Here is a 57671-nt window from a genome sequence, read left to right as displayed (position 1 = left end):
GTCATTCTTTCATAGGTTTTAGGATCATTCCATTTTGTATAATTCATCATATCTTTTCCCCTTTCTTACAGGTCATTCTCAAGCATTGTAATCAGCTTATGTTCCAGGTTGTCCTGCTCCAGATTTGCACAATAGTATTCACAAAAGTACTCAACCGTCTCCATCTGCTCTGTAGTCAGATAGTTCTGCACAAGCAGCAATCTGTTAGGTACGATACCGTACTCACGGCCGATACGAGCGAGCTTATCATAGTCACGGAACTGCTTTCCGGACTTGATTTCGATCACGTATACAAGGGCATCTGTAACGTTCTCGATGATCAGATCAAACTCGTTCTTCAATTTTCCATCAACGGTTGCCACTTTCGTATTCGCATAGAGCTTGAACTGCTTACCATACTTCTTCTCCAGCTTAGTAAGCACGTCACCCACCACCTTGCGGATGGCAATCTCCATATACTGGCCATTGATAAACATCAGGGCCTTAGGACTTAACACAAGTCGACCATGGAGCATCTCGCAATCCTCACAATAGCGAACCTCAGCAATAACACCATATAAATTCTGGCAAAGATCGATGATACCTGCCTTTCCTTCATTGGAAACACCTCTCAGGCTGAAGTGAAAATCTTCTCTTTTAGCGCCAAACAGAATACGCAGTTCGTTGAGAAAGCCTCTAATTTCAGCGTCCAGCTTGAGCATTCTAAGTGCAAGCCTCTCTACCGCAGGCGGAACAAGATCAGCCTGTTTGGAATACTCGATTTTGATGTTCTGACTGCTTTTTGTCAGTACGTTAGATACATTGGATACAACATTCATGTTTTCAGCAGATACCAGTCTTAATGCAGTTGCGTTGATCATACTTAAACCTCCCTGTATTCCAGAATCATCTGTCTGGTTTCCTTTTTCTTATGTTTGCGATTGTACACAGTCTTTAAACTCATATACGTTGTGAGACGGACCCAGATGTCACCCTTTTCTAAGGCCATCTTACGTTCTATTCCACGACTAGTTTTGAGCTGTGTAATCTTGGTTTTCTGAATTGGATTTCTCATCTTGGTTATCTCCCTCACTTTCTATGTAGATTTTAAAACAACTGCATTTTTCTCTCAGTTCCGTATCGGAAACAAAAGTTATCAAAAAAAGAAAATCCAGAATACAGGTTTTTAACTCTGTACTCTGGATTGATTTCTATGCCCACGGCAGCATTCTCTGCTTGTCAATGCTATTTAACTGTTGTATCCTAAGCGCCAAACTCGGATGTGTATCATATAATACGGATAAAAAGGTCTGGCCTGATGCTCCTGTATCTGGTGCAAAGCGTTCCAGGAATCTTCTAAGATAGAATGCATACCCCATGTCTGCTGCAAAACGATCAGCCATAAATTCGCTTCTACGCCCAAGTGCAGAAATTACCAATCTGCTCACCTGGAGAACGATAGTCTTTGCTGCTTCCATTACAAACCGAATCAAGCCGGAAATCTTGCTTGTAATAAAGTAGGATGCAAACGAGAATCGAAACAAGCCCATCATACAGCAGATTACCATAATGATGTAAACACAGGCAATCAATGCAAACTGATAAAAAGCAAGGACAGCTATGATTCCAAGACAGTTTACGATAAGTACCATGTTCAGCACACTGTCCCCATTCGTAAGGTGACCAAGCTCATGAGCAATGATGGCTTCTACGGTCCTATTGTCCAGATTTAAGGCTCCTTCTGTCACGCCTATACTTCTAGCGCCAAAACAGTAAGCATTCATTTCATCTCCTGGAATCAGGCACACCTTTATGTTATTAGGAAGGTTACGGCCCTCAGCCGCGACTTTCTCCCTAACTCTCTGATAACAATTATCCAGCTTCGCATGCTTAACTCCCAAAGATGGGTCGCATGGAATCACTCTGTATTTTACCCGGGCGATATGCTCACCAATTCCCAAAGCATAGATAATTGCCGCCAGAGCAATAAATACACCTCCGAAAGCGAAACACAGCAGGTCAATCACCAGCAATACTGCCGATATAATGTATCCTCTTCGCTTCATCTTAATCACCTCACATTCAAAATTTATCTCCTATGGTTACGGAAGAAAAACGGAGAATAGCCAGCTAATGAAACAATACAGTCACCCGGTAATGCAATCTTGTAAAAATCCGCATCTTGGATCACGCTACGTTCTCTTAACTCTGGTTTTCCACCGCCATAGCCTATTACTGACACCAGATTTTTTCCGTATCGGTTACTCAACAACTGTCTGCTCTTGTAGTCACTGGTAAAGAAACAAAAAACATTCGGGAAAAGCCCCAGCATACAGCTAGCTTCACTCTCTGAATAATTTTTTTCCAGTAACTGTACTGACTGAACCGCTGCAATCAACCTAAAGCCGTTGCTTCTGCCGTAGGCTAAGGCTGACTGAAGATATTGTAAATGGCCAAGAAGGCTAAATTCATCCAGGAAGAACCAGACCTTCTGATCATTTTCCTCAAGACTCTGTTTGATCATCTGGTCGAGGATCATATCAAAGAAAACGATACTTGACTCTGTGCTCTCTGCGTAATTGAAAAGCAGAAATACCTTCTTACCTTCTCTTAATGCTTGTCTCACAGAGAATGTTCCCGGCTTTACAAAAGCACCTCCCTGAAATGTTTCCTTTAACACGGTTCGCAGCTCGCCGAGCACACCAAGAGCCTGCGCAGTGCCACCTTCTCCCAGGTAATCCGATAAATGATGCAGTCTAGTCACCTCTTTGATCAGGGTTAATAAACCTTTTCTAGTTTTATCATTCACCACAGAATCCTTAAGTGTGACCGTGTTAAAAAATCCGATCAGAGTACTGTTAGTAGGCTTCTTTCCGGTCTGTAGCTCATAATTTTCATACAAATACATCGTCAAGGACTTGAACATATCCTTTGGTGCATTGGTAAAAAAAGGCTGTACTGTATTCTTATGTTTGGAGAACATGACATCACAAAGCTCAACCAGTGTCTTCTCCGGATCATTTGAAGCTTCCATCTCTGCAAAAATATTCCAGATACACTCTGGTTTGCATGCATTATATTCGAGAAGAAGATCTCCGTTTTCCGGATGATAGAATCCATCAATCATCTCTCTCTTGGTTGCAAAGATCACTGCGGCATCCTGCGCTCTCATGTCACTAAAAATTCGTGGCATAATTGCATTGCGCAGTAAATAGGACTTACCACTTGATACCTGTCCAATCAACAGTGTTGGTTTTTCAAGAATAGAATCATCTATCATGAAACCTGGTGCTAACTGAATCACTGGTGCTTTACTGTTTTTCTCCACATTAGGTCTTTCCAGTAAGGTAATTTCACTACTTTGCATCTGTAACATACCGTATCCTCCCTTATAATCCATCTTCATTATCATAAGTATTTTCTTGGCCATTTCCGGGGGTGTATCCGTGGCATATATTCTATGCCCGTCCCATGATCCACGACTATCATTGTATTCTGTACAAAATTTAATGCCCACACCACTCCAGTGAACAAGGTTTCTGATATAGTCATCCAACAGGTAAGCAATCTTCTCTCTGCATAAAGGCATCTTGACGCTCCCATAGGAAATGAAATGACAACAGCACTCTGGCAACCATGGCAGCCAAAATCTTAGCCACTCTTTTTTCTCTTTGATCGCATATTCATTATCCAGCACTGAACTTAAAATATGTACATCCATATCCAACTCAAAGATAAGACGTACTGCATCAATCAGATTTAACTCTGGCTTTCTGGAAAGAAAGAACCCTTCAGAGGACACATCTCTATAAGATGCGTCCTCCCACCTCGCCAGGACTCCATCCATGTCAACATACAGAACTTTATTCTCCAAGCCCGTCATCTTCTCCTCCACTACCTCCTTCGCCAGAGTTATCTTCTCCAACACCTTCACTTGCTCCTTCTGATTCACCGGAAGATACTTCGGCACTTGCAGGCGCTTCACTTTCAGTGATTCCGGCATCCAAAAAGGACGTATCAAAATCAGTATGCTCCCATCCGCTACCAAGTCTGTCATCGACATCATCTTCTGCACCACATAAGTCATTAGCAATATCTATTTGTTCATCCGTCATGCCAGCATTCTGCGATGAATCAACCGTCTGATCCGCCTGATTGGCGGTATCATTCCAAGACTGCTGCATTTCATGACTAGCATTCTGAAAAGAAATATGCTGCTCATCAATGGCACCGGTAGTGTTATCCTGAACTCCTACATTGATCATTGTTGCATCCGGTCGTTCACCGACACTGTTAAAATTGGAAACATTCATAGAAACCGTGTTGTTCGGATTTGCTGCAAGATTGGCAACATTTCTCTCCACATTCGCTTGATCCTTCTGATTGACATTCGCAGCCTGCGCATCAAGATTTGTTGGGTCGTTTCGGCCACCAAAGCGATCAGCAATAAGGTGTCCGCCCTGATCTCCTGCCTGACGATCTGCGCCTCCCGCACTTCTCTGTGCACCAAGATCTCTTTCACTGGTAGAGCCATTTGCTATGATTCCTGAAGCACTCTTACCAGTAGCATTATGTGAGTAAATGTATTCTCCAGGAGTTCCACTATAGTCCATACTCATTTTCTTTCCTCCTTATCTTCGTAAGTCAACATAACCCTCAAAGGTATCTGCCTGAACCAAACAGATTCCTTTCTGCATATCATGTATTTCCTCTTTACGATACTGAGCTTCCCATACTGGAACATGCTGCACGTAGTGGTCCACTCGATTAGTGTCCAGAAGCCGGTCCAGCACTCGGTTATTTGAAATCCTTCTGTCTCGATCGCAGGCATACGAATTTCGCACTACTGGAATCTGTCCAAATCTCTTCGACGAAATCTCCTCGCAGCTTTCCATCCTTGAATGAGCTGTGTATATGTATCTTCGGAAATATTCATCTATCTGTTCACTCCAGTCAGCTGTATGTCCCGAGAAATAATCCTTCGCAAAGAAGTTAAAATTAATATCGGACGAGGAAACATTCAAAAGCCGAAGAAGCTCATTACCATATTTCTTGCATCCCTCCAACACCATCAGACTTACCTGCTTGCCGCTTCGTTTTGCTTCCAGAATGTCCCATCCAATCATCTCAAACAAAAGTTCTTTCATCTCTTCACTCATATCAGATTTGATGATGAAGCAGAGCCGATCCCCCTGCCCAAGCGTAGAAATAGATTTACTGCGATCCTTCTTCAAAGAAAAACTACGATCAAGGCGATTCAGAATCCTCTTCAAATGAATACGGCCACTAGAACAATCTGAATAATCTTCAAACCAATCTCTGCATTCATCCTGTGTCATTTCGCCGTTAACAACTGCTGTATTCAGTGCTCTCTCAACAGCAGAGGCACGCAGGTACTTCTGTAGAAGTGCCTCATCGCTGGTATGATGGGCCTCCCCAATTTCACTCTCAAGTTCTGTCAGGAAATCAATATACGCCATCACATCATCAGCTTTTTCCTGATCAACACGGCACCTTTTCAGGATTTCCACCATTCTTTCCTTCATATCGACATCACAGCCTGAAAAAGCAGGGAAGTACCGATGTGCATAAGAAGGCAGATAACCTTTATTTCTTGAATCAGATTCAACAATCTGAGAAACAGCCGGAAGCATATCTTCGGAAGCAATTACCACCTGCACAAAATGCTGCTCAGCAGCCTTATACAGAAGTTTCTTAAAGACAATAGCCGTTACTGCTTCGTCATCTCCCGAGCACATCCAACCACTGATGTCACGATTCATCAAACTCATGATTTCATTCATCCATTCTCACCCTTTCTAAAAACTGTTATCTAACATCACTATCAATATATCGAAACGCCAACATATCGTCCTTCGCATATCGGTAAAAACAGTTAACAATATTTCTAACATGTCATTTTTCTTATAAATTCCGGAGTACAATTACAGGAAAGTACCTCAGAACTATTTTCAAAAATTGATCGATCTAGAAGATGAACCATCCCCCAATGATATAGAGGATCTTTTCTGCAGATTGCATCAGTGACATCTATATAAAACCAACCACCGCAAAGAAATACCATATTCCATGCATGCCCTTCTCCATTCCGTGTTCCACGTATATACCTGCAGGGAATTCCTAACTCTTTAAAGATGGAACAGATTGCCAGAGATATGCCCATACAAACAGCCGTGTTATTTATGATTGCGCTATACGCGGTATATTCGAGTTTCGTAGAGTTTTCTATACGCCCATAGTGCCAGTTGTTTACACAATATCGGACAACCGCATATGCTTTTTTCCAATCCTCGATACCACTCAGCTTAGCCTGGCGAACTATCTCGTTGATCTTTTCTGTTATCTTTGCTTTTCGGTCTGTCCATTCCCTGTAGCTGCAGGAATATTGAAAACGAATGACCTGCGCCATATATCTGCATTCTTCCATTCGCTTTATTTCGGACGATAGTCCTGATACATAACAATTCAACAGCTGATGAGATTCCAGCAGGTTACTTTTCTTTCCCTGGATTTGCTCATGCAGGTGAGCCGGATACACAATAAGCAAATTTCTTCTGTGTAAGCTAGCCGCATAGATTGTCGCCTCTCGCAGTTCAGAAATCGATTCAACCCTCACTACCGACGAAGAAAGAGTATTTGTATATTCGACTTGAAGTATCAGTTTTGCCCACAAGCCATAATCTTCAACTTGAAGCTGAAGTGTTTTAATACATAAAATCAATCGAGGGTCTGCCTCACACACTTCGTGAAGAACAGATCCCCTTCTGATAACCTCTGGCATCACGTTAACCGAAATACTCTGGTCACGTTTCGTTGCCATATGTTCTGCTAACACAGATGCAGCCGCTCTGAGTGTGTTACAAACCATATCATGCCTCCCTATACAAGAAAGTAATCAAGCAGAGCAAACACCAGCATGAAGATCATGTTGTTGAAAAGAAGTTTGCGGATCTCCACCACATCGAACTTTCCGTTCTTGATAAATGCGTTAGCAACCACTGCAACAACAAATAAGATCAGGCTGATCAGTGCAAAAATATAGGAATAAGCTGCCAGAGCAATAAAACCACGTTCAAGAATCTTGTTAATCATTTTCTCTTCCTCCATGTGTGAAAACATTTGTCATTTGGCCTGCAATTGCTTCCAATCTATCGGTTAGCCTTTCAAAATTGTGGAAAGCAAAATGCACATCTGTATTTAACTGTGCATGCAGCTGAGGCATGCTCAGCTCTGTCCGTATTGAAGGATGTTCTTTCAGCCCAAATGCTGTCACCAGAATCAATACAGCCAGTATCGTAGCAATTCTTGCTGTTTTAGCCGTCTTCCTTGTCCAGCGAATCAGATATCTTAGCAGGAGATTAATCGGCTGATATCTTGATGTGTTCTCTTTGACGATATATCTTTCCTCGTCAAAATCTCCTGCATAACATTTTTCACGGAACTTCTCGTCATAGCAGCTCTCGCAAACAAACAGCATACTGTCAACATTGCCATTCTGGTATTGAATGTAATAACCTTTCTGTGTAAAACACCCACATCCCGGTTGCTTGCATTCCTTCATTGTGTTTAGTGCTACCCTCTTGGCAATGTATCTGCTCATGTAAGAATCACTCCAATCTCGTCAACCTGACTATGTTTATCTTTAACTGCAATCTGAATCTCGCTGTTACCTCCAACGATCATATAAATGATATCCATAAGCATATCATCCAGAGTCTTGTTGTCCAGAAGATTAAAATCCGGAGATCCACTTGGACTTGTTCTATAAAGGCCTACAATAGCAATTTCTTCTGCTCTGGAAATCTTTCTCAGATTCATAACATCATCCTTGGTAAAAAAATTGGCGGTTCCTTTGCCTGCCTGAACGCTATCAATCATTTTTTCTACTACAATCTTATAGCCAGCATCAGTAACTTCCTTTTTTCCCATAAGATAGCCAGCATGAAAGCCTGGTTTTCTGCCTTCCGGAGCAATCTGTTCAATAGCATTCGTGCTCAGTTCAACTATCTTTGCTGCGAGTGGATAGTCTCTATTGCCGCTTGTTTCATAACACTCCTCACAGACAAATCTGGCCATATTGCTATCACGGAGCATATAACCATTCTGTGAAAAACAGTGACAGAAAGTGCATTCCTGATGCTCCGGTAAACGTGTAATCATCGCGATTCTTCTACTCATCTCTTATTCCTTCCTTTCAATAAACTCTTATCTGCTGTTTACAAAATGATTATATGAAAATACGTTTTCTCCCTCATTGGTATATCGGAAGAAAAGGTTATACTATTTCATTGTTTCTGTATTTATTCGTTTCCAATCCCATCTGTATTTGCATCTGACATAGCTCCTGCATCCATATCCTGTGTACTAATAACGTCCTGCTCTGCATCTAAAAAGGATTCCTCGAAATCGCTTCTGTTCTCCATTGGCGCTTTTCCTTTCTCCATCTGCATGTCTTCTTGCTGAACCGCACTATCTTTCGATTCAGATTTTTCTTCCGTTTGTTCAATTACCGCCGGAAACTTTGCATCTCGATTGATTACTGCACCATTTTGGTAACCACCATCTGTCACAACCTGAATTGCTCCACCCTCACGCGGTTGCTGCTCTGGATCCATCATAGAAAACTTGCTCTGTGGGGCAATTTCTCCAATTATCAGATTCTGATCTCTTCCAAGCTCTACGGTAGTCTCAAATTCTGCATTATTTGTATACGGCAATGCTCCATTGTTGATTCTGTCAGCAGGAGTGTTTCCTAATGATTCTTTTGCTACAAATACTCCGGAACTGCTCTCTATGCCATGCGTTGTAACAAAACGTTCTCCTGCATGAGCATGACGAACTTCCATTCTGCTATTGGATGAAAAAGAATTCTTAAGATCACTACGTGCCTCCTGACTAATCCCTCTAGAATCCATCAGCTTATTGAAACCAGCATTACTCAACTTTGCACTTTGATCAGTCACCCCCGGCTGCTGGTAGCGGCTAGCTGCAGTATTGTTATGAAATTGCTCAACATTCTGGCGAATATACTCGCTTCTATCCATATGTTTGTCCTCACAAATTAATAAGTTGGATCTGCCCAAACGACAAAGGTAGGAATCTGATCCTCATTTACTATATTTTCCATCGCTTCTTTGATTTCTAATTGATTTAATAAAGCTGATTTCCAATTCGCTTTGATAGTATCTCCATCTATCGTAAGTAATTCAAAACATGAGTTTTCCATTACAGATTCCGCAAAATCTAATTTCACAAAACGTGAAAATGCATAAGCGGATGCGAAAAAATGTACTGCTATTTAGGGATCGTCCTCACAGAATTTCCTCAATATATCTATCGGACTATCTTCCATATCAATCTCACATACAACAGTTATTCCTAGAAGATTCTCGAATACTATTTTTGTACCCACACCACCATTAAAGAATGTCATAAGTTTGTCACACCAACTTTGATTTACATATCTCTTCAGTTTCTCATGGTTCAAAATAATAGGATTGCACTTTAAAACGTTCATTACTCTATTTTTCTGCTCCTGAGAGTTTTTAAGAGCGTCTTTAGAGATTCCCATAATTGCAGACGAACAATGACCAATCTCAATAGACTCCTCAGTGACATTCTGTAAGGAAAGCGTTTCAATTACATTAGTCAAAAAGTCGGAAGGAGTCTCTCTCCTTGTGTTGTCCCAGCTAGGATGACCATCAATATATACATGCGGATGCGCAAGCTGATTACCGATGCTTTCCTGATAATATCTGCACCGAGACTGATAGATTGGTGTAAAATGCACATTTCCTCTTTTTTTATAGAAGGTATTTCTCGGAAACTGTACATAAACATTGCCAGTTCGATCAGATCCCCTTAGTGGGTATCCGCTGAATGCCATAATAATGAAATTTCCGTCAGCAGAATAATATGTATTAGCCGTCAAACTTTCACCTAAACAGTCAGTTACGATGCTCGCTGCAATCTCAGCAATAATCAAATTGTAATCTTTCATCTTTTTTCATTCTCCTTTTCTTGCAAATTTGCTATACTCCTGCGCTCTTTTGTGAAAGCTAGTATCTGATAGGCCTTAACGTTTCTTATATTACAAATCAAAGGAGAGGGACCTCCTTTCTGACCTCTCCCCTTCATTATTCATCTCTTCTTTCTATTCCGCCTCCTTATCCGTAAAGCACAGTTTCACAAGATAATCATGCGCATCGCCCTCAACGAGATAAATATGCTCTTTCGGGAGCTGCCAAAGAACAGGATCCACATCACAACCTTCCGGTACTTCGATTTTGGCATAGGCATCGGTACTTCTGTAGGCTACAGGAATATTCAAACTCCATTCCAAATCAAGTCTATATAAAGGAATATCTTCCGAAAAAACTGCATTCATCTTCTCCCATAGTTCATGCTTCGGATGCGTTCTGTCAAATTCAATGCAACGAATCCCTTCGTTCTCTGCTAATACGTCAAACAACTCACTCTTGATTTTAGATGGAAGTTTTCCGTACTTAAAAGTTCTGAGTGCTGCCTTGTCACGAACAAATCCATTTCCAACTGAATTCAGGATGTACTTCCATGCGGTCTTCACATCTTCACTCTTTCCAAGCAGATAGTTCAAAGCAAGATCCATGGTCATACCGGCAATCTGGGCCGAAAATCCCATAACCTGCGCCTGCGTTTCATCAGGAATATCACTGCAGCTTCTGCGCTCTTCCAGCGTCTGACGATAACCATTTCCCCAGACATACTCAAGATCCACGACTGAATCAGCAGGAAAGCTTACTACATTTCCCGTAAACTGATCGCCGATGGTTCCTGTTCCACAGGTAATATGTGGAATATGATACAACTTGCAGCCACGATCAATATAGTGACGAACTGCAGCACTATCTACAGGTGAAAGCACCAAATCGAACTGTTCAAAAAATCCCCAACCCAGATCACAGATATTAGCATTGATACCAGTTACATTAATTGAGAAACAACTTTTTTCAGCCGCAGCTTTAGCAAGCTCCAGTGCTTTAGGGCGTCTCAGCGAGGTCTCATTAACCATACTGGATCTAGGCAAATTCCAATACTCGTAGGCATCCATATCCACAATCGTAATATCGTTTACACCGCTGTTCATTGCATACTCAACAAGAAGATTACCAATAGTACCGGCGCCAACAATCAGAACCTTCTTTCCTGCCAGTTCCTGAATCGAATGCAGAAATCTTTTATCAATCTCTGCCTTCTGAGTTTCCGTATAATTACGTGTCGTATGAAATACAGACTTTTTTACCTTCTTTCCTGCCACAAAATATTCTTCATCATTCTGAGTCACACACTTTGCAAACATATGCTCACAGACTGCCGCATCAGCAACGAACATATTGCACTCGTAAAACTTAAAATCTATATTCTTAAAGATGGCTTCCCAAGTTCCGTAGCGTGGAGAAACTACCATATAGACACTGTTGTCTCTGGACTGACGCATCATCTCATGATCAACCCCTGACCAAAATGCCTGATACTGAGCATGGGAATGGATGTTTCCGATGATATGCATATCCGGACAGTTCTTTTTAACATACTTCACTGCATTCATCAGGTAATCGGTTGTAAACTCAAATGTACTCGATGTACCAATTCTTTCCTCTTCATACAGGTCACAAACATGGGCGGTATATTTACCTGTAACGACATCTTGTGAAATATTACCAAGAAGAATTCCGCCACATTCATGCATTGGATCGCGGTAGATCATGCCGTTAATCTTACCAATTGCTAATTTATCAATAATAATGTCAGCCTTCTGACCTGACATAGTGTTCTGATTCATATCTCTTTTCATTCAAACTCCTCCCTTAGGCTGCATTCATGAGCATTGTAATCTTACTGCACCAACGTTTATTAACATAGCTCTCAAGCTTTCTGCGATCAGAAATAATTGGCTTGCACTTTAAAGTTCTGATTACTCTCTTCTGCTGTGCCTGTGCATTCTTGAGGGCTTCCATCTTTACCCCCATGATACCGGATGCACAAAGACCGACTGTAACAGAATCTTTTGTGACGTTCTGAAGAGAAAGGGTTTCAATGATATTAGCAATAAAGTCTACCGGCCTCTCTCTCTTACTGTTGTCCCAGCAAGGATGTCCATCATTGTACACATGCGGATGTGCAAACTGATTTCCCATACTTTCCTGATAATATCTACACTGTGCCTGCTGAATCGGAGTGTAGTGTACGTTACCCCTTCTTACGTAAAAAGTAGATCTAGGGAACTGTACATACACCTTACCAGTACGATTAGAATTTTTCAGTGGATAGCCATTGAACTCCATAATGATCGAATTGCCGTCAGCACTATAATATATATTGGAAGTAAGGCCGGATCCAAGGCAATCAATCACAATACTTGCTGCAATCTTAGTAAGGTCCATTGTGTAATCTTTCATCATACTCTCATCCTCCTTCTTACGCTACGATACTAGATACGCTTACCACGAACTTAGGAACCTGACCTTCGCTCTCGATGTGTGCCATCTCTTCTTTGATCGCTGGCTGATTACACAGTGCGGTCTTCCAATCTGCACGAATCGAATCTCCCTCGATGCCAAGCAGTTCGAATGCTGACTTCGCCTCATCGATATGTCCGTCCATAAGCTGATCAATCGCCTTCTGGTTTGAAAAGATCTGCGTAGCCGCAGTTGGATCCTCTTCATAGAACTTACGAATAATGCCCATAGGGCTGTCTGCTGTATCGATATCACAGTTAATGGTTACGCCTCTTACGGTCTCAAGTGTTGCTTTCATTGAGTTTCCTCCTCTTTCTTATCTGTTGTTGTCTCTCGACAGTTTACATATTCGTTATATCAATTTCCGACAACGCCCTCCTTACGCCATCGGAAGAAAAAATTGTTATCTTTTATTCCTGGATACCAATTACTTGGCTGCAACGATACTGGATACGCTTACCACAAATGCTGGAACCTGACCCTCACTCTCGATGTGTGCCATCTCTTCCTTGATCGCCGGCTGATTACACAACGCTGTCTTCCAGTCTGCTTTGATAGAATCACCCTCGATACTGAGCAGTTCGAATGCTGACTTCGCCTCATCGATATGTCCATCCATAAGTTGATCAATCGCCTTCTGGTTCGAGAAAATCTGCGTTGCTGCAGTTGCATCCTCTTCATAAAACTTACGAATGATACCCATAGGGCTGTCTGCTGTATCGATATCACGGTTAATGGTTACGCCTGTTACGGTCTCAAGTGTTGCTTTCATTGAATTTCCTCCTCTTTCTTATCTGTTGTTGTCTCTCGACTACTTACATGTTTGTTATATCAAATACGGAAAAAGCTCTCATTTTGCTATCGGAAATAAAAGTTCTCAAAATACTCTTTTCTATGCTTTTTTGCAAATATCATCTCACACCACCTTATCGCCAGGGTAATACTTTATGCCAGACTGCTTCATACCACTGCTGTCATAAGCCTCAATACTGTCCATAGTTCCAGATACCTTGCCAGAATTACCGCAGTATGCACAGGTAAAGTGCCCCTTTCCGTCATAGCAGGTAACACGTCTACACTTACCACATCGAACGATATCCTTATTCCCACAGACAGGGCAGTGATACGTTCGTCCAACCTGAAGTCCGTTCGTCAGATTAATCTTTTTATATTCAGCTTTAGCACCATCTCTTGAACTATTCGCTACATCCACGTTGTAGTTTCGTTCTCCGCGAAGCATGGTGAGTTTTCCTTTCTCATGTCCCAAAAGGATATCAAAGGATTCTTTGGTTACGCTACATCTTGCCGGAATTCGTTCCTCTACCAGAGGCTCCTTTACTTTTTTGAAGATTTCCATCAATGTTCCCATTTACTTCACACTCCTTTGCTTTTCATAAGTTAATCATACTAAACTCTCTGATTTCACTCAGTTCGGTATCGGAAAGAATAGTTATCGATTTATACCAATCAACGATCTTCCTCTGATCGCTGATTGGTTTTTTTCGTTTGAGTTATCTCTTTATAGAATTCGTCATTGAAAGTGTCGAACCTCGTAGAGAATACAGGCCTCTGTCCACGGCGAAATACTACAATCTGTCCGACTGGAAGATATAAAATTTCATCTAGCGGCACATTGAGCTTCAGGCTAAGTGATCTCGCTGTCTCATAGTTATTCCCACCGAAAAACACATAACTATCGCAATTGTCTATGATTTCGATTGCCTCAGCTTCACCGTACATCCTTTTCAGCTGAGATTCTGACTGCAAAAGAATTCCGAGAAAAGCAATTCCTTTCGCTCTACAGATACTTAATTTCTCCGGCATTTCGCTCACCTTTGCGCCGGTGGCAAAGTCATCAAAGATGATATCCACAGGTATAGGCAACACTCCCGTTTCACTCTCATCAGCAATTGTGAATAACTCGGAAATTGCCTGTGATACAAAAATGTTGGCCAGGCCATGAAGTGCCTTTTTAACAGGACTTGTCGTAATAAAAAGAATGGATTTCTCGCTCGTAAACTTATTAAAATTAATGGACGGCTTGGTTCTCATACTGTTTCTAATGCTGGAAGTAAATGCTCTTAATGTTGGATTCATAGAAACGTAAATCGACTTTGCCGTTTTCGGAGCAGCTTCTTTGAAGGTCTTCCAGCATGTAATCGCATAACAATCAGGTGCCACCTTTTCGATTTTCCTAAATACAGGATCAAGTGAAGTTGTAATGCCGCATCCAGACTCCTCGATTTTCAAGCTAAAATGCAAGTCTAGTACATCCGCAAAAGTTGGTTCATCCTTGGTCATCAATGTTTCTCCAGTCTCTGCACCTAACAACTGCTCAGAACTATCGTCCCAGAAAGGATCTGCTGTACTATGCTCTTTACGCTCATTTGCCATTACAATGCTATGGCATAAATCAGAAATATCTTCCTCTGATTTGACGTATGCCAGGGGATCATAACAGCAATTCCCTTTTTCTGGATTTGAAAAGTCGAGATCATAAACCTTAAAACCCGCAGTCTTGTATAAAAGCATATATTTATCAGCCAAATCTCGCTTAGTAAGAATCACAATTTTATTATTTGGCTTTGTGACCCTCAGTGCTTCCATAAGAGCTGGTTCAACAAATGAAACTGTTTTCCCACTTCCTGTCCCCCCAACGATGAGTACATTTCGATTCAATCCAGTCTCCTTCGGATTGCCACTGTAAATGCAATTGTTTCCAAGAATCATTCTCTCTGTACTACTCATTAGCATTCCTCCAACAATTTTCCAAAATCCACAATTTCGTCTATCAAACCAAATTTCAGACTTTCTTCTGCGTCAAAGTAGTGATCATATCCTGTTGCTTTCTCCACAGCTTCTTCTGTCTGTCCAGTATGTTTTGCCAGAATCTGATTCATTTTACGTTTTGTTTCCAGCAGGGATTCAGCGATAGATTTGATCGACGAACTATTTCCTCCAACACAATTTCCAAGCAAAGGCTCATGAATCATTACTTCTCCGTGGGGAAGTATATATCGACGATTACCACAAGCAAGTAAAACTGCCCCCATAGAATAGGCTCTGCCAATACAAAATGTACGAATAGGCGCCTTACTCGCCTGAATAACATCGTAATATACCATTCCGGAATTAATGCAACCACCAGGTGTATTAATTAAAAGGTCAATCGATCTGCTCGAATCCTGCATATTTAAAATCATAATTTTTTTCACAAATTCACACGCAGATTCTGCATTGATTTCACCCTCAATGAATACTTTGCGATTAGACATGAGCTTTGCATCAGCTGAAACCTGAGAGATTCCATTAGAGCTCTTCTCAATAATATTCATTAAGCTGCACCTCCTTCCTGCTTTCCGTCAAATGGATTCACTTTGATTTCTTCAGAAGCTACATTAATATCCCCTTCAGACTCATCATCAGAGTCGTCTGTAATACCGAGTCGTGTTGCAAGATGAGCAATCATCGCTTCAATATCGGTTCCTTCCATATCTTCCCCAACAACCTCAGTACGCATGGACTTTTCTCCTTTCATTCTTTACAACATTTTTTAATCATTATTAACACGTCGGTGTTTCATCCCGTAAACCTTTAGCCGTTTTGCGGTCGCTGTCAGCTGAACTCTACGCCCCAGCCACCAGGCGGTACGTTCATCTCTGAAGTACAGGTATAGAATACAAAAATTTCAAAATATCTTCAGTTTCGTATCGGAAAAAAAGGTACAAAAAAAGAAGTCTACGATTTTTTTTGTAAACTTCTTTTAAAGGCACATATAAAATTGAAGTGAGCTAATGTACTGCTACACGAAAAGTAAGTAATAGTAGCACCTATTCAGCAAACATCCCTACCATTGTGTGACAGCTTGCTATTCAAAATCATCTTCGAATATGCAATTCAAATCAAAACCACTGGGAATATTGTTGCAGAAATCTGAAAGCAATACCTCCATATCCGGAACATACTTTCTGAACAACTGATCCAAATAATAGAGTGTATCTTCCAAATATTCGTTCTCGCCATCAATGCTGAAATGCATTGAATAGCTTCTATCCCTCTTTGACTTGATTTCTAGCAGAATATCAATCGGAATCTTTTCAGTAATATTCGTCGGAAGATGTTCTAATAACCAGAAGGCTTCACAATAAGCCTTCTATCAGTATGTAACCGATAACTAATTATTTGTTCGCTTCAATTTCCTTTTTATACGACTCAAGGACACGCAACGTCTCCTTAATCATTGGATCGTTGATGTCTAACGGCATTTCAAGTTCAACTGGTGTATAGCTATTCCAGTTGCGATCAAAAATACCATCTCCATAAAGATTTTTCTGGCAAAGAACAAAAATATCTTTCCCCATTCCTATTGCCATTCCAGTTTCTAACTGCAACCAAGCCGACGAGTACCTACGGTGCATCGCCTCGGACTCTTTCTCGGAACCTTCTTTATCTCTATAAAAATACGCATGACTGCGTTCAAGACCTAACACAATAATCCCATGACAGCCTTCAATGCAACGTCTTGCTTTCTCCATCGGATTTCTACGATCAAAATCAGTCATTACACAGCGAACCGGCTTTATTCCAATCTCTTTAAGCTTATTACAAAACTCTTCAATAAACTCCGATTGCTCGAATGTATGTGGAGTAATAGTACTAATAAACATAGGAAAGCTTGCTTCTTGCTGTGTGTTTACCACCTCGTCAGCGATATCTTTATTTTTACGAAAAATCGCCTTGCTTACTTTTGTTTTTAAATATCGTTCGATAATCAGATTGACATTTTTGTAAATATCATCTGCATCCGAGTCCAAATAATTGTTTTCCATACCGGTATCATGTACCAAACGATTTCTTTTCAGCCGGATTTCATCTGCCCGCCTCATAATATCCTCAATTGCCGTTGAGTCAGTAGATGTCAGTTCGAACCTTGACGATCCATTGTTCAATGTATTTCTCAATCGAGCAATCAAAGAGCTGATTTCCTCTGTGCTCACATTCACTTTAAGAAGAACTGTCAAAATGTCTTTTAATATCGATTCCACAAACACTGACGACCAAATAGACGCAGACAGCAATTCTCTATTTTCAAATGCTTTCAAACAATTTGAAAGATGAATCCATGTGATATCTTGAAAGTAGTCTCGTTTCTTTATTATTTCTTTATAAGTCATCTAAGATCACCTCACATCAGGCAATTTTTGAGTGCCTTTATCTTACTAAGCTTATGCTCTTTTGTATCAATAATCATTCCATCCTGAATAACTACATCCGCCTGTGCCGATACATCAGCATAACAAAGTTCCAAAATCTGTTCCCAGCTCTCTTTGTTCGGTTGAAAATCATCAATATCAATCTTTTTCAGAGTCTTTTCTATATGTTTCTGCATATTTTCTTTAGTAATCGGTACTAAATACATATTCTCACGATTATACTCTTCTTCTGGAAGAACCCAGGAAATAAAGTCATCATGATGCTTAATGTAAAAACATATTTCCTTTATATCAGCATCGGAATATCCCATTTCCTTCAAAATAGGGCATGCCACCTTTGCTGATTTCTGTGCATGGCCATAGAAAACCAATCTGCCTTGCTTCTCCATAGCAACAATTGGTTTTCCAATATCATGAAAGAAAGCTGCTACCCGCAGTAATGCAGGTGCAGTTTCCTTAATTCCTGCAACTGTATGCATGGTGTGTAAAAACAAATCGTAACAGTGATGTGGGTTTCGTTGATCAAAAGCAACCATTACAGCAGCAGTTTCTCCAATAAGAACTGATACCTCATCCTTCGTCTTTAATGACCAAAATAACAGCGGATTAATTAACGAATATTCAAACTGTTCTCTCATCATCTAGCTACACCAGCCTTCTCACCTTTGGACGATTCCTTTGCCGGACATTTTTTAATGTGTTCCATCTGGTCTCTCAATTTACTCTGAATAATAACTGACAATCTGTGATTTAAATCCACCAGATGAATGGCTGAACCTAAACTCAATAATCGAAGAGCCATCTCTTTGCCATCTTGCTTCTGATAAAAGATGGATAAATGATAGATTCCAGTTTCAGAAATGAATTCGCAGCATTTTTTCCAAGGAGAAAACTCTGATAATACACGATCTGCAAATCCTGGTTTATCTTCAAATTCAATCTCAACTTTATCCATTTGTTGTTCACGATATGCTTCATGGAAAGCTTTTGTTTCATCAGAATCAAATGTTTTGCCTATATCCTCAATAGATATACATTGTGATAGATTATAGACCTTCAATCCCTCTTTTCTTCTACATGACAGGAAATAGCCCTTAAAACAATTATCCCGCTTCGAATACTCAACCAATATTGGCTTATAATTACCGGAAACAACATTTTTCTTACTGGAAATATATTTTATTTTCACAATATGTTCGCTGCTAATGGCGTCAAGTAACGGAACCAACACGGTACTCTCTTTCCACTCTTTTTTTGGCGAGAATTTGTATCGATCATAATAGTTAACTACATCCATCGGAAATGGTCTTATATCAATTGCCATCTCTGCCAAAAGTAATTTTATAGAGATGATTTCTTTCTCACTCAGAAAATAATGAATTTTTTCATCTTCAACGATTGTCTTAATCCAGCGAATTTCTACTTCTGACAATGGAATGACATCACGATACATATCAACTTTGGATAATGTCTCATATTTAGATTTGTAAATTGTTGTTCTATTCAGGGTTTCTTTTAGCATGAACCCGCCATCTTTCAACAATTCAACAAAAGTCTTTCCCTCCCTGAAAGATATTCCCAACATTTCTGGACCACACTCATCCTGGTATTGATACATAACTGTCTTACACAATGATTCAAGTTCTTTTTCTGTGTATCCACCAGAATGACTACAAATTTCACAGAATATGGCAGCAAAAATATGATAATAGGCACTAAAAATTTCATTGAACAGTTTATCGTGTTCCGTAGCCTTTATACCATCACCCAGTAATGATAAAAACTTCTCATCTGTTCGCCATATCTCTCTTTCAACTTTCGAAGTCTCCGTCTCGTCTTCAAACTCTTTGTTAATTACCCGACCGACAATTTGTTTAATGTCCATCTCGACAGAAAAGCCTTCATCATCATATCCAGTACAGGAAATAACTCGAGAATAAAAACTTCTAACAAACGGAATAACCTCTTTTATATCAGCTACCACTACACCAAAATCAATATATCCGTCTTCTTCATTTACAACAATTGTTCCATTTCTGGATTCTCTATAAATCCGATTCAGAATATAGTAATCTGTGTCCTTGTTATAATTGATTCGCACATGAAGTTCACGGAATATAGAATTCAATCTATCAATGTTCCGTTCCTGCACTGATCCTGACGAAACTCCCCATGTGTACTCCATTAATAGTTTCGCCTTGTTAATACTTCTATCAATATCCACATTGATTTCTTCATCTGTAAAATATGTAGACATGCATTTTTTAACATCATGGTCGTGGTAATATTGAATGGATTCAATAAACTCTAGCCTTAAAGGCGCACAACTTCTTTTGAATGGTTCATAGTACATCAAATACTCTCTGCCATTTATAGAACTAATTCTTAATTCCAAAGGATAACAGAGAATGGTAGTTTCAATATCATCTCGTTTATATGATATCAAACACCATTCATTGCTCTCGATTGCAGCCATCAAATCAATAGCATTATAGTCATTTAGCGAATGCATATAGTATTCATGCTTAATTCTAATAGAACTGTTATCACTTGTTTTCATTCGGTCCAATAAAAAGGTACCTATCTCGCCAAACAAATATGTTTTAGAATAAAAATCCAAGGCATATCGAATGTGATCAGAAAATCTATCATCTGCTTTACATCCCGCTTCCAATAGTCGTTTAATTGTCAACTTTGAAAGATACCAGTTATGATCTCCCTGCTTGCTTTTAGAAAATTCTTCGACTGCTTTTACCAATTCATATTTCAAATATTCTTCATCTACCGGAGTGTTAATCTTATTAATACCATTCCGGAATTCATCAAGTAATTCCGAAGAAAAAATAAGTTTTGAGTTATTTTGATCACACTGAATCACTCCAATATTATAGGGACGCTGCAATCTGTTATTTACATTCTTGACAAGAGATTCTTTATCGATTTCTCCTGCGTTACAATCATCTTCGTCAAAAAAACTCTGTTCATAAAACCTTGCCAAATCAGAGCTTTTCATTCTGATAGTAGCAGCACGAATTACTATCTTTAGTTTACGAATCTGCTCATCCGAAAATCCAAAATCTTCTGCCTTTTCTACTAATAAATCTTCGTTACTATAATATCCTTGTAACTGTTCTTCGATTTCCTGTCCCACATGCATAGATTTTACTACTCGGATTACAAGTTTTTCTTGAATATTAACCTTGCTTTCAAATCTTGCTGCAGCAGAACCATAAATATTTAGCGTATCCGTTCCATCTTCTAATTGAAACAAACTGTTCAGTGCTGCCAATGTATGAAAGAAGTAATACATAAAAGCTGGACGATCTGTTCCACAAAACCGATAGACTCTATGAAACGGGTTTATGCTCATAGATTGCGAATCACAGGAAACAAAAGTTATATGTTTTCCTTCTTCTATTCCTTTTTTTGGATTTTTCCGTTTTTTTATCTCTGACCACTCCATGTAGTCGTTCAGGAAATCATTCAATCGCTTCCGATCACTGTCATATGTACCACGTGAAACTGAATACTCGCTTCTATCTTTGAAGCCATAGGTATAATAATCCCGTAGCATATTTTTAAAACTACTGTTGAATTTCTGATTCGTTATATATTCTAAATGTGTTGCCACGTTTTTCACCTACTTTCAACCCACTCTGCGTTATACTTTTGTCCGTTTTCGTCCCAACGCACAAGCTTTTCTCCTTAAGTGAAGGGTTACAGTCACTATACCCCTTCACCATATAGTTGTTTTGCAAAAACAATCTTACCCTAACGCTAACTCAATAAGTCTCATGAAGCCGTGTTTTTCCAGTAACATTTCGGTTATTGCGTTCTTTTGCTCCAGACTAATACGATGATCTTTGTTTCCATGAGCAGATGGATTTCGAATATCCTTCACTGCCATTATCATCTTTTTGTGTTCAACCCATTCATCCGTTTTCTTTCCTGTTACTTTCACCAACTTATCAATTGCCCACTTTTTATATAGTGGGAACACGAAGGAGCCTATTGTCAACCGTTGTTGCTGTGTAACTGGCAGAGTAATAATATCCTTCCATTTATACTTCTCATCCTTGTTTTCAGGTTTTCTCATATCCGTGTCAAGAGACTCAAAGCTATTTCCGTAAATACTGATATGGTATTCTTTTAACAAACTTTCAATCAGTTTGCAATACATAATAGTTACCGGGCTAAAATCTATCTTATCAATATCATCTCCAACAGCGCCTCTCATAAACAATTCATCTAATTGGTGTGCAAAGCCTAATGAGCGTAAGAAGAACTCCGGCAAATTATATTGCTCCATAAATTCTTCATACTCATCATCAGAGACTCCTAGAACCGCTGCATATGAACTAGAAATAGATGTATTATATCCAGAATTTATCGTTGCTTCTGCAAAGTCATCACCTGCACGAGGAGACTGTAGTGTTATTGACTCTAAGCTTTCCTCCATGTCCGCAACATAATTATCCATAGCTCTAGAAATACTATCCTCGGATACATCTACTTCTCCAGCATTATCTAGCAACTGAGGCAAGTAGTTACTTAATCGTGGTAATTCCTGAATGCCTTTTATAAGCACTGTACGATCATTCGCCGTAATTATTTCATTCAAAGTATTAGTAATACTTTGAATATTTACATGATTAATCGTAGTTTTACCATTAAAAATATTACCTGACTGAGATGTGCCAAGGAGGCTTTTTAGCGCCTCTTTATCCTTCGCATTTATTGCTAAGCCAGCTAAAAATTCATTCTGAACCTCTGGAGCAGCCTCTTTAAAATACTGACGAATATACTGTAAACTCATAGGATCCATTGACATTTCTTCATTGTCTTGTTTTCTTTCTGCCTGTAATTGGATTGAAACTTCATGTAATCTTACTTCTGTTGCCTGACTTCTAAAGAAATCAAAGTAGAACATTGTCGAAAAACCATATCTTTGCTTTTCTTCATTTACCTTCAAGATACCCCGAGCTATTAACACTTTTAAAGCAGACTCAATTGCGCTAGGTGACTTAACAGCGAAAAACTCTCTGATTCGTCTAATGGAAACATCAGATTTATTTCTATCATGAATAAGTTCATGTGCAATAAATATCAAATAAGGAATCTCTTCTTCAAGATTTTTGGTATTGTGCAAGACCAAAAGATTTCTAACAAGTCCAACTTCACTATTTAATAGTTCATAAGCAACTTGTGTAATATCAGAAGGATACAATTTTTCCCTTCTATTAAAGTCGCCTCGCATAATCTTGTTAAGTAGTTCGTTACCAAACAGTTTTCCACAAATTGCATTTCCACCAGTATATTGATATAGCAAATTCAATGCTTCTGGAGACCAAGGACTATTATTTTCTGAGATATCTCCCCATATGCTTGCATCTTCCATCATGGCTTTAAAATCTTTCGGACTTAACTGACCAATTGGCACATTATTATCAGCAGTTTTCTGAATAAATCCGCGCCAGTTTTCATCATTTTCACAGTTATACAGGCGCACAAGAGCATCCGAACCACAGAGCACAAGTTTAATGCTATTTTGATAGTTCATAATATCATTACAAATATTTGTAAACTCTACGGTATCTCCTCTCCATTTTTCAACAATTTGCTGGAATTCATCAAACAAATACCACACCTGACAATTGTTTTCCTCAAGAATCAGAGACACCCCAGCCAAAATATCTCGTACGCTTCCTTCAGCAGATATTATTTCCTCTATTTCTTTTCTTGCATTTTCGTTTAGCTTTTCACCTACAATGCTACATCTCATTCTACTTTTCAATTTAAGCGTAATATCAGAACCAAATGCAATTCTCAATGGACTAATAAATAAATATCTCAATAGCTCATATGCATTTTCAAACGATACGTTTTCATCGTCATAAATCATATTAACATTGTAATCATTTCCATGTCTATCATCTGCAATAGAAATAGCTACAATTCCTTTATTTTCATTTCTTGAATATTCCTCTATATATTCATTAGAAATGTAATTTACAAGTGATGATTTTCCAACTCTAGATGGTCCATATATAACTACCAATTGTTGCTCTAGATATTGTTGTATCAACTGCTTTTCTAATTCTCTTCCATATCCCTTTATTGTTTTGGAAAACGCAGGAACATTAGTTTCATACTTTGTAATACGTGAATACAATCTATCTTTCAGAACAAGCATATTGCCGACTTCTTTATAGACATATTTAACTTTAGAATCACATATAATCTTGTTCTCAACAATCACACGAAGAACTATAGTAAGCAAATCACCCGCTTTAATATTTGTAATAAGGCTGTTGTGTAATCTATAATACTGTCCACATACATCTCCCGGTCTTAGCTCAACAATATTAACAAACTTTGCACCTTCATAAGAGACCAATGCGCCTTCGTTTATTGCAACCAGAACATCTAGACTCGCTGAACTAGCTTCAGACGAGTTGTTAAAAGATACCGTTGAATTGCTGCCTTCTGCCTTATTCTCAACACAGAAAAAGACGCTAAAATCTTCTATTGTTTTATTAACAACCGATACAGATAAATTTGCACCGGCCTTCAAATTTTTTATTTTTTCATCTACAGAGCGAACAAATGCATATTCATAATCTGAACAATTTTGCTGCATATTCCATCTGTCACGCCAAGATACTAATTCAGTGAGTACCTGCATTTCCGATGTGCACTTATTTACGATATTTAAACACTCTTCCAAAGGAATACAAAATCTCTTAATAATATCCTCTGAGCAATTAATCGCCGGATGTCGAAGAATAGAAATAATCTTGTCCTTATTATCAACCCATCTATCAAATGCAACACCCGGTTTTTCCAAAACACTTTGTTCTGCTTCGCTCATTCGTTCCAATATTAAAGGATTAGATTTATTAATTTCATTTAAGAATTCAAAAACCTCAAACACATCTAATAGAATTTGCATTCTTGTGTCCATTGAAATTCCATCTTCTATGCAAATTAATAAACATCCATATTCAATTAACAACTCATTGTACGAAAGACGACTCTTATTTCCATTGGGCACTTTACTTTCAACTTGACGATATATATCAAACAAATCATCTGGTTTCTTCACAAAACTGAAGAGTTGTTTATACGAACTCAACTTAACAAGATTTTCCGTTTCAGCATTTAGAATAGCTTTATATGCAGATACTGCTTTTGAAATACCAATTTCATCCTTTGACAAAAACATATTTATAAATGATACTGCCTCTGCATCTTTTTCAATAGCAAGTGTCTGTAATGTACTATTATTTACCATAGAAAAATAATGCAATTTTCCAAGCAAATAACTGTCCAGATTCTTTACATCTTCCCTCCACTCCCTTGGCAAAGCATTCTTATCAAGTATGTAAGAAAAGGCTTCCGTAGCTTCCTCTTTCTTTCGTTCCAATGCATATCTCGCAGCCAGCAAGTAATAATAGACAGCCAGATCATCGTAGAAATGAAAAACAGGTAGCCAAAGCTTAATCTCTTCTATTTCAATTTTTCTTTTCTTTACATCACTCAGCAAATTAATAATAATCGTCTTTTTATAACTTGTTGCACTTAAAGCTAACATGAATAATTCCCAATGTTTTTTTAATTCCATTGGATAAGTTTGCAACGCATGCTTTAAATATATATAACTTTTTTGAGCCTGACCTTGGTGATTCAATCTACATATTCCATTAATCAGTTTTTTTACATCCACAAACTCTTCTTCCGATTTTAGCTTAATTGCCTGAAGCTCTTGAAGTATAGAATAAGCTTTTGACGCACAAATACTAAAGCTAGAAAGATCAGCAACCTTGTATTCATCATTAATAAATCGATCAATAATTTGAATATTAAAATCTCTATAATTAGTTTGATCTTCAATATTACTTATAAGCTCTAGTGCTCTTAAATCATAATCGTTTGCATTACAAATAAACTGCTCCCAATTATTGGAAAGCAATCCCACCAAAAAGATAACTTTATGGAACTCCGTTTCTGTATCTATATTCCAAAACTCAATAATAGATTTCTTGATTGCCTCATAATCAGAATAGACTGAATTAAGATGCTTATTGTGGCTCATCATAGAAACAACTTGATCTTCGCTGTTGTTGCTTGCATTTCCTTCTAACAGAAATTCAGAAATAAAAATTCTAACATAACGATTTTTGACAAAGACTGCATCATTATACATGTTTTCATCTCTATTCAATTGTTTTTGATAAAGCAAACTAACTAATTCAAGATAATCCTTCAGTTTTGTATCGTTTCTCCAATCATTTATAACTTGAGGAGCATTTTCCGCTTCACTGCGGTAATTTGGAGAATACTGTATTTTCAGCATTTCCTTTATCAGCTTACTTCTATAAATAGCATCTGTTCTATTTCGGGCATACTCTACGTCAATTTCAGGATAGTTTTTTATACAACGCAAATAATCCCTTTTAAACTGAGCGTTCTCTATCCCAGTTAGGGAGTCATCATTCAAATCATCTGAACAACACCATGCCAGCATCTTCAAAATCTCATTCTCTACACTTGAACAATTCCAATATTCAGAGTTAACAACAGCCTGTATTTCTTCTTTGTAACGATTCTGTTCCAACAGAATTGCAAAAGTTGATAAAATAAACGACTTGTTTCTGCCACTAGCTTCAAATGAGATATACTTATCAAATTCAGGTTCAAGATCTACTGAGCACTCTCTCAATAATGCAGCGGCAATTTTTAAATATACAATCTCTCGTGTTTCACAATAACAATCCAAGCATGTAGTATAAAATCCCTGATAATCTTGTTTATCATTTCTAATAGAATTAAGTTCAAAATCATCATTTGAAAAAATATGATTTTTGCACACTGCAGTATCATAAAACAAATTCCAAAATGTAATCGGAGCTTTGCCTATCATACTTTGCGTGAGGCGCAAAAAATTGACCGGATATTTGCCATTTAATAAGCCTTTCCATAAACTAATATAGAAATCTGCAAATCCTTTTGTTGCATTTGGATGCTTTACCAGACCAATCATTATTCTTTCAATCGAATCAATTCCATATCGTCCAATATAACTAGCTATTATTGAAAATCTCAGATTATCTTGATGGTCATTGTTATCCGTTCTCAGAGCCATTTTCACTAATTGTTCCCAACAATCGTCTTTATCCCCGCTTGTAATCATACTTTGGATTATAGTATCAAATGTACGTGGTTTGAGATTATATTTATTAGATCCCATAGGAATTCTCATAATATCCCGAGCCCATTCAATAAAATCATCAAATTCGCTACTGTCGTACACTCTTAGTGCTCTTTTCACAACCTCGTAATGGTTGGACCACATTTTTGCAAGTTCAACATTATAGTTTTTGTAAGCTAAAATTCGAGTATCTTCTATGAGCTTTCTATGAGCATCGAGATAAAAGGCTCTAAAAGGTGCTAACAAATAAGCGACTTTGAGCCATTCTTTTTTATAACAATACAAAGCAATTAATGCACTTATAGCATTATGATCTGTAAATGCCAGACCGTTCCGCAGCGCTGCTTCTGCAACATTTATCGGAATACTCGTCTCAAAAATGTGGAAAGCGTCTTCTGAAACATTAAATGCTTTAAAGTTTTCACATAAAACCAATCTTAATAAAGAAAGTTTCTTATCCGTACTCAAATTCGATTTTTGAACATATGCAATTGCATCTACAAAATTTCGTGAACTACAGAGAGACAAAACATATGTTTCCCCATTCGTAACGTTGTTTGTATCACTATGTTTTATGATCCATTGTGTAATAAACTGCAAACCAAGTTTTTCACAGTTTTCAACGAAATTATCCAATTCATCCGTGTCTGAGAACTCTTCAACAATATCTGCTACATACTCTTCACAATACAGATCTTCAAGCTTTATTCTTGTCTCAGGATCTAATCTAAATAAAGCAATAGCTCCAGCACAGTTTATATCTTCTGAAAAGTGTTCCATAACTTCGTTTTGCATCAAAGCATGTAATTCCTGCCATGCTTTTTCATTCTCTTCACTTATTCCATCCTTAAGTAGTGATAAATAAAGATAATTTACCCACGGGAACGCCTTTTTATATCGCTTGGTTTGTTCGCAAATTTGTATAAATGCATTTCTCAGAATCAATTCTTTCTCTTTGCTGCCAAAAAGAGGGCATGCAGGATTATAGATTATCTCCGTGTAATAATTCTCCGGATATTCCCAGTAAACGGACGCCAGAACTCTGAACAGAGTTTGATCAATCCCCGTCCTTGAATATTTCCACCAATAGTAGTTCGTAATTTTCTCTGATATTTGCTCTCCAATTCCTGAATGATACCATGACATGATAGCAATGTCGTTCGGGCAAATACTTTCTTTTAGAAACTCTACTAATGTTTGACATTCCGGAATCATTGTTTCTCCAAAATATCCAATAGCACAAGTAAGTGTATTAATGTCGTTTAAATCCAAACATCTCCCAATAATTTTTCTCTGCAAACGCTCTGTCACATTAACGCGACCAAAAGATTGATTTATTTTTAGGAGGTAAATCAAATGGTCAATTCTAGAGTACTTTGAAGCTTCTTCAATATATAAATCTATACATTTTTCATGCTTAGTTATTATTAACCATAAACATGTTGCATAAACTGCTATTTCATTCTGTGCGGTCCAAAAACGTTCAATGATAGCATTCCAATAAAGATTTAAATTCTTTTTTCCATTGTGAATATCCGCAAAGACACGCTTATACTCTTCTAATGGCATTGGTTCTATAGCGCTCTCAGCACCTAACCGCATAAGCACATCATTATCCTTGAATTGTTTTAAATCGGCAATCGTTTCCGTTTCAACAAGTAACCTCTGGTATTGATTCAAACTAATATGATTGATATCTTCACCTAAATATCCTCCTATTGCTTTAAGTAGAATTTCAATTCCATCTGCTCCAAAATCCCGTGGACCATATTTTAAAATTGCTTCATGCCGCAATATGTCTTCATATGTACCTTTCAACAGCATATTTTTCATCGACAAAAGAATTTTTTGAATTTCTGCCTCTTTTTGTCCCGGTGTTTCTTCCTCATAATTATCGCTTTTAAGCACAATAATACTTGAACAATTCTTATCATTGATAACAACATTCTTTTTCATCTCAAATGTATTCCCATAATAATTTGAGATAAACTCTTCAATACTGTTAGCAAACTGCTTGTAATCGTCTATCCCCAAAGAGTCTAATACTTTCGGCATTTCAGAACCCAAAATAAAACTTTCTGACGATATAATATTTCTTAATCCATTTTTAACTTTTTCCTTTAATGTTTCATCAAATAATATTGGTTCACTTTTAGGAAGTTCTGATTTCTTTTCATCAACCTCAGTGAATTCATCCGCGCTCTCAATAAGAACATATATTTTCGGATATCTTTTGCCGTTAATAAATACTGTCTTTTTAGGCACAAACATATTCGGCATATAATACTCAATAAATTCATCAATAGTGGCAGCATATTCCTTATACTGTAAAATTCCAAGATTTCTAAGCAAATTAGGCACCTTTGCAGCTTGAATAAAGCCATTTACTGATATTTCATTTAAAAAGTTTTCTTTCAATGCAATTACAGTTTCTTCATCAAGTACTTTCGCATTGTTTAAATTTGACATCAAAACAGCCGGATAGGTTCTGTCATTAATCGTATACTTTTTCTTAATTGCAAATTCCTTTTTATAGTACTTGCCAAAAAAATCAGATAAAGAACTCGCATATTTTTTATAGTCAATTCCTTTATCCAACAAAAGTCCTGAAATCACTGATGCATCCAAATAAGAATCCTTTCCCATGGAAGAAACTATCAGTTTCAAAACAGTTTCACGTATATCTTCTTCCAAGACAACATATTCTATATCTATCGTCTCTAGCTTTACGTTGACCGCTTTTGTTCGACCACCTTTCCAAGGAATAACATCAAATTCCACCTTAGCTCCAACCTTTAAAAAAGTCCCCTTTTGCAGACTAGTAGTATCGTAATAATAATTTCCGTCACCGGTTTTAATAAAGCCATATACACCCTTTGGATTTTTTATAACAGACAAAACTTTTCCTCTCATATGCATCCTCACCCTTCTAACCATTTCAACAAATTATCATTCATCTTCTTTGGGGATACTTTAGAAGAATCATGCTTTATAGATGCCTCTCCCGTATTAACCGGAACATATCCAGTTGCAGAAAGAATACTTGTTCCCCCTTGAATCACAAAATCATCAACCGTTTGTTCTGTTAAATTTTTCTTCCCACTATCATTGTAAATAAGATCTATCTTAGTGTATCCTTCTTTTTCCGCTTTTTCGTATCCACCGATAATTAATGTTTCAAAAGCTTCTCTAACCCTTACATTTATTGGATGCACCATATCTTTAAATGTCCCAACTTTTGTCTGTTTACTGGGCATAGCCAAAAAGGATTTTCCATCCGCTTCTAAAACCTTTATATCATGAATAACAACCATATTGTCCAAGTTTATGGATGCAACGCCTCGCATTTTTGTTCCTGAATTTTCTATTCTTCTAATTTGAATAGCAGTGATTAACATTTGTTACCATCCCTTCATCTTTATTATTTTCTTCATGTATTTGGTCCTATTTATTTGTTATTAATAGTAAATTTAACGCCTCACGATCATAATATATCAAGTGAAACTACCGTCTTTCACATTAAACCTATTCTTATTCATACTACTTACTATACTTTATATTATCGTTCGTCATTAGCTTGTTCTTCCTCATCTGGAATAACTTCTACTATATCTTCAATATCGCAATTTGGAACATCGCATATCTCCACCATAACATACACATGAATCTCTTCATCTTTCCAAATTTTGCAAAAACATTTGTGGTAATACCAGATACCTGCGCAGCTTATCTTTTGACATATCTTTATCTATTAGCAGGTTTCAAAGTTTATTATATGATACTCTTTTTTCTTCTACATAAATTTCCAAACATCAACTAATAGCAACAATATCTCTAAGTCATATTGTATCACTACCTCACGCCAATAACAATTTTTAATTATCAATTATCTTAGTAGATATGTATTTGACCTTGGATTTATGAAATAGAAAAAATGATAAGTTCTTCTGTCGGAGTGTCGCAGAAATCGATTACTGCAATTATCTTGAAAGTTGCTCTTGGAAATACTTCCTTACACTTTTCAGTTTCAATAAAACAATTTATATCATTCAATGTAAAATTCATCTTTAGTTCTCCTAAGCAATTGCTACATTTTCGATAGAGTCAATGCTGACAAGTACTTTCCACTTCTCAGTAGCCTTCTTTAATACAGTACACAACACAGTTGTTCCAGGATTTAATCCTCCAAAGTGAGCAAAAGCCTCTTGACCATCTTCTAAGGCAAGGAATATGCCTTTACTACATCCACCTGTTACGGTACCTCTAACACCATCACGAATATTAGTACCTTCTTCTTCATAATCCCAATTCCACATAACATATACCTCCCTGTTTTTCACTGATATGGTGATTCATATTCTTCAACTCAAGCAATCTTTCACATTCACAGAAGCAATACTTATAAGCATTTCAGGTAATAAAATATTTATAGTAGTCTTCCCTTTCCATAAAGAGTAACTTTTTCTCTTATCGCCTAAGCAAAGAATATCAAACTAAAAAAATTTGTTCAGTTCCGTATCAGAAACAAAAGTTATCAAAAATCACTATTGGACAAACAATTCTCAGGTAATAGCAGACGATTTTAGTTATTGGTAAATATAAAAATGTCAGAAGCCACATTTTCTCCGTGACTTCTGACACTTAATTTATTTACACTGTCCTTACACCCAAATCAGCTCCTCTCTCCGGCTTATCTTTTCCCTGCTTTTCTTGAATAATTTTTTTATTGATTTCCAGACGTTCATGAATAGATGGCTTCTTTTCTTTTCCTACCGTTGCCTTCTTCTGTGGTACAGATTTTCTTTTCGTTTTCCCTGCTTCTTTCACATTTGCTTGCTTCTCTACACCAGTCACAGCAGTTGCTCTGCTCTCTTTCTTATCTGCTATTTGCTGTTCCCGGCGTTCCTGTACCCCTTTTTCTTCCAGACTACAAAAACTCTGCAGATACGGCAAAACATGATTCTGCATATCTGTCAGATCCTTCCATATATTTCTGGAACTCTTCACTCCCTTTACCTTTCTGATAATTGATCCAGCTTTCATCCGTCAGTCTCATTTCATTCTGCAGCTTTAACTGGCTGAGAAGACCTCCGTTTCCAGTGCCAATATCTATTTTTCCTTTGAAATGATGCAGCATCTGGTCGCTTTTTTCTGCATAATATACGGTAAAAAACATCTGAGCCGTTGTCGTTGGTTCATTGGTTTTGGGATTTCTGTCAGCATACCATGCTTTGTCCTGTTCTGCGGTCTTGGAATCCAAATCCGATAACTTCTGGCATCGTGGATTCATGAACTCACTTTTCTCACAGTAATTGACATACACCATCGGCTCCATATCTTTCGGAAGTTCCGTTTCGTAGGACTTCAATCGTTCGATCAATACTCCGGCACGGACGGACAAATCACATTCTTCCTCTACAATGTCCTTCAAATAAGAAATATAAGAATGTGTATTGCCACTCTGCAAATCCAACATCACCTCTTGTACCGCATTTTCTCCGATCTCCACATTATCCCGATACTCATACGGATCAAAAGCTTCTGCAATCTCATCCAGTGCCTCTGCCAGCTGTTCTGTGGTCATCTTCTCTGGATACATTGCTTCTCGAACATCCCTCATCGGTACATACTTATAGTCCGGCAATGCTTCATGAATTTTCTCAATCCCTTCCCGTACCAGTGCAAGTTCTCCATAAAATCGAACATCGTCCATCAGATTTCCAAGTACTGTATTTCCTTTTACGATTGCAAATTCAGCATCATCATAGTAACTGTCTTCCGGATCACGATAGATAATCCCCATACTACATACTCGATAGGCATTTTCAGGATTCTCCCTATATTTTTCATAGACCGTAGCAATCTGATTAACATCAGTACTTTTTTCATAAGCTCCCATATCATGGAACTCATCGCATTCTGCAGCAAAGTATTCCAGATACGATTCTTTCTTCGGTGGCATATTGTTGAGGACGTTATCAATCATGTTGTAATTTGCCTCTTCCAGTTCTTCTACCTTTGCCAATGGCTTATATTCGCCCTGGCTTTTCTGAATCTCTACCATTACAATCTCATCCATTTCTTCTACTTTTTCCATCAACTGACCATAATCCCCACGGATGCGTTCTCCAGTCCAGCCTTCGTCTTCCAGCAGTTCCTCTGCCGCTTCTTCAATAGAAATTTCATCATTTTCATAGACGCCACCATCCATCAGACGGAAATCTTCATCGTAAAAGGAATAATCGTATCCTTCTTCTGACCTCTGAATAGCAAAATACCGTTCTCCTACCTCATATGCCAGTTCACTAAGAACCTGTTCTTCCAGATTCAGGAAAGAATCCAGCTGTTCAAAACTGATACTTTCTACAAAATGAGCGGTTACTTTTTCCCCGTCATTCGGAACTACGATATCACTGACTGACAGGGAATGCCCACGGAAATCTTCCGGTCTATCAATGTTGAACCTTTCAAAAATATCATCCAGTGACATATTTCCCAGTAATTCGCCAACATAGACCAGCTTATAATCTTCTTTTTTTATCTGCATACCATGACTTTCAATAAAACGCATATTCATAAATGTATAGTTTTCGCCCGGTGAATCATCCTTGATCTGATAAATACCAAAGGTTCGCCTTGTTCCTAACAGCAGGTTTGCCTCTTTTAAAGACTGAATCTGTGGATATTTTTGCATTTCCCATTCCAGGTTACGAAAACGCTCCAGTTCTGTCCTAGACATCTGATAATACTCTGGTCCTCGTTCAATTTCCATGCGTTCCGTGACATAGACCGGTGAAGAAAAATTAGTGATCAGATAAATATCTGCTCCAGCATCGTATAATTTCAGTGCTTCTTCCTGCTCAATGACACTCATAGGCTCCTGAAATGCTCCAAAATCTTCATCTGCATAATCCAGATCCTGATCCCTTATCCGTTCCCACATCTGTAATTCCATGCCAAACAGCCCTTCGTGTGCCTGTATCATTTCTTTACTTGCATACTCTCCCTTACCGCCATCGCTGCCCAGACAATAAATCTTAGAACCCATCCTGTGATAATCTAAGGCTGCTTCCTTTCTAAGCGGTACCATATCCTCTGCTGTATATCCATAATCCTGAAGTTCCAGCTTGCCTATGGTTGGATCTGGTAAGTCCTGAATATCCATTTTTGCATCATCCAGTAGGTTCTCTACACCTTCTTCATCTGCCTTGCTCAATGCATCTGCCAGATTTCTTACCAGAGTCCTAACTTTCTCTTCCTCACCGATTAGATTCGCATATTCAAAAATCTGTTCTTTTACATTTGTTGGAAATTCTATGCCTCTACGCTCTGCCTGAGCGATCCGTTCCTGCGTATATTCCTGCATTTTCTGTGTTTCTCTACCTGTTATCCTGTTTCTTGCCATATAAACTCCTCCTGTATTCTGAAAGATGGCATAACCCACAGAACATTCTTTCTGTCAGATTATGCCATCTTCCTTGTTTTCTTATTCCAGCCCGAAGTCCCGTTTTCTGGTTTCTGGTTTCCTTGCCAGTTTCACTTTCCTGCTGACTCTTTTCTTTATAAATCTGCAGTTTCTCATGAATAGAACCTCGTGCCGGTCTTTCTTCTTTCTCTTTTGATTCCGACTGCTCTGTTTCTGTATCTTCCCGTTCATCCATATTGAGAAGTGCATTTAACTCTGACAGTCGCTCCAGTTTTTGGTTCAGTTCCTCTTCTTTTGGAAATGGCTTCCCGACTTCCTCTTTGGCATTTGCCATCTGCTCCTGTACCGTTTCCAGCCGTTGTTCTGCTTCTGCCAGTTTCTCCGGATAACTTTCTAAAAGATTATTGATACGAGTGATATTCCCCAAAGCATCGGCTCCCAACCGAACTTTAGCTACCGATTCATGCTTTACAGACAGGATAAACTCTTTACTCCAGCTGTCGAATTGGATTCTCATGTTAAATCCCTGATAGCTTCCAATGTCCATAGCTGCATCCACAGACTTAATGTCTTTGCAGACCGCCAGAAGTGCCGCTCCTGCCTCTTTCTTTTCTGTGAACACTTTGCCACTGATTTCCATAGAAAACTGCTCTGGATCTGTGATTTTATGCTCAGAAAAATGAGCGATGTCTGCCTTGTAGCTGTCAATGATCTCCGTCAATTTTGCGATCTGTTGCGGGAAATTCCTTGCAATGTCATCTTCCAAACGGTACTGATTATTCATGTGGTTGGCTTTTAAAAGTTTCAACTTTGCCACGTCCACATCCAATGCCATCTTCTCTTTTACTGCCGGATTTCCGGTTGCAAGTGCTTTGACCTCCGCATAGGAAAGTGCCGCTTCATCTACATCTTCACAACTTCTGACCGGTGCTTTGCTCGTCATAATCTGGGAAATGAACTTCTGTTTGTTTTCGATCAGCTGCCACATGTAGCTGTCAAATGTGGATTCTGTTACATATCGGAAAATATGAACTTTTTTATTATGATTTCCCTGACGAATAATTCGTCCTTCCCTCTGCTCCAGATCAGACGGTTTCCAGCCGATATCCAGATGATGAAGAGCAATCAAACGGTCCTGCACATTGGTTCCAGCACCCATTTTTGCTGTAGAACCAATCAAAAATCGAACCTGCCCGGATTTCACTTTTCAAACAGTTCCGTCTTTTTTGCTTCTGTATTTGCATCATGAATAAAAGCAATCTCTTTTTCCGGTACACCTTTCTCCATCAGTTTCTGCTTCAAGTCATCATAAACATTGAAACTGCCATCGCCTTTCGGTGTGCTCAAATCACAGAAAATCAACTGTGCTGATTTCTGTGCTGCTGTATCTTTCCATATTTCATAGCTTTTCTCTGCACAGACTGCTATTTTGCTTTCCGGATTATCTGGCAATAGTTCGTTCACCAAACGCTGATCCAGTGCTAATTTTCTGCCGTCATTGGTGATTTTCAGCATGTTATCCACACTTGCATCCACACCGCCATTTCTTACTACTTCTGCACGCTCACCAAGACTTTCTACAATCTCTTTCTGCTGTTCCGTTGGTTTCAGCACCACTGTTTCATATTCTGCTTCCGGCACAGGAAGTTTTAACTGATCGGAAGTCTTGATATCTGCAATCTCCTTGAACATATTCATCAGTTCCGGGATATTATAGAATCTGGCGAATCTTGATTTTGCTCGATATCCTGTTCCTTCCGGTGCAAGTTCGATGCTCGTGACAACTTCTCCAAAATTGTTTATTGCTGTGCTATCGGCATGACGGGCAAAAGCTATATTTTTCCTTCGATCTTGAAGGGATAAAATCCTGTCCCTTCAGGATCTCAAGAAAATCACATCATTTCACAGGAGGACAAAACCATGAAACACTCTAATCCACAGCCACTTATGACTTATAGCCAGTGGTGCACAATCTTTAAGCACCGTCTGAAAAAGTACATACGAAGAAAGCTGTACAACGGCTTACAGTGGCTACTGTTCATCCTTTTCATGGTCGGGATTCCTTATGGAATGATCGTACACTGGCTGTTTTTCGGCTATTAATTACAGATCAAGGAGGTTTTCACCATGACACACGGCACAAGAATAGACATTGATTCCACAAAAGAGGTACTGACACTGTGGATCAGAGAAGGACACATCACACCACTGACAGCTTTCAACCGCTTTTGGGGCTACACATTCCACCTAATGCAAGAGGACGAAGATCACTAATGATGAATACAATCAGGTACAGTTGGAGTACCTTCAGGAAATCATCGACCGTTTTCTTCCTAGCACCACATATCCGCAGGACGTTATTCCAACACTGGAAGCTATGGAGCCACTGCACAGATGGGACACTCTGTTGAATTTTATCTTCAATGAGACACCTGTGCAATACGACATTGAAGATCAGGAAGGAGAACACAGATCATGAAGATCAACATTCAGGCAACCGTTACATTTTACAAGGTGATCGTTCTCTCTATAGGCTTATGCGAATCAGAGATTATGAACGAACGGCACTTTGCAGATTATGTAAGTGCAGCAGCTTATAAGGCAGCAGTCACCAAGAACGGACTTGTTGCAGTTATTGTGGAGGTGTAGATCATGAGCTGGATGTATTACAACAAAGAAACTGAAGAAACCTGTCTCCATGGCTACATTTCAGAGCTTTCCTGCTTCCATGCTGTAGTCATGGCGGAGCAAACATGGAAGATCATCAGTAAGACCAGTACAAAGTCCGGCAGCAGCAAGACCAGACAGAAACAGTTCTTTGAGGATCTTACTACTCTTCTGAATGCTCAGGAGGAAAAGCGTCCGGTTATGGAACATCAGAACGACTATATCCTGCACATCGAGCTTTCCGCAGACGAAACCAATGCAGTTATCAGTTTACAGAGAAAAGGTAACTATGAGTTTGTTTTCAGGAATGAGATCATTTCTCTTAAGAAAATCGGCAATCAGAATAAATAATCAGGAGGTACTACACTATGAGTTGGAAACACTATAATGCAGAAGCTAAGAAAATCGAGGTTGTAAGAACTCTTGTCGGTGACATGGAGCAATTCGGGGCAATCGTTATGGCGGAAGATACATGGAATGTAATCTTGCAGGTCTCAGAATGTGTGCCATGGAGTAGACAGTCACGCATGAACACATTCATTGATGATCTTCTTTTGATACTGGAACGCAAAGAAAACGAAACCGGAGATCCTTTTATCAGCAGACCATACGATTATATTATTCACATTGCACTTGATCCTGACGCTCAGAAAGATACTGCTCTTATCAGTGTTCAGAGAAAAAACACCTATGAGTTTGTATGCAAAGATATCAGCATCCCATTAAAAGAATTATAATCTTCTCTCCTGCTGCCGGGTTCACTCTCTGGCAGCAGGATTTCCAAGGCAATAGAATCTATCAGAAAGGCGGTATCAATTATGAGGAACTACGTACTTACGGAAAACAGACCTTATACAGCTTGTCCCATCTGGAAAAAAGATCTCAGAAAGCTTATGATTGATTTCTGTATACCGGAGCCAACCATTGACCAGATCATTTCTCAGGCCGAACAGGAAGCGAAGCCAACAGAAACAGCTCGACAGGTTTATAACCGTGCATGGCAGAAATTCCGTAAACATCTGCTGACAAATTAGTGGTAAAAGTAAGGTAGTATGCAAAAAGTAGTAAAACCATTACTATTTCAGGCTCCAAGGCAGTCTTATTACAGTGTCATTTTAAGGGAGCCTTAAATTTACTACAGGAAGGGAACATCATGAACAGATATTTTGGTTACGCAAGAATCAGCACACCACAGCAAAGCATTGAAAGGCAGATCAGGAATATCCTTGCTGCATATCCACAGTCTGAGATCATCCGAGAAGTTTTTACCGGAACGAAATTTCAGGGACGAAGAGAATTTGAAAAGCTCCTGAAAAAGCTCAACGCAGGTGATACCATTATCTTTGATTCGGTTTCCAGAATGTCCCGTGATGCAGAAGAAGGTTTTACCATGTATGAGGATCTTTTCAGCAAAGGAATTAATCTTGTATTCCTGAAGGAACCACACATAAACACAGAAACCTATAAAAGTGCGCTGCAAGGTGGCATCCCAGCCACAGGCACAGATATTGACTGTATTCTGGAAGGGATCAATAAATATTTGCTCCTGCTTGCCAAAGAACAGATCCGACTTGCTTTTGAACAGTCAGAAAAAGAGGTTCAGGATCTCAGGCAACGTACTAAAGAAGGAATGCAGACCGCAAGGCTTTCCGGTAAACAGATCGGACAGGCTTCCGGTTCAAAGCTTGTAACGAAGAAATCTATAGCAGCAAAAGAAATCATCCTGAAGCATAACAAAACGTTCGGCGGATCACTCAACGATCTGGAAACCATTACTCAGGCCGGGATTACCAGAAAGACATTCTATAAATATAAGAAGGAACTGCTCTCTGAGATGATAGAGCAAACGAATCAGCGTTGAATGTTTTGCTGCAATCCGTTATAATGAGAACAGGGACATGACTTATTAAGAAGGGAGTGTGAAATATGCCATTACTCAAAGAAAATACTTATACTATAGAAGATATATATGCACTTCCAGAGGGAGAACGTGCCGAACTGATTGACGGACAGATTTATTACATGGCTCCGCCTAGTCGCAAGCATCAACGGATTTCAACAAGGCTCACCAGTATTATTGATCGTTACATTGAAGATCATCAGGGACAGTGCCAAGTTTATGCTGCCCCGTTTGCAGTTTATCTGGATGAATCCACGAACACATATGTTGAACCGGATATCTCTGTTATCTGTGATCCAAACAAGCTGAATGATAAGGGCTGCAATGGTGCTCCTGACTGGATTATAGAGATCGTTTCTCCTGCAAGTAAACGGATGGATTATTATACCAAGCTCTTTAAGTACAGAACGGCAGGTGTAAAAGAATATTGGATTGTTGATCCTGACAAGAGCAGAATTATTGTATACAATTTTGAACAATCTACAATGGATGAATATTCCTTTACGGATTCTGTTAAGGCTGGAATCTATAATGATCTGCTGATTGATTTTAATGTGTTAAGTTTTTAACATAGTCATGCGCTGACCATGCTCAAAAATTGAAGCTTTTCTGAAAAATAAAAGTTGGCGTAAACCCTTGCTCTATATAGGGAATCGCCAACTTTTTTATTGTGTCTCTGTTGAAATTCTAAATTGCTACAGACTGCATATGGAATATTTCTGGATCATACTAATCCGTCCTGATCGTAGAAGGATAATGTGATCCAGTCTGAAAAAGCTTGTATCTGGCAGCAGAAATTACTTACAGTGAGGAATAATACTGTAATCTTCTGCTATAATGACAGCGCAGATTATTGGTTATCGTACTCATATTCTGTGGATGTATACATATGAACGTCTGCTCATATGTTAAGAGTTTGTCAATCTTGCTAATCCGTCACTAACCAAGCACATCTCATTCTGCTCACCTGTCCTATCCACCACAGCCCCGATTTAACAATATTCATCTTGGATTCTTCTATCTTCCAGTCCTCAAGTTTTACTCCAACCGTCCAACCCGATCCAGCATCTCTCCTACCCAATCCAGTCCCCGATCCACCGCAGCTCCCTCTCTCACTCAGTACAGCTATTTCTCCTATATCTTCCCTGCACTTTCTACAGATCTGACACTCTTTTCATCCTCTCTGAATCGCCCTCACCGGAGCAACAACGGCTGCACGATAACTTAAGCTTAATACAACCTGCTGCCGTTTGCTCTTTCCGGTGATTTTCGGGTCGATTCTGTTCAATTCCTGTAACAGAATTTTACATCACTCAGAACGAATAAACTGAGTATTTCTACGGATTTTCCGATAGACTAACCGACAAAAATTTTGAGGGTAACAATCGGAATAATCGGTGTGATTGCTGGGAAAATTGGAAATATGTTCACATCATCATTCCTATAATTAAAAAACTTTTTGTTCTTCCATAAGATTCAAATTGTGTTTGAGCATGTAAAAGATATACTTTATGAAATGGGACGGGGTCAAGTTTTTTACATATATCATTTGGTGAAATAATGGTATATATTCTTTTTTCACAATCTGGATTCTCTCGATACAACCTATAGCATTCTTCAGCAACACCACCTGTATCAGTTTCATTTGTAATCGTATAATTTTTTAGATTTGTTATTAAAACTCCTGAACGTTCCCATTCTCTCAAATTTATAAAATTTCTCATAATAATAAGATATCCTATATTAGTATCTAAAAATAAATAGTCTTTATCCGAATGCTCAAAGTCACTCATTGCTTTTTTTGTACTGCCATATATATTTTTTAACATACTATTTTGTGATGTAATCCTTCTTGTTAATTGAAGAATGTTGAGATCAATCATGTTCTCATAATGTTCTATAGCTTCTATTTTTTTTTGCAAAGTATTCTTTACTTTTTGATGTAATTTTAACAGATTTTTAAACTCTCCATTCTCAACATTTTCCACAGACATATTATCTAACATTTTTATTAGTTTATATTTATTAAGTGAATTCTTTTGAACATCATCCATACATTCATTCGAAACAGTTATATACCAATCTATATAACTATCTTCTTTATGCTTTAAAGATAAATATTCACTGTAATAATCATTACTTTCTTTTTCAATTTTTTTCAGTTCTTCAGTATATATTTCCTCTTGAAGTTCTGTAAATGACATTTTCCCCATATTATTCTCTCCCCTTGTTATATTACTTTCACTTCTTGATATACTTGTTAATGATCCTCTTCTCCAATGTTTTTCCAGAATCCCGGTACCATGGCAAGATCACGCCACAGTATTCCTGTACTCTCATGGAGTATATCTCGCCACATATCATAAACACAATCAATCCGATTGCAGCAATCAGTCCTCCGTTGGCCACAATACATAATAGCAGACATGGTACAACCCAATACCAGTTATATGAGAAATGACACCATTTCACCAGCCATTCTTCACTCATCATGTCAAAACGTCTAATCTCATCCTGAGATAAAGAAGTCTTTGGAGGATTTGCAGCTGCCTTGCGTCTCATTAATTCAGCATAACCAACCGTTGGTTCATCCGGGCTGGTATATTTCTTAACATCCTCCTGCATCTGCTTTATTCTGCGTTCTTCCTCTTCTTTCTTCCTTCGCAAACTAGGACTGTTCCTATATTTAAACTCCTCATACGTGTTTCTTATTAACTGTTCCATCTGTGGAGGAGTTCCTGATTTAGTACAAATTTGATTATAAATATACTTCATCTCTTCAAGCTCTATATATGCTTTAGGGACGCTGTAACGTTCATAATAATTTTTCATACTTTCCGTTTGGCGTTTTGCTCCTTTTACAGCATCTTTTACATATCGCACATAGTCTTCGTAATGTTCTTTATTTGTTATTATACGATCACCGAACTGAATAATACAGTTACATTTTGCATTTGCCTCTTCAGGAGTAAGATTGTTAACAATATCCTCACATTTTTTAATCAGATCGTCCGTAGAATCTGCATACTCCTTATAATTCTGTGCATCTTTAAAACTCATAATCATAAGTGTTTACCTCCTTCCTTTTGTGTGTGCTTTCTGATTTTAGCTTTAATTTCAAAAATATTCTGAATTTATTTTTAGGTGTAAAAAAAGATACACTATACCTGTGTATCAAATAATCACTTCTTTCAAAATATTCAATAAAAATCTAATAAAAAATTACATACTATCTCTAAACGTTCAGCACATACTTTTACTTTTGGTTGCCGTACTGGGAACCGGTGTTCTTCTCTATGACATGGCTTAATAATTCTCAACATGGTATATCACGAGCGCAATACACACTACTATCTTCACGAGCGCAAAGATAAAATACATTTACTGATTATTTTCCAAGACTTTGTAAGGTACGCTTACAGCACATTTCTTCTGTAATCGCTTTAACCATAGCACCGTTGATTGGAGTTGTAAAGAAAATTTATATATTTCAGCACTTCTTCTAAAAACAGATTATAATTTTCAGTAATTATTGCCAAATGTCAATGAGGGCGTTTTTAGTTCATTTTGTTCTAGTGGATAAAATTTTATCCTCTAATTTTCTGTTGCGAACATACTTTCTGACTGTTATAATGACATATAGGTGTTGCCATAACGGTAGGCGGTTAGTCCTTCAACGGAGGGACTGTGACCCTCTGATTACATAGAAACCCGTCAGGGAATCCACTGGAAAGGAGGGCTAAGCCAATGAGTATTGTAGATTTTATTGCAGTAGTGAGCTTCGGCTTAACCTGCTTTAGTATCGGATACACATTCGGTAAGGATAATAATAAAACACAAAAATAGCCGCCCACGTCTGGTAAACTGAAGCGACTATCTTTGATTAACTAACATATACTGGGACTAACCGTCTATCGGTAACACCCTTTTTCTATGATTATATTAACACGCATTTGCGTAAATGTCAAAAATATTCTTGACTACAAAAGCTCTTAATCCTCAAAAAATTCCTCATAGTCTACAGCAAATAATTTCTGCAATGCTTTAAGATCACTGGCTTTTATGTTTCTTCTGCCCGATTCAATATTAGCAAGTGTACTTCTGGACATACTGCTTCCCATCAACTGTAACTGACCTACGACTTCAGCCTGTGTCATATTCTTTTTCATCCGTATGTTCTGGATATTTCTACCTATTGGAACGTCCTGTAAAATCCACTGCATAAGATATACTCCTGTGACTAATTAGTAACTTTTGTATTGAGTATATCCGGAAAACATGATATTATTGTCACTAGATAGAAACAATCGTATCAGAGAGGAATACAAAATCATGGATATTATAGATCAGCTTTACAACTCACATGTAAGTGCAGCCACACTGGACGCTCTGGACAAGTACCGTATACATAAAGATCAGGCTTTACATGGTTATCATGCTCTTAAAGAACAGCTCACAGACGCTCAGGCTGCTGCCTTGGATCAGGTCATGGACGAGAACCTTAACCTTTTGGCAGACGAATTGGAGCAGAATTTCAGAAATGGTTTCTGTCTTGGAGTGAAGATGATGTGTGAAGTGTTCGGGAAAGATGTATAAGTATGCTATAATGTATAAAAAAGCTGACCCGTCAAATCGACGGTGCAGATCAATAAGTATTGTTAAAATAACAACACCTATTTCTACGTTGCAATTTCAAAGGTCGGGAAACACGACTTTTAATTTCTAACCTGTCCCCTGAATCAGGGTAATGGTTTTATGAATTTACTCCAATTACACCAACCACAACTACGGCTTCTCCTTCCTCTTCCACTTCTCAGTGTGAGACCTTCAATCATCCAGAATTTGGAAATCTGCGCTGCATTGAGATTGATGGAGAGCCATGGTTTGTGGGAAAAGATGTGGCTGTGGCGTTGGGATATGCAGAACCTAGAAGTGCAGTATCGAAAAGAGTTGAAGTAGAAGATAAAGGTGTTGCCGAAATGGAAACACCTAACGGAATCCAGAAAATGACTATCATTAACGAATCCGGTCTCTACTCTCTCATCCTCAGCAGTAAACTTGAATCCGCAAAACGTTTCAAACACTGGGTAACATCTGAGGTATTGCCATGTATTAGAAAAACTGGGGGATCACAGAGAATTATCTTTACCTTGTACTTCTTTATTATTTGCAGTATTCTTATGATATCAAGCATTGAAGGAGGAAACACCAATGAAAAAGAAGTTCAAAAGTTCTCTTATCATTTTTCTGGCTGCTATTATGATCTTTTCTCTTCCGCTCTCAGCATCGGCAGCCACCAAGAGGGACGTAACAAAAACATACAGTAAATCTGTCACTAAACTGTTAAGAGGTTTTGATAGCTATTTCGGTTACTGCTGCGGTAAGAATCAATATTTCAAGTTTGACGATTATGCCCGGACAACCATGGTTACTATGAAAAATTATAAATTGTGGGAGAAAAATATTTCTTACGTAAAGAAAAAAATCCAGCCACAACTGAAGCTTTACTTCAATACCTCTACCGTAAAATTTACGAAATTTACAAAATATGGCATTCCTAGAAATCCTTCTTATCTGCTTTGTAATAAGAATGGTAAAATTGTTTATACGGGTGGTAACTGGGGCGAAGTTGCACCAAAAGGATTCGTTAAAAAGATCATCCGAACCAGTTCAAATAGATACGAAGTAACTTACAGTATTTATGAGTACGATGATTGGGCGAAAAAGAATTATGGCCATATGGGAACATACAAAATATATCTCAAGAAGGCCAACAATAGGAATGGCTTCGTCATTACTAACATCAAACAAACAGCAAGTAAAAAGGTTTGGCTATAAAATCACACTGAAGGCACATCCGCTATTCTGGAATGTGCCTTTTTTATTGTATTGCATTACTTCTCACTCATCTCTCCGATCCATCATAATACTAGCTCTATTCGTCTGTATATGCCCTAGAATCGTTCCTGGGATTATTCATGTAAACTTCTCTGGCTTTTAGCATAAAACGTCTTGCAGGGCAAAATACAAGGCCATTTCAAAATAAAAAGTAAAAAAAGGCTCATGACTTGTCCACAAACTGTACGCTACAGTCTCGACTTATCATGAGCCTTGAAATTCGTCTCTCATATACTACGACAGATGGGTTATTTGCTGAAAAGGTTCCATCGTATATGTAGGATTTTTTCTACGCCATTTTTTAATATTTTGACACCATTTTTACACCATTTTGGTGTCAAGTTATGTGAATTTATAACATGTTATATCAGATTTCAAATTTAAAGAATGGCTTAAATACGCGAAAATCAATATATTAAACACTTTATTTTTCGTTTAGGCAAATCTGTTAAAATGCCTAAATATTATTGGCATTTATTCTAAATAACATTAGTTATTTTTGTGCATACTTACTTCACGATGTTTATCCATATAAAAAACACCCTGGCAAAGGCAGAAATATCTTCCGCCCTGCTTCGGGTGTTTTTGATTTATCTTATTACTTTACTACGATATTGATGATCTTCTTCGGTACGTAAATCTCTTTGATGATATTTCCGGAAATCTTATCTGCAACTGCCTTCTTTCCTTCGGCAATCGCATCTTCTTTGGAGATTTCTGCCGGAATACTGATAACAGCCTTGGTCTTGCCGTTGATCTGAACCGGAACCTCGATCTCATCATCCTTCATAAGCTCCTCATCGTGAGCCGGCCACTGTGCATGGAAAACGGAATCCTCATGACCAAGCTTCTCCCAGATCTCCTCTGCAATATGAGGAACAAATGGCGCAAGAAGAATGGTAACTGTCTCGATGGTTTCTTTGTCAACAGCGCCGTCGTTCTGCTTTGCGATAGCGATCAGCTTGTTTGTGTATTCCATAAATCCGGACACTACGGTATTCAGGCTGAAGGCCTCAAGTCTGCTGGTGATATCGTATACCATCTTATGACGGGTCTTCTCCATCTCTTTGGTAGCCGGGATATCTTTCTCAATGCTGTCAAGAGCCAGATTCCAGAAACGTTTCAGGAATCTGGATACACCATCGATTCCTCTATCATCCCATTCTGCATCCAGTTCCGGCGGTCCTACGAACAGCTCATACATACGTAAGGAATCACATCCGTAATCATTTACAAGATCATCCGGTGAAATAACATTTCCTTTGGATTTACTCATCTTGATTCCGTTTTTACCTGTGATCATACCCTGATTGAACAGCTTGACAAACGGCTCATCGAAATCAATAGCTCCGATATCATACAGGAACTTGGTGTAGAATCTGGAGTACAGAAGATGAAGAACAGCATGCTCTACACCACCGATATACATATCTACCGGCAGATATTTATCAGCTTTCTCTTTGGAAACCAGTTCTTTATTATTCTTATTATCTACATAACGGAGGAAATACCAGGAAGATCCTGCCCACTGAGGCATGGTGTTTGTCTCACGTTTTGCGGGAGCACCACAGCATGGGCATGTGGTATTTACCCACTCGTCAATAGCTGCAAGCGGTGACTCTCCGGTTCCTGTCGGCTGGTAGCTTTCTACCTCCGGAAGTCTTAACGGAAGCTGATCCTCCGGTACCGGTACCGCACCGCATTTCGGGCAGTGTACGATCGGGATCGGCTCACCCCAGTAACGCTGACGGGAAAATACCCAGTCTCTCAGTTTGTAGTTGACAGTCTTACGTCCGATACCCAGCTTCTCGATGATATGCGGTGCTTCCTTCTTCAGTACGGAAGATTCCATTCCGTTCCACTCACCGGAGTTGATCATGGTTCCGGAAGCCTCTGTGTAAGCTTCTGTCATATTCTGAATTTCTTTACCATCTTTTGCGATAACCTGGATGATCGGAATATCGAATTTCTTTGCGAACTCAAAGTCACGGTCATCATGAGCAGGTACACACATGATAGCACCTGTACCATAATCAGCAAGTACATAGTCAGAAAGCCAGATTGGAAGCTTCTCGCCGTTCAGCGGATTGATCGCATAAGTACCTGTGAACACACCGGTCTTCTCTTTATCCTGAAGACGGTCTACATTGGATTTCATGGAAGCATCAAAGATATATTTCTCTACAGCCTCTCTTGTCTCGTCTGTTGCAAGAGATTTTGCAAGAGCATGCTCCGGTGCAAGTACCATGAATGTTGCTCCATGAAGAGTATCCGGTCTTGTTGTATAGACCGTGATCTTCTCTTCTCTTCCCTCAACCGGGAAATCGACCTCTGCGCCGTAGGATTTGCCGATCCAGTCTGTCTGCATCTTTTTAACCTTCTCCGGCCAGTCCAGTTTATCCAGATCACTTAAAAGTCTGTCTGCATATTTTGTGATGCGGAGCATCCACTGACGGAGGTTCTTTTTGGTAACCGGAGTGCCACAACGCTCGCAGCATCCGTTTACAACCTCTTCATTTGCAAGACCTGTCTTACAGGAAGGGCACCAGTTGATCGGGAACTCCTTCTCATATGCAAGCCCCTCTTTGAACATTTTTACAAAGATCCACTGTGTCCATTTATAGAATTCCGGATCTGTTGTGTTAACCTCCATATCCCAGTCATAGATCGCTGCGATATCGTTGATCTGACGTTTGATATTTTTGATGTTTGCTGCTGTAGATACTGCCGGATGAACACCCATCTTGATGGCATAGTTCTCAGCCGGGAGACCAAAAGCATCCCATCCCATCGGATGGATCAGGTAATAACCCTGGAGCATTTTATAGCGGCTCCATACATCAGAGATCACATAGCCTCTCCAGTGTCCTACATGAAGACCGTTTCCGGACGGATACGGGAACATATCCAGACAGTAGTATTTCGGTTTCTTGCCATCATTGACATTTACCGGCTTTTTCTCCCAGTTTGTGCGCCATTTCGCTTCGATGGCTCTATGGTTATAAGGTGCAGCCATTTTTTTATTCCTCCTGACAAATTACTCAGTATTAATACTTTAATGCTTTCACACACTGCTATTAATTTTAACTACTTATGATGTATTTGTCAAACAAAAATCCAAAAACAGCCTTTTTCCATCAAAATATACATGAACCTGCAATCCTGGCCTGGTTTAGTTGACGCTTCTTTTTTCACATGATATAATTTCCTGCATGTATTTTCCTATATTATACATACCATACATATTTATCTTAGGAGGGAACGCATAAATGAAATCTTTTTATTCCTGGTACCGGAAGCATATTACCGGTGCGATCTTTACAGGACTGATCCTGGGTATCCTCACAGGACTTTTCCTGGCCGGACGGTTTGAACCTGTCCTCACTGTGACCAGTCTGATCGGAAGTATCTACATGAACGCCCTGAACATGATGATCTTTCCCATGGTCTTCTGTTCCATTGTCATTGGAATCTGTTCCATCGGAAACGCACGTACTACCGGCAAGATCACTGCAGCATCCATGATCTATTTTCTCTGCACAACGGCACTTGCCAGCCTGTGCGGACTGATCATCCCGAGACTGATCCATCTCGGAAAGGGAGTCAAATTTGAGATGGCAACAGCCGATATCCAGGCTACAGAAATGAGCAGTATCCTTGACACCCTGAAAAACCTGATCCCTTCCAACCCAATCGCCGCATTTGCTGACGGAAACATGCTCCAGGTTCTGGTGTTTGCCCTGATCATCGGTTTCACACTGATCGCAGTCGGTGAAAAAGGAACTCCATTCCTGAATCTGATTGATTCCATCAATGAAGTATGCCTGAAGATCATCACAACCATCATGTACTTTACACCCATCGGTGTTTTCTGTACCATCGTACCGGTTGTGGAAGCCAACGGAACTGAAACGATCATTTCCCTTGCAACACAGCTTGTCATTCTGTATGTGGCATTCTTTGGCTTCGCTATTGTAGTGTATGGTTTCTCTGTAAAGCTGATCGGCAAACAGAGTCCGCTGAAATTCCTGAAAGCGATCCTGCCAGCAGCACTGAACGCCTTCGGAACCTGCTCAAGCTCCGCAACCATTCCATTAAGCAAGCAGTGTATGGAAGAAGAAATGGGCGTATCCAACCAGATCACCAGCATCGCCATTCCTCTTGGTGCTACCGTTAATATGGATGCTGTATCTATCCTGATGTCCTTTATGATCATGTTCTTTGCAAACGCCTGCGGGATCCATGTAAGTATTCCTCTTATGATCATTATCCTTCTTGCAAACGTACTGCTTTCCGTTGGTACTCCAGGTGTTCCCGGTGGTGCTATCGCATCTTTCGCAGCACTGGCAACTATGGCCGGACTTCCTGCCGGAGTTCTTGGTGTTTATATCAGCATCAATACCCTCTGTGATATGGGCGCCACCTGTGTCAATGTTATCGGTGACATGGCATGCTGCTCTGTACTGAAAAATGTTATCCAGATTGAGGAAGAAGCATAAACAAATCTTTCTGAAGTGTTATTTAAACAGAATGCGAATTGCTTTACATAAAACATCTTATGTAAAGCAACAATAGCAAAAGCCGTAAGATATATGTTTAAGAAACTTTCACATATACTTACGGCTTTTCTGTTTATCAACTGTTCACATCCTGTATTCTTTATACTGTTTAACGTAAATGATGTAACACAGAAATTTATATTTCATTTTGCTGACTTTATTTTTTCAGAACACGGTAATTTTCTTCTCTGTCGTAATCCTTATGGACCCCATCGTCCTCATATAAGGTATACTCCGCACCTTCATATCCGAGAAGCTGCATATTTTTTGTATCCAGAGCTGCCACACATTCCGCTGCTTCTGCAACCGGAATACATTTTCCCTTCCGGATAAACAACGGAATCTCATTCAGTGCCACCTCTACATAATGAACACCCTTTTCAAGGATCTCCTCTGCAATGGTTCCATCCGGAAGGAATTTCACAAACTTCATCTCCTCTGGAAGATATACATAACGGCCTCTTGCGTTCTGTTCATAAACCGGAGCGATCATGATCTCATTTCCAAGAAGCAGCTGGTCTTCCACATGTACAGCAATCTTATCCTCCGGATAAACAAAGCCCAACGGCCGGAAATACATATCATCGTTCAGAGCCGCCTTCATATATTCACTGTAAAGATACGGAATAAGACGATATCTTACACCGATCACATGACGGAAATCTTCCACATTTTCAAACTGGTAGCATTCCTGCTCTCTGGTACCGATCGCTGTATGATCACGCATCAGCGGTGTGAATACTCCAAGTGCCAGGAAACGAAGCAGCAGTTCTCTTGTTGTATCAGCACCAAATCCACCCAGATCTGCTCCTGCATACAGGAAACCACACATATTCAGAGATGGCATCATCTTCAGGTTCAAAAGGATATGAGCCCACCAGGATTTATTATCGCCGGTCCAGATCCCACCATAACGATGCATACCAATATAGGATGATCTGGAGAACATCAGAAAACGTTTTTCCGGATCGATCCGTTCAAAAGCCTCCCCTGCTGCTCTGGTCATATTGTAGCCAAACAGGTTATGGACTTTGTCATGCCGGATCTTTCTGCCATCCACATTATGGTAAAATCTCCGATAATCTTCCGGATTGTTTGCAACATTGCGAAGTGCACTCTGCATCTTCCAGATATGGATCTTTCCTTCCGTATCTTTTGCAAATTCTCCTGCAAGCTCTTTGACCTCTTTCATTCCCTCTGTGGAATAGAAGATCGCCGGCTCATTCATATCGTTCCAGAAACCGTCGATTCCCTTCTCGATCAGGAAACGGTATTTGTCACCGAACCATTTTCTGGCATCTTTGTTCAATACATCCGGAAAATGAGTATCCCCCGGCCATACAGCAGCTACAAAATCACTGCCGTCCTCTCTCTGGCAGAAGTAGCGGTTTTTGACACCCTCCTCATAAACATCGTATCCCGGCTCTACCTTGACGCCGGCATCGATGATCGGAATCAGACGGATATCCTGATCCTTCAGTTCCTTTACGAATTCCGGAAAATCCTGAAAATTCTCTTCACTTAATGTAAAGTCCTTATAAGACTGCATATAATCGATATCCATATAGATCATATCAATAGGAATATGATTTTCACGATATCCAGCTGCAACCTTCCGGAAATCCTCTTTTGTAGTATAGCCCCATCTGCTCTGGCCAAATCCAAAGGCAAATTTCGGCGGGATATAGCTTCTTCCGATCACATGACGGAACTGCTTTACAATATCATAGGGACTCTCCCCTTCGATCACATAAAGCTTCAGGTCTGCATTTTCGCAGGTTACCTTCATGGTATCCATTCTGGTATAGCCAATGTCAAAGGTGATCGCTGCCGGATAGTCAAAAAACATTCCAAAGGTTTCTTTTCCGGACACAATGATAAGATTATGTGCACCGTACAGGGAATGTTTATCCTCTGTATGCTCCGGATCATCGGTACAGTTACTGGTGTAAATGAATCCTCTCTTATTGATACCGCGGTTGGATTCTCCCAATCCGTAGACGATATCCTCTTCATCCATGATATAAGTAAAAGAAAATCCATCTTCTGCACAGATTTCTCCATATCCTGGCTTTCCTTCTGCTGTCTCAATGTTTTCTGTCAGTGCCTCAGTCTCAAAGGGCTCTCCATATACATATTTTTTTATCATTTTTCCCTCTCCTGTTACAGATTTTTGTAAAGAACAAATGCCTCATAAGGTTTCAGGACCACTTTCTTTCCAAAATCCTTTCTTCCAAGATTTGTGATCAGACATTCTGCATTTTTCTGAAATTCTTCCGGAATTTCCATTTCTGCCACATGCTCACTGAAATTGCAGACTGTGAGAAGCTTCTCTCCCTCAAGGGTTCTGGTATATGCAAAAATCTGATCATGATCTCTGTAAAGTGCCTCAAAAGTGCCGTAAACGATCACCGGTTTTTCTTTTCTTAAACGGATCAGCTTCTGATAATAATGGAAAATAGAATTCGGATCTGAAAGCTGCTGCTTCGCATTGATCTCCTTATAATTGGAGTTTACCCTGATCCATGGCGTTCCCTCCGTAAAGCCGGCCTGATGAGAATCCTCCCACTGCATTGGTGTTCTGGCATTGTCACGTCCTCTCAGCATCAGGCACTTCATCATATATTCCGGTGTATAAATACCTGCTTCTGTATATTCATGGAAATACTGAATACTCTCAATATCACGATAATCCTTAAGCTCTGTAAAATAAGCATTGGTCATTCCAAGCTCTTCTCCCTGATAAACATAAGGAGTTCCCTGCATCATATGAAGACAGGTTGCCAGCATCTTAGCTGAAGTTTCCCTGTATGCCGGATTATCATTTCCAAATCTGGAAACACTTCTTGGCTGGTCATGATTTCCAAGAAACAGACTGTTCCATGCTTTTCCCGCAAGCTCTTCCTGCCATTTGATCATAACCTTTTTAAATTCCTGAAAATCGTATTTCTCGGTAGTCCATTTACCATGGTCTGATCCCTGATCCTCTACATGCTCAAACTGAAACACCATGTTCAGCTCATTCCTGTCCTCACCTGCATATTTCTGTGCCTCTTCGATAGTCACACCGGAGGTTTCTCCAACTGTCATCACATCGTATCGGGATAAAACCTCTCTGTTCATTTCCTGAAGAAACTCATGGATCCTCGGGCCATGGACGCAGTAAGGACCAAAATCACCGTATAATCCTCCATTCATTTCTCCATCCGGATATGACTGATCCTTGGAGATCATGCTGATCACGTCCATTCGGAAACCGTCGATTCCTTTTTCACACCAGAAATTCATCATATCGTAAACTTCCTGACGAACCTTTTCATTTTCCCAGTTCAGATCCGGCTGTTTTCTTGAAAACAGGTGAAGATAATACATCTCTGTCTGAGGATCATACTCCCATGCAGGTCCTCCGAACGCACTTCCCCAGTTATTCGGTTCTTTTCCATTCACCGGCTCTCTCCAGATATAGTAATCCCTGTAAGGATTATCTTTGGATTTCCTGCTTTCAATAAACCAGTTGTGTTCATCGGAAGTATGGTTTACGACCAGATCCATGAGGATCTTAATGCCCCGTTTATGCGCTTCTTCAAGAAGCTTTTCATAATCCTCCATGGTTCCATATTCTTTATAGATTCTGCGGTAATCGGAAATATCATAGCCATTGTCATCCTGCGGAGATTCCAGCATGGGTGAGATCCAGAGAACATTTACTCCCAGTTCTTTCAGATAGTCCAGTTTTTCTATGATCCCGGGAATATCACCAATTCCGTCTCCGTTGCTGTCCTTAAAACTTCTCGGGTAGATCTGATATACCACGCTTTCTTTCCACCAGTTTTTTTTCATGGTAAATTGCCTCCTTTTTCTGTTGATTCTGAAATCAGCATATCCTATCCCACCTTTAAAATCAATAAGTTTCTCGTGAAACTTAAATTACTGCCAAACTTTTCTGTTTTTTTTATGCAGTTTTAACAATAAAGCACTACTGGCCTCTAAAAATAATTTCCAACCGTATTTCGATGAGGCACCAGGAAAAGTCATCACAACATAAAAAAAGAGATCCTGCTACTCTTTTACAGAATCTCTCTTTACAAGCCAGACAGGGCTTTTTACATTTTTTTCGGCAGGTTCCTTTCCCTCTGCCATAAGAAGCAGCTTCCGCAAGGCCAGAAGTGCTTTCTGATGAACATCCTGATGAATGGTGGTCAGCTTTGGCCTGACGATCTGCGCATAAAAATTATCATCAAAGCCGGTAATGGAAATCTGATCCGGAATCCGGATTCCCCTGTCTGTAAAAAAATTGATGGCCTCCACAGCTGTGTAATCCGAAGAAAATGCCAGAGCCTTTGTCTCCAGAAAATGAGGCAGCAGCTCTTCATATTTTTTCAGTCTGCGCCGGGGTTCCTGGGGAACCACCACATAGCGGGAGCGGCTGCAGAAGCCGCCATTTTTTTCCATAGCCTGTTTGAATCCAAGCCATCTGGCATAATCACTGTCCTGCTCTGTTTCCGCAACAAAAAGTGCCCGGTGGTATCCACAGGAATGCAGATATTCCCCAATCTGATATCCGCCGGAATAATCATCCACTCCTACATTCTGAAAGCTATATCCACCCTTCGGATAGGCATCGATCAATACCATTTTTTTATTCAGCTTTCTGGAAAGCTGATGATACTGTTCTTCATTATACCCTATAATGATAAGACCCTCTACATTCCAACGGGATGCCATATCTACCACATTATCGATCCGTTCACCGCCAATGAGCATAATATAATAGCCTCTGTTTTCTGCTTCGACCTGCAGCGTTCCGGTGATCTCTCCCACAAAAGAATCCTGCAGAGACTGCATACCATGAATGAAGGAAAAACCAAGAACCACTCCAATGATCCTTGAGCCGTGTCCGGATAGCATCACAGATCCCATGTGGGGAACATAATTCTGCTCCTTCAGGATCGCCGTGATCCGGTCAATGGTGCTCTGTGAAACCCGTTTTGTATTTCCATTGATCACATTGGATACGGTTGTACGACTGACACCTGCCATATCCGCGATATCCTGCAGCCTTATCATTTCATTGAATACTGCATCAGCTCATAATGAAGCTCACAGCCCTCATAGATTTCTGCCGGAAGTAATGCTCTGGCAACTACTTTCAGTTCCTCCTCCGGCTGATCCACACGCTTCAAATGTGCATAATCTCCGTCAATCTGTTCCACGATATAATCACATACTAACATTTTTTGTCCTCTCTCTTTTCTTTTTGCTCATACTTCAATAACCTGTATGAGCGCAATTCGTTTCTCTGACTGCTTATTCACGAATGCATCTAAAAACAGGCTACAGCAAATGCTGCAGCCTGTCAACTCTTTATTCTGCCCTCAAAAAATATCTCTGTTTATTCGTCAGCACTGTCAACCTTGCTTGCGCGTGCCGCGATCTCTTTCTCCTGGATATCATTAGGAGCCTGCTCATAGCGTGCAAATTCATAGGAGAAATCTCCGCTTCCACCGGTCATGGAACGAAGGACAGTGGAATAACCATAGATTTCAAGAAGCGGAACATCTGCCTCAATGATGGTATTTCCTTCGTGGTCCGGATTCATTCCGAGAACACGACCACGTCTCTTGTTCAGATCTCCCATAACATCACCGGTATATTTATCCGGAACGGTAATCTTCATGGAGATGATCGGCTCAAGAAGTACAGGAGACGCTTCCATAAAGCCCTTCTTGAAGGCAAGGATAGTTGCCATCTTAAATGCCATCTCAGAAGAATCTACCGGATGATAAGATCCATCGTAAAGGGTTGCCTTCACACCAACAACCGGATATGCAGCCAGAGGTCCCTTGAGAACACATTCCTGAAGTCCCTTCTCAACAGCCGGGAAGTAGTTCTTCGGAACTGCACCACCTACAACTACCTGCTCAAATACATAAGGTGTCTCCAGATCGCCAGATGGCTCAAAGCGCATCTTAACGTGGCCATACTGTCCGTGTCCGCCGGACTGTTTCTTATGTTTGCCTTCTACATCTGAATTCTTACGGAGTGTTTCCCGGAACGGAACCTTCGGTTTGGAAAGCTCCACATCCACTTTATAGCGCTCCTTCAGCTTGCTGACAACGATATCAAGATGCTGATCACCCATACCGTAGATCAGGCTCTGACGGTTTGCACTGTCATTGACAACCTTCAGTGTTCTGTCCTCTGTCATCATCTTGGCAAGGGACTGTGCGATCTTATCCTCGTCGCCCTTTTTTACTGCCTTAAATCTCTTATATGTATATGGTGTGGAAAGTATAGCCTTTGGATAAAGGATCGGATTCGCCTTGGTTGCAAGGCTGTCACCGGTCTGTACACTGCCAAGCTTGGCAATGGCACCGATATCCCCTGCAAAAAGCTCCGGAACTTCGATCGGTTTGGAACCTTCCAGGACATAAAGCTTGTTTACACGCTCCTCTGTTCCTTTCTCTACATTAAGAAGTGTATCATCGGATTTCAGCACACCGGAGCATACCTTGATCAGAGAATATTTACCAAGGAACGGATCCGCGATGGTCTTAAATACATAGGCGGATTTTGCCTTGGCAAAGTCATAATTGGCCTCAAAGATCTCGTTAGTCTTCTGTGCGATACCATTGCAGGAACGTCCGCTTGGGCTTGGGAAGTAACCGCAGATATCATCCAGAAGGTTAGATACACCGCGAAGGTTCACCGGTGATCCCATGCATACCGGAACAATACTTCCATCCTGTACATTGGTTGCAATAGCGGCGGAAACCTCTGCTACGGAGAAGGTATCTCCCTCGAAATAACGGTCCATAAATTCTTCGCTTGTCTCTGCAACAGACTCCATCAGAGTTTCATGATATTTCTCAAGATATTCTGTCAGATAATCCGGAACCGGGCATTCTTCCTTGCCGGCCTTGTCAATATATCTTCTTCCTGCCTGCTTCACAACATTGACATAACCTACAAACTTACCATCCTCACGGATTGGGAAATGAAGAGGAGCGATTCTCTTGCCGTACAGCTCTGTCAGCTCTTCCACGACCTCACGATAGCTGACATCATCCACGTCCATATCTGTAACAAAGATCATTCGCGGAAGTTTATATTTCTCGCAGAGATTCCATGCCTTCTGTGTTCCAACCTGAACACCGGCCTTACCGGAAACAACGATAATCGCTGCATCTGCTGCGCTGACTGCCTCTTCAACTTCTCCCACAAAATCGAAATATCCGGGAGTATCCAGTACATTTACCTTCATCTTATCCCATGGTACCGGAATCAAAGAAGTTGTGATGGAAAAATGTCTCTTTATTTCTTCCTTGTCATAATCGCTGACAGTATTGCCATCCTCAACACGTCCGAGTCTGTTTGTCATACCTGCCAGATAAGCCATTGCCTCAGCCAGTGTTGTTTTGCCTGCGCCACCATGACCTAATAGGACTACATTTCTGATTCGGTCTGTTCTGAAAACGTCCATATGTAATACCTCCCTGTTTGTCTTACTTAATATGTTCACATTTTACTAAATTTCCATGCAAATTTCAAGTATTTTATTCAATTTTGACAACTTTTTTTCAGAAAGTTTTTCGTATTACCGTCAATTAATACAGAACAGTCGTCTATCTTTCAGAATTTCCGGTTTACATACTTTTTCACGGCATCCACAGAACGGTTCAGTACCAGCTCTTCCGGAAAATCCAGTTTGGTCAGAAGGTCTCTGGCAAGATCAAATTCCCCGATCAGAAGATCAAAATGGGCATCACTGTCCATAACCACAGGTACCCGATATTTTTTGCAGTATTCCAGCATGATGGTATCATTCTCCACTGCATTCTCGCGGTTACAGTCAGGGTCCATGGAGTGGTTGTTCAGCTCCAGGACTTTACCGTATTCTCTGGCTCCCTGTACAAGCGCCTCATAGTCAACCTCGTATCTTCCGTCATCCGGATGTCCGATGATATTGACACACGGATTCTTCATAGCATTAAGATAGGCCTCCGTATTCTCCTGTCTGCTGCCTGGTCTGATGCATGGAACATGAAGACTTGCAATGACCACGTCCAGCTTCTCCAGGGTTTTCTGCTCAAGATCTACCGTTCCCGCCGCATCCAGGATATTTACCTCCGAACCCAGAAGTAGCTGGATCCCGTACATTTCACGGGGTACCACCTTTATATTCTGGAAATAAAACTTATGACAGGTTCCGGGCATTTTCGGTGCATGCTCTGTGATTCCCAGGAGTTCAAGACCTTTATCGGAAGCAGCCCTGGCCATCTCGCGAAGTGTGCAGTATG

At 39.6% G+C, this 57671-nt stretch carries 52 protein-coding genes and 2 pseudogenes (2 of these 54 cut by a window edge); 13 read left to right on the top strand and 41 right to left on the bottom strand.

Annotated elements, in window-relative coordinates:
• From LKD46_RS06475 to LKD46_RS06320, 31 genes and pseudogenes are all read right to left on the bottom strand, one after another.
• Positions 1-50, bottom strand: partial view of a hypothetical protein gene (locus LKD46_RS06475; RefSeq protein ID WP_110103862.1) — the 5' portion only. It extends 973 nt beyond the left edge of the window; only the first 50 of its 1023 coding nucleotides appear in the window; the start codon lies at positions 48-50; its stop codon lies beyond the left edge, outside the window.
• A gap of 15 nt (positions 51-65) precedes the next feature.
• A complete protein-coding gene (locus LKD46_RS06470) occupies positions 66-860 on the bottom strand; it encodes a hypothetical protein (protein WP_110103863.1) in 795 nt (264 codons plus the stop codon).
• Positions 861-862: 2 nt separating this feature from the next.
• A complete protein-coding gene (locus LKD46_RS06465; protein ID WP_110103864.1) occupies positions 863-1054 on the bottom strand; it encodes a hypothetical protein in 192 nt (63 codons plus the stop codon).
• A gap of 136 nt (positions 1055-1190) precedes the next feature.
• Entirely contained in the window at positions 1191-2045 is an 855-nt protein-coding gene (locus LKD46_RS06460) for a M48 family metalloprotease (protein WP_110103865.1), read from the bottom strand.
• A gap of 23 nt (positions 2046-2068) precedes the next feature.
• Complete coding sequence (locus LKD46_RS06455) at positions 2069-3874, bottom strand: type IV secretion system DNA-binding domain-containing protein (RefSeq protein ID WP_227573941.1); 1806 nt, start codon at positions 3872-3874, stop codon at positions 2069-2071.
• Positions 3843-4598: a DNA/RNA non-specific endonuclease gene (locus LKD46_RS06450; RefSeq protein WP_110103867.1), complete on the bottom strand. Its 756-nt coding sequence runs from the start codon at positions 4596-4598 to the stop codon at positions 3843-3845. The genes LKD46_RS06455 and LKD46_RS06450 overlap by 32 nt, the downstream gene beginning before the upstream one ends.
• A 12-nt stretch (positions 4599-4610) precedes the next feature.
• The gene (locus LKD46_RS06445) at positions 4611-5783 is read right to left on the bottom strand and encodes a hypothetical protein (protein ID WP_110103868.1); all 1173 of its coding nucleotides are present in this window, start codon (positions 5781-5783) and stop codon (positions 4611-4613) included.
• A gap of 104 nt (positions 5784-5887) precedes the next feature.
• A complete protein-coding gene (locus LKD46_RS06440; protein WP_146207175.1) occupies positions 5888-6868 on the bottom strand; it encodes a transglutaminase-like domain-containing protein in 981 nt (326 codons plus the stop codon).
• A gap of 11 nt (positions 6869-6879) precedes the next feature.
• Positions 6880-7092, bottom strand: a complete 213-nt coding sequence (locus LKD46_RS06435) for a hypothetical protein (protein ID WP_110103869.1) — start codon at positions 7090-7092, stop codon at positions 6880-6882.
• On the bottom strand, positions 7085-7600 hold the full coding sequence (locus tag LKD46_RS06430) for a hypothetical protein (protein WP_110103870.1): 516 nt from the start codon (positions 7598-7600) through the stop codon (positions 7085-7087). The genes LKD46_RS06435 and LKD46_RS06430 overlap by 8 nt, the downstream gene beginning before the upstream one ends.
• Positions 7597-8178 carry a hypothetical protein gene (locus LKD46_RS06425; protein WP_110103871.1) on the bottom strand — a complete coding sequence of 194 codons (582 nt, stop codon included), beginning with the start codon at positions 8176-8178 and terminating at the stop codon, positions 7597-7599. The genes LKD46_RS06430 and LKD46_RS06425 overlap by 4 nt, the downstream gene beginning before the upstream one ends.
• A 122-nt stretch (positions 8179-8300) precedes the next feature.
• Positions 8301-9044, bottom strand: coding sequence for a hypothetical protein (locus LKD46_RS06420; protein ID WP_110103872.1), 744 nt, complete (start codon positions 9042-9044; stop codon positions 8301-8303).
• A gap of 17 nt (positions 9045-9061) precedes the next feature.
• Positions 9062-9226, bottom strand: a complete 165-nt coding sequence (locus tag LKD46_RS06415) for a hypothetical protein (RefSeq protein WP_158526492.1) — start codon at positions 9224-9226, stop codon at positions 9062-9064.
• 72 nt (positions 9227-9298) lie between these two features.
• Entirely contained in the window at positions 9299-10000 is a 702-nt protein-coding gene (locus LKD46_RS06410) for a hypothetical protein (RefSeq protein WP_110103873.1), read from the bottom strand.
• Positions 10001-10153: 153 nt separating this feature from the next.
• On the bottom strand, positions 10154-11833 hold the full coding sequence (locus LKD46_RS06405) for a ThiF family adenylyltransferase (RefSeq protein ID WP_110103875.1): 1680 nt from the start codon (positions 11831-11833) through the stop codon (positions 10154-10156).
• A gap of 13 nt (positions 11834-11846) precedes the next feature.
• The gene (locus tag LKD46_RS06400) at positions 11847-12440 is read right to left on the bottom strand and encodes a hypothetical protein (RefSeq protein ID WP_110103876.1); all 594 of its coding nucleotides are present in this window, start codon (positions 12438-12440) and stop codon (positions 11847-11849) included.
• 16 nt (positions 12441-12456) lie between these two features.
• Positions 12457-12795, bottom strand: coding sequence for a hypothetical protein (locus tag LKD46_RS06395; RefSeq protein ID WP_110103878.1), 339 nt, complete (start codon positions 12793-12795; stop codon positions 12457-12459).
• A 129-nt stretch (positions 12796-12924) separates the two neighbouring features.
• Positions 12925-13269: a hypothetical protein gene (locus tag LKD46_RS06390; RefSeq protein ID WP_110103879.1), complete on the bottom strand. Its 345-nt coding sequence runs from the start codon at positions 13267-13269 to the stop codon at positions 12925-12927.
• Positions 13270-13413: 144 nt separating this feature from the next.
• Positions 13414-13866: a TerY-C metal binding domain-containing protein gene (locus LKD46_RS06385; protein WP_110103881.1), complete on the bottom strand. Its 453-nt coding sequence runs from the start codon at positions 13864-13866 to the stop codon at positions 13414-13416.
• Between the two features lie 98 nt (positions 13867-13964).
• Positions 13965-15245 carry a type IV secretory system conjugative DNA transfer family protein gene (locus LKD46_RS06380; protein ID WP_158526493.1) on the bottom strand — a complete coding sequence of 427 codons (1281 nt, stop codon included), beginning with the start codon at positions 15243-15245 and terminating at the stop codon, positions 13965-13967.
• Positions 15245-15832 (bottom strand): ClpP family protease, encoded by a 588-nt coding sequence (locus tag LKD46_RS06375; protein WP_110103884.1) that lies wholly within the window; start codon positions 15830-15832, stop codon positions 15245-15247. The genes LKD46_RS06380 and LKD46_RS06375 overlap by 1 nt, the downstream gene beginning before the upstream one ends.
• Complete coding sequence (locus LKD46_RS06370) at positions 15832-16017, bottom strand: hypothetical protein (RefSeq protein WP_110103885.1); 186 nt, start codon at positions 16015-16017, stop codon at positions 15832-15834. Before LKD46_RS06370 ends, LKD46_RS06375 begins: the two co-directional genes overlap by 1 nt.
• Before the next feature lie 658 nt (positions 16018-16675).
• Entirely contained in the window at positions 16676-17671 is a 996-nt protein-coding gene (locus LKD46_RS06365) for a hypothetical protein (RefSeq protein ID WP_110103887.1), read from the bottom strand.
• 11 nt (positions 17672-17682) lie between these two features.
• Positions 17683-18351: an HD domain-containing protein gene (locus LKD46_RS06360; RefSeq protein ID WP_110103888.1), complete on the bottom strand. Its 669-nt coding sequence runs from the start codon at positions 18349-18351 to the stop codon at positions 17683-17685.
• Positions 18348-21341 carry a WYL domain-containing protein gene (locus LKD46_RS06355; RefSeq protein ID WP_110103890.1) on the bottom strand — a complete coding sequence of 998 codons (2994 nt, stop codon included), beginning with the start codon at positions 21339-21341 and terminating at the stop codon, positions 18348-18350. Before LKD46_RS06355 ends, LKD46_RS06360 begins: the two co-directional genes overlap by 4 nt.
• A gap of 135 nt (positions 21342-21476) precedes the next feature.
• A complete protein-coding gene (locus tag LKD46_RS06350; RefSeq protein ID WP_146207176.1) occupies positions 21477-29834 on the bottom strand; it encodes a hypothetical protein in 8358 nt (2785 codons plus the stop codon).
• Between the two features lie 8 nt (positions 29835-29842).
• On the bottom strand, positions 29843-30319 hold the full coding sequence (locus LKD46_RS06345; RefSeq protein WP_110103892.1) for a SpoVG family protein: 477 nt from the start codon (positions 30317-30319) through the stop codon (positions 29843-29845).
• A 520-nt stretch (positions 30320-30839) separates the two neighbouring features.
• Positions 30840-30986, bottom strand: a complete 147-nt coding sequence (locus LKD46_RS06340) for a hypothetical protein (protein WP_158526494.1) — start codon at positions 30984-30986, stop codon at positions 30840-30842.
• Positions 30987-30997: 11 nt separating this feature from the next.
• Positions 30998-31237 (bottom strand): S1 domain-containing protein, encoded by a 240-nt coding sequence (locus tag LKD46_RS06335; RefSeq protein ID WP_110103894.1) that lies wholly within the window; start codon positions 31235-31237, stop codon positions 30998-31000.
• A gap of 334 nt (positions 31238-31571) precedes the next feature.
• A pseudogene (locus tag LKD46_RS06325) lies at positions 31572-34326 on the bottom strand (YodL domain-containing protein).
• A pseudogene (locus LKD46_RS06320) lies at positions 34301-36168 on the bottom strand (helicase-related protein); the annotation flags it as partial. The pseudogenes LKD46_RS06325 and LKD46_RS06320, both read right to left, overlap by 26 nt.
• 99 nt (positions 36169-36267) lie before the next feature.
• Between LKD46_RS06320 and LKD46_RS06315 the strand changes: the two are divergent.
• The 9 genes from LKD46_RS06315 (at position 36268) to LKD46_RS06275 (ending at position 39483) form a co-directional block, all read left to right on the top strand.
• Positions 36268-36450 (top strand): hypothetical protein, encoded by a 183-nt coding sequence (locus LKD46_RS06315; protein ID WP_110103895.1) that lies wholly within the window; start codon positions 36268-36270, stop codon positions 36448-36450.
• Between the two features lie 24 nt (positions 36451-36474).
• Positions 36475-36621, top strand: a complete 147-nt coding sequence (locus LKD46_RS06310; protein WP_158526495.1) for a hypothetical protein — start codon at positions 36475-36477, stop codon at positions 36619-36621.
• A gap of 22 nt (positions 36622-36643) precedes the next feature.
• Positions 36644-36826 carry a hypothetical protein gene (locus LKD46_RS06305; RefSeq protein WP_110103896.1) on the top strand — a complete coding sequence of 61 codons (183 nt, stop codon included), beginning with the start codon at positions 36644-36646 and terminating at the stop codon, positions 36824-36826.
• Complete coding sequence (locus LKD46_RS06300; RefSeq protein WP_158526496.1) at positions 36823-36996, top strand: hypothetical protein; 174 nt, start codon at positions 36823-36825, stop codon at positions 36994-36996. Before LKD46_RS06305 ends, LKD46_RS06300 begins: the two co-directional genes overlap by 4 nt.
• A 3-nt stretch (positions 36997-36999) precedes the next feature.
• Positions 37000-37365 carry a hypothetical protein gene (locus tag LKD46_RS06295; protein ID WP_110103897.1) on the top strand — a complete coding sequence of 122 codons (366 nt, stop codon included), beginning with the start codon at positions 37000-37002 and terminating at the stop codon, positions 37363-37365.
• A 17-nt stretch (positions 37366-37382) separates the two neighbouring features.
• On the top strand, positions 37383-37751 hold the full coding sequence (locus tag LKD46_RS06290; RefSeq protein ID WP_110103898.1) for a hypothetical protein: 369 nt from the start codon (positions 37383-37385) through the stop codon (positions 37749-37751).
• A gap of 81 nt (positions 37752-37832) precedes the next feature.
• On the top strand, positions 37833-38048 hold the full coding sequence (locus LKD46_RS06285; protein ID WP_110103899.1) for a hypothetical protein: 216 nt from the start codon (positions 37833-37835) through the stop codon (positions 38046-38048).
• A 119-nt stretch (positions 38049-38167) separates the two neighbouring features.
• Positions 38168-38875, top strand: coding sequence for a recombinase family protein (locus tag LKD46_RS06280; protein ID WP_110103900.1), 708 nt, complete (start codon positions 38168-38170; stop codon positions 38873-38875).
• 65 nt (positions 38876-38940) lie between these two features.
• Positions 38941-39483 carry a Uma2 family endonuclease gene (locus LKD46_RS06275; protein WP_015525854.1) on the top strand — a complete coding sequence of 181 codons (543 nt, stop codon included), beginning with the start codon at positions 38941-38943 and terminating at the stop codon, positions 39481-39483.
• A gap of 858 nt (positions 39484-40341) precedes the next feature.
• Here LKD46_RS06275 and LKD46_RS06270 read toward each other — a convergent pair.
• The 3 genes from LKD46_RS06270 to LKD46_RS06260 form a co-directional block, all read right to left on the bottom strand.
• Positions 40342-41127, bottom strand: coding sequence for a hypothetical protein (locus tag LKD46_RS06270; RefSeq protein ID WP_110103901.1), 786 nt, complete (start codon positions 41125-41127; stop codon positions 40342-40344).
• A gap of 28 nt (positions 41128-41155) precedes the next feature.
• Positions 41156-41980, bottom strand: coding sequence for a hypothetical protein (locus LKD46_RS06265; protein WP_021650855.1), 825 nt, complete (start codon positions 41978-41980; stop codon positions 41156-41158).
• Between the two features lie 926 nt (positions 41981-42906).
• Positions 42907-43137 (bottom strand): helix-turn-helix domain-containing protein, encoded by a 231-nt coding sequence (locus tag LKD46_RS06260; protein WP_021650856.1) that lies wholly within the window; start codon positions 43135-43137, stop codon positions 42907-42909.
• 109 nt (positions 43138-43246) lie between these two features.
• On the opposite strand from LKD46_RS06260, the gene LKD46_RS06255 reads away from it, so the two are divergent.
• The 3 genes from LKD46_RS06255 (at position 43247) to LKD46_RS06245 (ending at position 44752) form a co-directional block, all read left to right on the top strand.
• A complete protein-coding gene (locus tag LKD46_RS06255) occupies positions 43247-43510 on the top strand; it encodes a DUF6809 family protein (RefSeq protein WP_110103902.1) in 264 nt (87 codons plus the stop codon).
• 173 nt (positions 43511-43683) lie between these two features.
• The gene (locus LKD46_RS16900; RefSeq protein ID WP_110103903.1) at positions 43684-44241 is read left to right on the top strand and encodes a BRO-N domain-containing protein; all 558 of its coding nucleotides are present in this window, start codon (positions 43684-43686) and stop codon (positions 44239-44241) included.
• Positions 44126-44752 carry a hypothetical protein gene (locus LKD46_RS06245; protein WP_146207177.1) on the top strand — a complete coding sequence of 209 codons (627 nt, stop codon included), beginning with the start codon at positions 44126-44128 and terminating at the stop codon, positions 44750-44752. Before LKD46_RS16900 ends, LKD46_RS06245 begins: the two co-directional genes overlap by 116 nt.
• Before the next feature lie 658 nt (positions 44753-45410).
• On the opposite strand, the gene leuS is transcribed toward LKD46_RS06245, so the two are convergent.
• Complete coding sequence (leuS, locus tag LKD46_RS06240; protein ID WP_022426495.1) at positions 45411-47828, bottom strand: leucine--tRNA ligase; 2418 nt, start codon at positions 47826-47828, stop codon at positions 45411-45413.
• Positions 47829-48081: 253 nt separating this feature from the next.
• Between leuS and LKD46_RS06235 the strand changes: the two genes are divergently transcribed.
• Positions 48082-49311 carry a dicarboxylate/amino acid:cation symporter gene (locus tag LKD46_RS06235; protein ID WP_015525202.1) on the top strand — a complete coding sequence of 410 codons (1230 nt, stop codon included), beginning with the start codon at positions 48082-48084 and terminating at the stop codon, positions 49309-49311.
• Positions 49312-49528: 217 nt separating this feature from the next.
• Here LKD46_RS06235 and LKD46_RS06230 read toward each other — a convergent pair whose 3' ends face one another.
• The 6 genes from LKD46_RS06230 to LKD46_RS06205 all read right to left on the bottom strand — a co-directional run.
• The gene (locus LKD46_RS06230) at positions 49529-51520 is read right to left on the bottom strand and encodes a glycoside hydrolase family 31 protein (RefSeq protein WP_022426496.1); all 1992 of its coding nucleotides are present in this window, start codon (positions 51518-51520) and stop codon (positions 49529-49531) included.
• Positions 51521-51534: 14 nt separating this feature from the next.
• The gene (locus tag LKD46_RS06225; RefSeq protein ID WP_227573938.1) at positions 51535-53211 is read right to left on the bottom strand and encodes a glycoside hydrolase family 13 protein; all 1677 of its coding nucleotides are present in this window, start codon (positions 53209-53211) and stop codon (positions 51535-51537) included.
• Positions 53212-53430: 219 nt separating this feature from the next.
• Positions 53431-54438: a LacI family DNA-binding transcriptional regulator gene (locus LKD46_RS06220; RefSeq protein WP_114001584.1), complete on the bottom strand. Its 1008-nt coding sequence runs from the start codon at positions 54436-54438 to the stop codon at positions 53431-53433.
• A complete protein-coding gene (locus LKD46_RS06215) occupies positions 54435-54605 on the bottom strand; it encodes a hypothetical protein (RefSeq protein ID WP_015525206.1) in 171 nt (56 codons plus the stop codon). The genes LKD46_RS06220 and LKD46_RS06215 overlap by 4 nt, the downstream gene beginning before the upstream one ends.
• 158 nt (positions 54606-54763) lie before the next feature.
• A complete protein-coding gene (locus LKD46_RS06210) occupies positions 54764-56854 on the bottom strand; it encodes an elongation factor G (RefSeq protein WP_227573937.1) in 2091 nt (696 codons plus the stop codon).
• Between the two features lie 149 nt (positions 56855-57003).
• Positions 57004-57671, bottom strand: the 3' portion of a protein-coding gene (locus LKD46_RS06205; protein ID WP_015525208.1) for a phosphatase. It continues 55 nt past the right edge of the window; 668 of the gene's 723 nt are visible here — the last part of the coding sequence; the start codon falls outside the window, past its right edge; the stop codon is at positions 57004-57006.

Source organism: Blautia fusiformis, from assembly GCF_020686995.1.
Taxonomy (GTDB): domain Bacteria; phylum Bacillota; class Clostridia; order Lachnospirales; family Lachnospiraceae; genus Blautia_A; species Blautia_A fusiformis.
The sequence above is the reverse complement of the archived record's forward strand: the minus strand, read 5'-3'. Positions and strand labels throughout refer to the sequence as shown.

Bases quoted from the DNA above. Each gene is read 5' to 3' on its own strand.
- LKD46_RS06315 (WP_110103895.1), top strand. From the start codon at position 36,268: ATGAAACACTCTAATCCACAGCCACTTATGACTTATAGCCAGTGGTGC.
- LKD46_RS06365 (WP_110103887.1), bottom strand. From the start codon at position 17,671: ATGACTTATAAAGAAATAATAAAGAAACGAGACTACTTTCAAGATATC.
- LKD46_RS06375 (WP_110103884.1), bottom strand. From the start codon at position 15,832: ATGAATATTATTGAGAAGAGCTCTAATGGAATCTCTCAGGTTTCAGCT.
- LKD46_RS06225 (WP_227573938.1), bottom strand. From the start codon at position 53,211: ATGAAAAAAAACTGGTGGAAAGAAAGCGTGGTATATCAGATCTACCCG.
- LKD46_RS06465 (WP_110103864.1), bottom strand. From the start codon at position 1,054: ATGAGAAATCCAATTCAGAAAACCAAGATTACACAGCTCAAAACTAGT.
- LKD46_RS06360 (WP_110103888.1), bottom strand. From the start codon at position 18,351: ATGATGAGAGAACAGTTTGAATATTCGTTAATTAATCCGCTGTTATTT.
- LKD46_RS06415 (WP_158526492.1), bottom strand. From the start codon at position 9,226: ATGGAAAACTCATGTTTTGAATTACTTACGATAGATGGAGATACTATC.
- LKD46_RS06470 (WP_110103863.1), bottom strand. From the start codon at position 860: ATGATCAACGCAACTGCATTAAGACTGGTATCTGCTGAAAACATGAAT.
- LKD46_RS06215 (WP_015525206.1), bottom strand. From the start codon at position 54,605: ATGTTAGTATGTGATTATATCGTGGAACAGATTGACGGAGATTATGCA.
- LKD46_RS06420 (WP_110103872.1), bottom strand. From the start codon at position 9,044: ATGGATAGAAGCGAGTATATTCGCCAGAATGTTGAGCAATTTCATAAC.
- LKD46_RS06390 (WP_110103879.1), bottom strand. From the start codon at position 13,269: ATGAAAGCAACACTTGAGACCGTAACAGGCGTAACCATTAACCGTGAT.
- LKD46_RS06370 (WP_110103885.1), bottom strand. From the start codon at position 16,017: ATGCGTACTGAGGTTGTTGGGGAAGATATGGAAGGAACCGATATTGAA.
- LKD46_RS06310 (WP_158526495.1), top strand. From the start codon at position 36,475: ATGACACACGGCACAAGAATAGACATTGATTCCACAAAAGAGGTACTG.
- LKD46_RS06255 (WP_110103902.1), top strand. From the start codon at position 43,247: ATGGATATTATAGATCAGCTTTACAACTCACATGTAAGTGCAGCCACA.
- leuS (WP_022426495.1), bottom strand. From the start codon at position 47,828: ATGGCTGCACCTTATAACCATAGAGCCATCGAAGCGAAATGGCGCACA.
- LKD46_RS06270 (WP_110103901.1), bottom strand. From the start codon at position 41,127: ATGGGGAAAATGTCATTTACAGAACTTCAAGAGGAAATATATACTGAA.
- LKD46_RS06425 (WP_110103871.1), bottom strand. From the start codon at position 8,178: ATGAGTAGAAGAATCGCGATGATTACACGTTTACCGGAGCATCAGGAA.
- LKD46_RS06235 (WP_015525202.1), top strand. From the start codon at position 48,082: ATGAAATCTTTTTATTCCTGGTACCGGAAGCATATTACCGGTGCGATC.
- LKD46_RS06210 (WP_227573937.1), bottom strand. From the start codon at position 56,854: ATGGACGTTTTCAGAACAGACCGAATCAGAAATGTAGTCCTATTAGGT.
- LKD46_RS06300 (WP_158526496.1), top strand. From the start codon at position 36,823: ATGAAGATCAACATTCAGGCAACCGTTACATTTTACAAGGTGATCGTT.
- LKD46_RS06220 (WP_114001584.1), bottom strand. From the start codon at position 54,438: ATGATAAGGCTGCAGGATATCGCGGATATGGCAGGTGTCAGTCGTACA.
- LKD46_RS06395 (WP_110103878.1), bottom strand. From the start codon at position 12,795: ATGAAAGCAACACTTGAGACCGTAAGAGGCGTAACCATTAACTGTGAT.
- LKD46_RS06345 (WP_110103892.1), bottom strand. From the start codon at position 30,319: ATGTTAATCACTGCTATTCAAATTAGAAGAATAGAAAATTCAGGAACA.
- LKD46_RS06295 (WP_110103897.1), top strand. From the start codon at position 37,000: ATGAGCTGGATGTATTACAACAAAGAAACTGAAGAAACCTGTCTCCAT.
- LKD46_RS06460 (WP_110103865.1), bottom strand. From the start codon at position 2,045: ATGAAGCGAAGAGGATACATTATATCGGCAGTATTGCTGGTGATTGAC.
- LKD46_RS06280 (WP_110103900.1), top strand. From the start codon at position 38,168: ATGAACAGATATTTTGGTTACGCAAGAATCAGCACACCACAGCAAAGC.
- LKD46_RS06285 (WP_110103899.1), top strand. From the start codon at position 37,833: ATGAGGAACTACGTACTTACGGAAAACAGACCTTATACAGCTTGTCCC.
- LKD46_RS06275 (WP_015525854.1), top strand. From the start codon at position 38,941: ATGCCATTACTCAAAGAAAATACTTATACTATAGAAGATATATATGCA.
- LKD46_RS06445 (WP_110103868.1), bottom strand. From the start codon at position 5,783: ATGAATGAAATCATGAGTTTGATGAATCGTGACATCAGTGGTTGGATG.
- LKD46_RS06335 (WP_110103894.1), bottom strand. From the start codon at position 31,237: ATGTGGAATTGGGATTATGAAGAAGAAGGTACTAATATTCGTGATGGT.
- LKD46_RS06450 (WP_110103867.1), bottom strand. From the start codon at position 4,598: ATGAGTATGGACTATAGTGGAACTCCTGGAGAATACATTTACTCACAT.
- LKD46_RS06260 (WP_021650856.1), bottom strand. From the start codon at position 43,137: ATGCAGTGGATTTTACAGGACGTTCCAATAGGTAGAAATATCCAGAAC.
- LKD46_RS06435 (WP_110103869.1), bottom strand. From the start codon at position 7,092: ATGATTAACAAGATTCTTGAACGTGGTTTTATTGCTCTGGCAGCTTAT.
- LKD46_RS06350 (WP_146207176.1), bottom strand. From the start codon at position 29,834: ATGAGAGGAAAAGTTTTGTCTGTTATAAAAAATCCAAAGGGTGTATAT.
- LKD46_RS06440 (WP_146207175.1), bottom strand. From the start codon at position 6,868: ATGGTTTGTAACACACTCAGAGCGGCTGCATCTGTGTTAGCAGAACAT.
- LKD46_RS06430 (WP_110103870.1), bottom strand. From the start codon at position 7,600: ATGAGCAGATACATTGCCAAGAGGGTAGCACTAAACACAATGAAGGAA.
- LKD46_RS06340 (WP_158526494.1), bottom strand. From the start codon at position 30,986: ATGAATTTTACATTGAATGATATAAATTGTTTTATTGAAACTGAAAAG.
- LKD46_RS06290 (WP_110103898.1), top strand. From the start codon at position 37,383: ATGAGTTGGAAACACTATAATGCAGAAGCTAAGAAAATCGAGGTTGTA.
- LKD46_RS06265 (WP_021650855.1), bottom strand. From the start codon at position 41,980: ATGATTATGAGTTTTAAAGATGCACAGAATTATAAGGAGTATGCAGAT.
- LKD46_RS06385 (WP_110103881.1), bottom strand. From the start codon at position 13,866: ATGGGAACATTGATGGAAATCTTCAAAAAAGTAAAGGAGCCTCTGGTA.
- LKD46_RS06245 (WP_146207177.1), top strand. From the start codon at position 44,126: ATGAAAAAGAAGTTCAAAAGTTCTCTTATCATTTTTCTGGCTGCTATT.
- LKD46_RS06405 (WP_110103875.1), bottom strand. From the start codon at position 11,833: ATGAAAAGAGATATGAATCAGAACACTATGTCAGGTCAGAAGGCTGAC.
- LKD46_RS06380 (WP_158526493.1), bottom strand. From the start codon at position 15,245: ATGAGTAGTACAGAGAGAATGATTCTTGGAAACAATTGCATTTACAGT.
- LKD46_RS06410 (WP_110103873.1), bottom strand. From the start codon at position 10,000: ATGAAAGATTACAATTTGATTATTGCTGAGATTGCAGCGAGCATCGTA.
- LKD46_RS06400 (WP_110103876.1), bottom strand. From the start codon at position 12,440: ATGATGAAAGATTACACAATGGACCTTACTAAGATTGCAGCAAGTATT.
- LKD46_RS06230 (WP_022426496.1), bottom strand. From the start codon at position 51,520: ATGATAAAAAAATATGTATATGGAGAGCCCTTTGAGACTGAGGCACTG.